Source organism: Streptomyces sp. NPDC107471, from assembly GCF_055582845.1.
On record NZ_JBVJPC010000011.1, the window covers coordinates 115,344 to 173,014 of the forward strand.

Annotated in this window: 46 protein-coding genes (2 of these 46 cut by a window edge); 22 read left to right on the plus strand and 24 right to left on the minus strand. The window is 69.1% G+C overall.

Annotation, left to right across the window (positions count from 1 at the left end; genetic code table 11):
- Window positions 1–1,415: the 3' portion of a hypothetical protein gene (locus ACZ66S_RS32365; protein ID WP_469905111.1), read on the plus strand. Its footprint begins 106 nt before the window's first position; only the last 1,415 of its 1,521 coding nucleotides appear in the window; its start codon lies beyond the left edge, outside the window; it ends in the stop codon at window positions 1,413–1,415.
- A 385-nt stretch (window positions 1,416–1,800) separates the two neighbouring features.
- Complete coding sequence (locus ACZ66S_RS32370; RefSeq protein WP_469905112.1) at window positions 1,801–2,730, plus strand: aminoglycoside phosphotransferase family protein; 930 nt, start codon at window positions 1,801–1,803, stop codon at window positions 2,728–2,730.
- A 123-nt stretch (window positions 2,731–2,853) separates the two neighbouring features.
- Here ACZ66S_RS32370 and ACZ66S_RS32375 read toward each other — a convergent pair whose 3' ends face one another.
- From ACZ66S_RS32375 to ACZ66S_RS32405, 7 genes are all read right to left on the minus strand, one after another.
- On the minus strand, window positions 2,854–3,597 hold the full coding sequence (locus tag ACZ66S_RS32375; protein WP_469905113.1) for an SOS response-associated peptidase: 744 nt from the start codon (window positions 3,595–3,597) through the stop codon (window positions 2,854–2,856).
- 252 nt (window positions 3,598–3,849) lie between these two features.
- Complete coding sequence (locus tag ACZ66S_RS32380; protein ID WP_469905114.1) at window positions 3,850–4,326, minus strand: SUKH-3 domain-containing protein; 477 nt, start codon at window positions 4,324–4,326, stop codon at window positions 3,850–3,852.
- Window positions 4,327–4,466: 140 nt separating this feature from the next.
- On the minus strand, window positions 4,467–5,531 hold the full coding sequence (locus tag ACZ66S_RS32385) for a sodium:calcium antiporter (protein WP_469905115.1): 1,065 nt from the start codon (window positions 5,529–5,531) through the stop codon (window positions 4,467–4,469).
- 315 nt (window positions 5,532–5,846) lie between these two features.
- Complete coding sequence (locus ACZ66S_RS32390; RefSeq protein WP_469905116.1) at window positions 5,847–7,400, minus strand: glycoside hydrolase family 30 protein; 1,554 nt, start codon at window positions 7,398–7,400, stop codon at window positions 5,847–5,849.
- A 278-nt stretch (window positions 7,401–7,678) separates the two neighbouring features.
- Window positions 7,679–8,443, minus strand: coding sequence for an amidohydrolase family protein (locus ACZ66S_RS32395; RefSeq protein ID WP_469905117.1), 765 nt, complete (start codon window positions 8,441–8,443; stop codon window positions 7,679–7,681).
- Between the two features lie 633 nt (window positions 8,444–9,076).
- Window positions 9,077–9,568, minus strand: coding sequence for a hypothetical protein (locus ACZ66S_RS32400; protein WP_469905118.1), 492 nt, complete (start codon window positions 9,566–9,568; stop codon window positions 9,077–9,079).
- A complete protein-coding gene (locus tag ACZ66S_RS32405; RefSeq protein ID WP_469905119.1) occupies window positions 9,565–12,054 on the minus strand; it encodes a molybdopterin oxidoreductase family protein in 2,490 nt (829 codons plus the stop codon). Before ACZ66S_RS32405 ends, ACZ66S_RS32400 begins: the two co-directional genes overlap by 4 nt.
- Window positions 12,055–12,543: 489 nt before the next feature.
- Here ACZ66S_RS32405 and ACZ66S_RS32410 point away from each other — a divergent pair, with 489 nt between their 5' ends.
- The 3 genes from ACZ66S_RS32410 to ACZ66S_RS32420 all read left to right on the plus strand — a co-directional run bounded on the left by ACZ66S_RS32410 (window position 12,544) and on the right by ACZ66S_RS32420 (window position 13,618).
- On the plus strand, window positions 12,544–12,846 hold the full coding sequence (locus ACZ66S_RS32410; RefSeq protein WP_469905120.1) for an ANTAR domain-containing protein: 303 nt from the start codon (window positions 12,544–12,546) through the stop codon (window positions 12,844–12,846).
- A gap of 185 nt (window positions 12,847–13,031) precedes the next feature.
- Window positions 13,032–13,238 (plus strand): hypothetical protein, encoded by a 207-nt coding sequence (locus tag ACZ66S_RS32415; protein ID WP_469905121.1) that lies wholly within the window; start codon window positions 13,032–13,034, stop codon window positions 13,236–13,238.
- A complete protein-coding gene (locus ACZ66S_RS32420; RefSeq protein WP_469905122.1) occupies window positions 13,235–13,618 on the plus strand; it encodes a hypothetical protein in 384 nt (127 codons plus the stop codon). Before ACZ66S_RS32415 ends, ACZ66S_RS32420 begins: the two co-directional genes overlap by 4 nt.
- Before the next feature lie 18 nt (window positions 13,619–13,636).
- On the opposite strand, the gene ACZ66S_RS32425 is transcribed toward ACZ66S_RS32420, so the two are convergent.
- From ACZ66S_RS32425 to ACZ66S_RS32440, 4 genes are all read right to left on the minus strand, one after another.
- The gene (locus ACZ66S_RS32425) at window positions 13,637–14,227 is read right to left on the minus strand and encodes a YrhB domain-containing protein (RefSeq protein ID WP_469905123.1); all 591 of its coding nucleotides are present in this window, start codon (window positions 14,225–14,227) and stop codon (window positions 13,637–13,639) included.
- A 233-nt stretch (window positions 14,228–14,460) separates the two neighbouring features.
- Entirely contained in the window at window positions 14,461–15,456 is a 996-nt protein-coding gene (locus ACZ66S_RS32430) for an SLAC1 family transporter (RefSeq protein ID WP_469905124.1), read from the minus strand.
- A gap of 227 nt (window positions 15,457–15,683) precedes the next feature.
- Window positions 15,684–16,142 (minus strand): MarR family winged helix-turn-helix transcriptional regulator, encoded by a 459-nt coding sequence (locus ACZ66S_RS32435; protein ID WP_469905125.1) that lies wholly within the window; start codon window positions 16,140–16,142, stop codon window positions 15,684–15,686.
- Between the two features lie 218 nt (window positions 16,143–16,360).
- Window positions 16,361–16,690 carry an alcohol dehydrogenase catalytic domain-containing protein gene (locus tag ACZ66S_RS32440; RefSeq protein ID WP_469905126.1) on the minus strand — a complete coding sequence of 110 codons (330 nt, stop codon included), beginning with the start codon at window positions 16,688–16,690 and terminating at the stop codon, window positions 16,361–16,363.
- A gap of 328 nt (window positions 16,691–17,018) precedes the next feature.
- Between ACZ66S_RS32440 and ACZ66S_RS32445 the strand changes: the two genes are divergently transcribed.
- From ACZ66S_RS32445 to ACZ66S_RS32490, 10 genes are all read left to right on the plus strand, one after another.
- Window positions 17,019–17,645 carry an isochorismatase family protein gene (locus ACZ66S_RS32445; RefSeq protein WP_469905127.1) on the plus strand — a complete coding sequence of 209 codons (627 nt, stop codon included), beginning with the start codon at window positions 17,019–17,021 and terminating at the stop codon, window positions 17,643–17,645.
- Window positions 17,646–17,760: 115 nt separating this feature from the next.
- Entirely contained in the window at window positions 17,761–18,939 is a 1,179-nt protein-coding gene (locus ACZ66S_RS32450; RefSeq protein WP_469905128.1) for an alpha/beta hydrolase family protein, read from the plus strand.
- Window positions 18,940–19,875: 936 nt separating this feature from the next.
- Entirely contained in the window at window positions 19,876–21,291 is a 1,416-nt protein-coding gene (locus ACZ66S_RS32455; protein WP_469905129.1) for an extracellular solute-binding protein, read from the plus strand.
- Between the two features lie 74 nt (window positions 21,292–21,365).
- Window positions 21,366–22,325, plus strand: a complete 960-nt coding sequence (locus tag ACZ66S_RS32460) for a carbohydrate ABC transporter permease (protein WP_469905130.1) — start codon at window positions 21,366–21,368, stop codon at window positions 22,323–22,325.
- A 14-nt stretch (window positions 22,326–22,339) separates the two neighbouring features.
- A complete protein-coding gene (locus ACZ66S_RS32465) occupies window positions 22,340–23,215 on the plus strand; it encodes a carbohydrate ABC transporter permease (RefSeq protein WP_469905131.1) in 876 nt (291 codons plus the stop codon).
- Window positions 23,216–23,338: 123 nt separating this feature from the next.
- Window positions 23,339–24,943 carry a glycoside hydrolase family 13 protein gene (locus ACZ66S_RS32470; RefSeq protein ID WP_469905132.1) on the plus strand — a complete coding sequence of 535 codons (1,605 nt, stop codon included), beginning with the start codon at window positions 23,339–23,341 and terminating at the stop codon, window positions 24,941–24,943.
- 154 nt (window positions 24,944–25,097) lie between these two features.
- A complete protein-coding gene (locus ACZ66S_RS32475; protein WP_469905133.1) occupies window positions 25,098–27,131 on the plus strand; it encodes a glycosyl hydrolase family 28-related protein in 2,034 nt (677 codons plus the stop codon).
- A 127-nt stretch (window positions 27,132–27,258) separates the two neighbouring features.
- Window positions 27,259–28,269 carry a LacI family DNA-binding transcriptional regulator gene (locus ACZ66S_RS32480; protein WP_469905134.1) on the plus strand — a complete coding sequence of 337 codons (1,011 nt, stop codon included), beginning with the start codon at window positions 27,259–27,261 and terminating at the stop codon, window positions 28,267–28,269.
- 354 nt (window positions 28,270–28,623) lie between these two features.
- Entirely contained in the window at window positions 28,624–31,998 is a 3,375-nt protein-coding gene (locus ACZ66S_RS32485) for a CARDB domain-containing protein (protein ID WP_469905135.1), read from the plus strand.
- Between the two features lie 152 nt (window positions 31,999–32,150).
- Window positions 32,151–36,437: a discoidin domain-containing protein gene (locus ACZ66S_RS32490; RefSeq protein WP_469905136.1), complete on the plus strand. Its 4,287-nt coding sequence runs from the start codon at window positions 32,151–32,153 to the stop codon at window positions 36,435–36,437.
- 79 nt (window positions 36,438–36,516) lie between these two features.
- Here the strand turns inward: ACZ66S_RS32490 and ACZ66S_RS32495 are convergent, their stop codons facing one another.
- The gene (locus tag ACZ66S_RS32495) at window positions 36,517–37,509 is read right to left on the minus strand and encodes a LacI family DNA-binding transcriptional regulator (protein ID WP_469905137.1); all 993 of its coding nucleotides are present in this window, start codon (window positions 37,507–37,509) and stop codon (window positions 36,517–36,519) included.
- A 358-nt stretch (window positions 37,510–37,867) separates the two neighbouring features.
- Here ACZ66S_RS32495 and ACZ66S_RS32500 point away from each other — a divergent pair, with 358 nt between their 5' ends.
- The 3 genes from ACZ66S_RS32500 (at window position 37,868) to ACZ66S_RS32510 (ending at window position 41,503) form a co-directional block, all read left to right on the plus strand.
- Complete coding sequence (locus ACZ66S_RS32500) at window positions 37,868–39,550, plus strand: discoidin domain-containing protein (protein WP_469905256.1); 1,683 nt, start codon at window positions 37,868–37,870, stop codon at window positions 39,548–39,550.
- 103 nt (window positions 39,551–39,653) lie between these two features.
- A complete protein-coding gene (locus tag ACZ66S_RS32505) occupies window positions 39,654–40,973 on the plus strand; it encodes a DUF1996 domain-containing protein (RefSeq protein WP_469905138.1) in 1,320 nt (439 codons plus the stop codon).
- Between the two features lie 11 nt (window positions 40,974–40,984).
- On the plus strand, window positions 40,985–41,503 hold the full coding sequence (locus ACZ66S_RS32510) for a DUF305 domain-containing protein (RefSeq protein WP_469905139.1): 519 nt from the start codon (window positions 40,985–40,987) through the stop codon (window positions 41,501–41,503).
- 116 nt (window positions 41,504–41,619) lie between these two features.
- On the opposite strand, the gene ACZ66S_RS32515 is transcribed toward ACZ66S_RS32510, so the two are convergent.
- From ACZ66S_RS32515 to ACZ66S_RS32535, 5 genes are all read right to left on the minus strand, one after another.
- Complete coding sequence (locus tag ACZ66S_RS32515) at window positions 41,620–42,981, minus strand: M20/M25/M40 family metallo-hydrolase (protein ID WP_469905140.1); 1,362 nt, start codon at window positions 42,979–42,981, stop codon at window positions 41,620–41,622.
- 2 nt (window positions 42,982–42,983) lie between these two features.
- On the minus strand, window positions 42,984–43,421 hold the full coding sequence (locus ACZ66S_RS32520; protein WP_469905141.1) for a hypothetical protein: 438 nt from the start codon (window positions 43,419–43,421) through the stop codon (window positions 42,984–42,986).
- On the minus strand, window positions 43,418–44,911 hold the full coding sequence (locus ACZ66S_RS32525) for an APC family permease (protein WP_469905142.1): 1,494 nt from the start codon (window positions 44,909–44,911) through the stop codon (window positions 43,418–43,420). The genes ACZ66S_RS32520 and ACZ66S_RS32525 overlap by 4 nt, the downstream gene beginning before the upstream one ends.
- Before the next feature lie 251 nt (window positions 44,912–45,162).
- A complete protein-coding gene (locus ACZ66S_RS32530) occupies window positions 45,163–46,383 on the minus strand; it encodes a threonine/serine exporter family protein (RefSeq protein WP_469905143.1) in 1,221 nt (406 codons plus the stop codon).
- Between the two features lie 223 nt (window positions 46,384–46,606).
- Window positions 46,607–47,293, minus strand: a complete 687-nt coding sequence (locus ACZ66S_RS32535; protein WP_469905144.1) for a GNAT family N-acetyltransferase — start codon at window positions 47,291–47,293, stop codon at window positions 46,607–46,609.
- 131 nt (window positions 47,294–47,424) lie between these two features.
- Here ACZ66S_RS32535 and ACZ66S_RS32540 point away from each other — a divergent pair, with 131 nt between their 5' ends.
- Window positions 47,425–48,030, plus strand: a complete 606-nt coding sequence (locus ACZ66S_RS32540) for a TetR/AcrR family transcriptional regulator (protein ID WP_469905145.1) — start codon at window positions 47,425–47,427, stop codon at window positions 48,028–48,030.
- A 164-nt stretch (window positions 48,031–48,194) separates the two neighbouring features.
- On the plus strand, window positions 48,195–48,965 hold the full coding sequence (locus tag ACZ66S_RS32545; protein ID WP_469905146.1) for an SDR family oxidoreductase: 771 nt from the start codon (window positions 48,195–48,197) through the stop codon (window positions 48,963–48,965).
- A gap of 109 nt (window positions 48,966–49,074) precedes the next feature.
- On the opposite strand, the gene ACZ66S_RS32550 is transcribed toward ACZ66S_RS32545, so the two are convergent.
- Window positions 49,075–49,959 (minus strand): helix-turn-helix transcriptional regulator, encoded by an 885-nt coding sequence (locus ACZ66S_RS32550; RefSeq protein WP_469905147.1) that lies wholly within the window; start codon window positions 49,957–49,959, stop codon window positions 49,075–49,077.
- A 188-nt stretch (window positions 49,960–50,147) separates the two neighbouring features.
- On the opposite strand from ACZ66S_RS32550, the gene ACZ66S_RS32555 reads away from it, so the two are divergent.
- Window positions 50,148–50,978, plus strand: coding sequence for an SDR family NAD(P)-dependent oxidoreductase (locus ACZ66S_RS32555; RefSeq protein WP_469905148.1), 831 nt, complete (start codon window positions 50,148–50,150; stop codon window positions 50,976–50,978).
- A gap of 101 nt (window positions 50,979–51,079) precedes the next feature.
- Here the strand turns inward: ACZ66S_RS32555 and ACZ66S_RS32560 are convergent, their stop codons facing one another.
- The 6 genes from ACZ66S_RS32560 to ACZ66S_RS32585 all read right to left on the minus strand — a co-directional run bounded on the left by ACZ66S_RS32560 (window position 51,080) and on the right by ACZ66S_RS32585 (window position 57,304).
- A complete protein-coding gene (locus ACZ66S_RS32560; protein WP_469905149.1) occupies window positions 51,080–51,892 on the minus strand; it encodes an SDR family NAD(P)-dependent oxidoreductase in 813 nt (270 codons plus the stop codon).
- Between the two features lie 24 nt (window positions 51,893–51,916).
- Window positions 51,917–52,522 carry a flavodoxin family protein gene (locus tag ACZ66S_RS32565; protein WP_469905150.1) on the minus strand — a complete coding sequence of 202 codons (606 nt, stop codon included), beginning with the start codon at window positions 52,520–52,522 and terminating at the stop codon, window positions 51,917–51,919.
- A gap of 236 nt (window positions 52,523–52,758) precedes the next feature.
- Entirely contained in the window at window positions 52,759–54,030 is a 1,272-nt protein-coding gene (locus ACZ66S_RS32570; RefSeq protein ID WP_469905151.1) for a cytochrome P450, read from the minus strand.
- A gap of 233 nt (window positions 54,031–54,263) precedes the next feature.
- Window positions 54,264–54,773 (minus strand): hypothetical protein, encoded by a 510-nt coding sequence (locus ACZ66S_RS32575; protein ID WP_469905152.1) that lies wholly within the window; start codon window positions 54,771–54,773, stop codon window positions 54,264–54,266.
- On the minus strand, window positions 54,770–56,473 hold the full coding sequence (locus tag ACZ66S_RS32580) for a PHP domain-containing protein (RefSeq protein WP_469905153.1): 1,704 nt from the start codon (window positions 56,471–56,473) through the stop codon (window positions 54,770–54,772). Before ACZ66S_RS32580 ends, ACZ66S_RS32575 begins: the two co-directional genes overlap by 4 nt.
- Before the next feature lie 288 nt (window positions 56,474–56,761).
- On the minus strand, window positions 56,762–57,304 hold the full coding sequence (locus ACZ66S_RS32585) for a hypothetical protein (RefSeq protein ID WP_469905154.1): 543 nt from the start codon (window positions 57,302–57,304) through the stop codon (window positions 56,762–56,764).
- A 312-nt stretch (window positions 57,305–57,616) separates the two neighbouring features.
- On the opposite strand from ACZ66S_RS32585, the gene ACZ66S_RS32590 reads away from it, so the two are divergent.
- Window positions 57,617–57,671, plus strand: the 5' end (the start) of a protein-coding gene (locus ACZ66S_RS32590) for a TetR-like C-terminal domain-containing protein (RefSeq protein WP_469905155.1). It continues 311 nt past the right edge of the window; 55 of the gene's 366 nt are visible here — the first part of the coding sequence; it begins with the start codon at window positions 57,617–57,619; its stop codon lies off the right edge, out of view.

Genomic DNA, 57,671 nt, shown 5'->3' on the forward strand with positions numbered 1-57,671 from the left:
GCCTGCTGATGTGCGAGGGCCGGCACCTGCCCGACGCCGTCATCGACGCTGCCCTGCGCCATCCGTCCACACTCGTCCGCCGCGCGCTCGCACGCAACCAGTACGTCGACGCGGCGCGTCTCGCCCCCCTGGCGTCGGATCCGTCGGGACTCGTACGCGCGAATCTTGCTTCTGGTCCCCGTGACTTCCCGCCACGGGTCCGACCGCTGCCGGACGACATCCTCATCACCCTCCTCATGGCCCAGGACGGAGGCGAGGACAACAGAGTCACCGCGAAGGAGATCATCGGGGCGCTCGAATCGTCCCGGCAGATCCCGCTGCCCTTCTTCCGCTCCATCGCCGGCCACGAACAACCCCGACTGCGAACAGTTTCCACGTGGAGGTGGGGGTCTCTCACGCCGGCGCAGCGGGCGGCACTGCTCGACGATCCGGATCCCGGTGTCCGTGAAGCGGCTCAGTGCCGTAACTGGGCGCTGGACCCGGAACGGGTGGAGGCCAGACTGCCGTCCTTCGGCTCGCGCAACACCTTCGTGCTCGCCACATGTGCCCTGTCCCCCGCGCTCGTCGAGCGGTGTTTCGCGGACGGCACGGTGCTCCCCTTGGCACAGAACCCCCACACCCCGGCCCACGCCCTCGCCCGGCTCGCCCGCCACCCCGACGCCGCGGTCCGCGCGACGGTCGCCGCCCGGCCCGACGTGGGGCCGGACCTGGCCGCGGAGTTGAGGTCGGACCCGGTCGCGTACGTACGGACGTGCGCGCGCCTGCACCTCGTCACCCGCACCTGGGCGCAGTTCTGGGCGATCGACCAGGTCGTCGGGCATGGTCCCGACTGCACCTGTCCGATCGGCGAGCCGTTCACCGACTCGAAGACCGACCCGGCCATCGGGCCGTCCCCTGACTGGTTCGCATCCTGTGCGCTGTCAGAGGAAGTGGTGCTTCGCCGGGTTGCGGCCAACTGGCCGGGACTGCCGGCCCAACTCGCCGAGACTCTCGCGCAGGACGACGACGAAGAGGTGAGGATCCGGCTCGCCCGCCAACACCCGCTGGCTCCGCCGCACCTCCTTTTGGACGTCTTCGTCACCCGCCCGGCCCACCGTCCGTACCTGCTTGAGCTGCCCGCGTTCCCCGGTACCGGCCGGGCCCAGCTCATCGACCACCCGGACCCCGAAGTACGGGCCCTGGCCGCTGCCGATCCCGCTACGCTCCACCCCCCGGTGGAAGACCCCGACACGGCGGTACGCCAGGCAGCGGCCACCAACCCCAGCCTGCCACCACAAACCCTGGAAACCCTCCTCAACGACCCCCGAACCGCTGTGGGTGCCGCATCCAACCCGTCCCTGCCCGCGCCACGTATGCACGCACTCCTCGACCACTGCCTCGACAGCACCACCCCGCCGCCAGCCATCCAGCGCTGACAAACAGCCCAGCCGTGGTCTGGGCGACGTGCGTCTCGTACGCCGGGTGTTGGGGTTGGGCTCGAATTCGTGTCGCCGTGCCGGTGGAGCCGGGACACAACCCCGCAAACGGTGACCGCGCAGGCGAGATCAGCCTCAGTCAAATGTCGGCCTGTCGTCGCCTGGTACTGCCTAGTATCGCCTGCCCAATCCAAGTCGAAGCTCGGCAGAAGCGGCAACGACCTGCGGCATCGTCGGTCGACGCCCAGGCACATCTCGGCTACGCGCACCGATCGGGTGGCGGACCAATACGGCTGTCATGTCTGTGTCTGCTGTGCGGTCGCGCCGTACAGGGGTTCCCGAGAGTCAGGTGCTTCCGGCTGCCGCCTCACTACTGTGACTTCGTATGACCGACACCGCGATCGAGATCACCGCAGACCTGGTCCGCGACCTGCTACTGGAGCAACATCCAGACCTTGCAGAGCTGCCCATCCGGGAGGTCGTGGGCGGTTGGGGCAACCAAATGTGGCGTCTCGGGGACGAGTTGGCCGTACGCATGCAGCGGATGGATCCCACGCCGGAGCTCCAGCTCAAGGAGCGGCGGTGGCTCCCGGTACTGGCCCCGCGTCTGCCGCTCCCGGTGCCGACTCCGGTGCGGTTCGGCGAACCGTCCCCGCGCTTCCCCAAGCACTGGACCGTGATGACGTGGGTCCCCGGCGAGTCGCTGGACCGCGCCACCATCAGTCGCGGCGTCCACGCCGCCGACACGCTTGCGGGCTTCCTCCAGGCGCTCCATGTGGAGGCGCCCATCGACGCACCGATCGCGACGGACCGCGGTGGCCATCCCAGGGACTGCACGAACGGCTTCGAGCACTTTCTTCAGGCCGTCGCCCTGGACGACATCGCTGCTGACGTCCGGGCTGTCTGGGACGACGCCGTTGCGGCCGGCGCGTGGGAAGGCCCGCGTGTGTGGGTGCACGGCGACCTCCATCCCGCGAACGTCGTCGTCTCGGAGGGAACACTCTCCGGCGTCGTCGACTTCGGCGACATGTTCGCCGGCGATCCAGCGTGGGACCTCGCCGCCGCATGGGTGCTGCTGCCCGCGGGCGCGGCCGGGCGGTTCTTCGACACGTACGCGCATGCAGACGAGGCGGCTATCCGGCGCGCCCGCGGGCTGGCCGCTGTGAAGAGCCTCTTCCTGATGCTCATGGGACAGAACGGAGACCGGGGTCTGCCCGGCGGCAGGCCGCACTGGGGACCTGCAGGCCGGGCGGCGCTTGAGCGTGTTCTGCAGCAGGACGTTCGACGCATGCGTAAGGAGCTCTCGGGGATGTAGCGAGGTTGGCTCCCTCGCTACGGGGGAAACGGCGGAGCCAGCCTGCATCCACTGAGACCTATACGAACTCGACGTGCGCGTTCCTGGCGAAGTCGGCTGCCGGCGACCCGCGGCCCGCGCGTTCTAGGCGGCTTGTTCCTCGAGGAGGTGCGGGCCGTTGTTGCGGACGTTGTTGACGGCGGTGGAGACCAGGCGGGCGTGCAGGTGGCCCTCGGCCGGCTGGCCGAGCAGGGACCGCAGTTCGTCGGGGTCCTGGTGGGCGGGGTCGAGCCAGGCGTCGTAGTGGTCCGGGGTGAGAGCGAGCGGCATGCGCGGGTGGACGCGGCCGGCGGCGTCCGTGGCTTCGGTGGTGATGATGGTGCAGGTCATGAGCCAGGCGGCGGGATCGTCGTCCTCCTTGACGGCAGGGTCGCGCCAGTATTCGTACAGTCCCGCCAGGGCCATCACCTGGTCGTCCTCGGGGTGGATGAAGTACGGCTGTTTGCGGCTCTTGCCGGTGTCAGGGTTCTTGATCTGCTCCCACTCGTAGAAGCCGTCGGCGGGCAGCAGGCAGCGGCGTCGTGTGAAGGCGCGGCGGTAGGCGGGTTTCTCGTGCACCGTCTCCACGCGCGCGTTGATCATCCGGGCGCCGATCTTCACATCCTTCGCCCACGACGGCACCAGACCCCAGCGCAACGGCCGCAGCTCCCGCTCCACAGACGTGTCCTCGTCCCCGTCGCGGGGTGTGCGCTCGAGAACGGCCCACACCTCGTCGGTCGGGGCGACGTTCCAGTTCGGCGCGAGCGTCTCTTTCGGCGGGACGTCTGGCACTTGGAAGAGCGGGGCCAACTCCTGGGGACTGCGAGCGGATACGTATCGACCACACATACCACCACTGTCGCACTAACGGAGTACCACCTGCACGCATACGGCGCGTTGGCACGCCGCCGCCGTCTGGTCAAAGCCGATGTCGTCGGCGCGGTCCACCAGCACAGCAGCAGGATCTCTGGGGTGGTGGCTGCAACCGACCGCTTGCGGCCACGACGGTTACGGCGACCACGGCAGCGGCGTCGGAGACGAGAGCCACCAGCGGCGCTGCAATGCACACGGAGCAGCCACACCAGCCACCGCAGGATCGCCTCAAGCGCCGGGGAGGCAGTTGGCCAGCCAGTCTGCTTGTTCCGCACGGCTGCTGCCGGCATCGCCGTCCACCACGTAGGCCAACGCCTCAGCGAAGGTCGATCCCAGGGGCCAGAGGATGTTCGGGCTGACAGCGACGACACGCCCGCTGGCGGCGACGTATGACCGGAACTGGGCCGACCAGGTACCCAGAGGACTGTAATTCTCCGTGTAGTGGTGCCTCAGCTTGGATGCTTCCGCGGCGGTGTCGACGCAGGCGTCCACGGGGTCTATGTGCAGTGACGAGGCAGGAATGCGAGCGGGACGGCTCTTGATCGTCAGCTCGCCGAACTCGGCCCAGACCCCGACCGCCGCGTCATTGAGCTCGAACCCGGCGGCTGTCAGTTGCCGTACCCAATCTCCAACGGCGATCTTGCGTCCACCTGCCCATCCGGCAGCACGAAGCGCGTCCAGTACCCATGGACGACAGCTCGTCAAGGACTCACTGATGTGTTCTGTACGCCCTCCCCATCTTCTTCTTGGCCATGTCCGTTGCCTGAAGTCTCCCCCACATCGCGACCAGGCCACCGGGCAACGGCAGGGGGCAGTACGACGCCGGGCGAGGACGGTGTGCTGGATCAGGTGGCGATGGAGGCCAGGCCGGCGATTCCCACCAGGTAGACGACGACAGCCGTGACGCTGTCGATGCCCATTCGCGCGTACTGTCGTTGCGGCCGGAAGACGAGGCCTGCCATGTAGATCACGGTGAGGATGATGCCCAGCGCCGTGAGGTAGATGTCGGTGTCGTGCGCGGCGGGCAGCACGGGCTTGCCGGAGATGACCGTGGCCAGCAGGAAGAGCACGGGAAGGAAGGCGTTGCCGCCGAAGATGTCGCTGATGGCGAGTTGGTGGTCGCCGAGCTTCGTGGAGGTCAGGCCCGTGGAGACCTCGGGCAGGGAGGTGGCCGCGGCCAGGACGGTCGCGCCGAACAGCACACCGCTCAGCCCTTGGCGGGCGAAGAACTCCTCGCCGCTTCGTTCGATGACCACACCGGCGACGAGCGTAGCGAGGGCCGCCGCGGCGAAGATCAGCCCGGCGCGGCCGGTATGCACACTCTTGTCGGTGGCGGCCTTCTCCTTCTTTCCCCGGGAGTGGCCGCGCGGTTCGGGCTGGCTGTCCGGGGCGTCGCCGCCCTCCCGCCACGGCAGCCCGCGACTGGCCCGATTCAGCAGCACGAGTCCGACCACCCACAGGACGGCGATCGCCACGGACGCCGGAGCCAGCCGGCCGGCGTGCAGGTCGGGCGAGAGCTGGGTGCCCATGACGACCACGGCCAGGATCACCACCACGAGGGCGCCTTCCAGGACCAGTTGGAGGCTGGCGGCGACGCGGGTCAGTGGGACGCGCGGACGGACTCCAGCGGCGTCCAGGACGGCCAGGACGATGGTCTGAATGGCGATGCCGCCGAGAATGTTGCCGACTGCGACGTCCAACTGGCCTGCCAGGGCTGCCGAGACGGTGATGGCGATCTCGGGCAGGTTGGTCGCCACGGCGAGGAGGATCAGGCCGCCCAGCGCACTGCCCAGGTGAAGACGCTCGGCGAGTACATCGGTCGTGTCGGACAGTTTGATGCCCGCGTACCAGATGACGGCCGCGCTCACGACGAACAACAACAGCAGAACCGGCGAGCTCAAAGATCCCATACGCCGGCGAGTACCCGACGAGGGTAGTGAGCTGGCATAAGCCTGCCCACGGAAAGGTCAACGTCTGGCACAAGCTCCGTGGAGTTCGTCAATGAGGGTTTCCAGCCAGTGCCGATGGTGTCGGCCCACCCTCACCGGCGTTGCACGAGCCCCGAGCACCGAGCACTGAGCACTTAGCCCTTGAGGCAACTCCGCTGCGACACCCGCCGCATTCACGCCGTCAAGGCCATCCTGGTCCCCCACGTCCCATCGGCACGTGGGAGACCAGCCCACCGCATGACGCATCGTCAGCGCCCGGCAGGTACCGGATCAGCGTCAGTGAGTGGATCCGGAGGGGGTCTTCCAGCGGTAGGTGGCGAAGGAGCCCGCGGGGACAGTCGTCACGAACTGCCGTCCGCCCACCTTCACTCGGACCGTGCGGTCGGCCGTGGAGCTGTTGCCGAGGACGGCGACGTAGCCGCTCTTGCCGGAGCGGTAGACGACGTTGCTCACGCCGTTCTGTGCGGCGCTGGACTCCAGGCGTACGTCACCGGGCGAGAGGTACTTCGCGAACTGCCCCATGGCGTACAGCTCGTCGCGGACGGTGAAGTCCTTGGTGTTGGTGTTCACCTTCACCAGCCGGTTGGGCCACTTGGTGGTAGCCGCCACCTCGTCCCAGTCGACGTTGTTGTCGCGGGCGGGTGTCCAGTGAAGTGTGCCGCCGTCCTGGTCGGTGGTCTGGGCCCACAGGATGTAGGAACCGGCGTCGAGGCGGAAGTAGTCGAGGATGGTCGACGGTGACAGGTCGCTCGTCTCCGTCATCTCGACCGGCTTGCCGGTCTGCTCGTAGGCATCGCGCATGACGGTGGGGTCGCCCCAGTAAGGATGGAAGGCGATGGCGTCGGCCGCCTTGCGCACCTGCTCGCCCTTCACCGAGCCGTCCGGCGCGTCGTCGAAGATGCGGTGGTAGTTCTTGGTCGTCGTGCTGTTGGGGTCGCGCCAGTCCCAGAAGTTGAAGTCGTGCACGTACAACTTGGTCTTGAGCCGGGCGGAGGCGACCTCCCGCTTGATCGCCAGGGCGAGCTTCTGCTGCTGGGCGATGCTGATGTCCATGGCCGGGTATACGACGTCCATGCCGGGCTCGTTGAGCAGCGTCAGCGCGTCGACACGGATCCCGTGGCGGGCGTACGCCTGGACGTACTTGACGTAGTAGCGGGCGAAGACGTCGATGCAGTCGTCGCGCAACTTGCCGACCTGGTAGTAGTCGGTGGTGCTGCCCGGCTTGAGCGCGACTTCGCCGACGAATCGGTTGTTCGTCTTCATCCACGCGGGCGCGCTCCACGCCGAGGCGAAGAACGTGGCGCGCGGGTTGTAGTGCTGGATGAGCTTGATCGTGTCGATGATGTGCAGGTCGACGTCGCGCTGGATCGAGAAGTGCTTCAGGCCGAAGTCGTCCCGCACACCTGCCGGCAGGTCGTCCTCCGACCAGAACGGCAGGTGCTCGATGAGGTCGGGGCTGCCGATCGTCAGTCGGAACCGGTCGAGGCCCGCGCCGTGCACCGGGTCGACGAGCAGCCGTATGGCCTCACGGCGCTTGGCGGGCGTGAGCTTCCACAGATTGGACACGCTGGTCTCGTCGAGGGAAAAGCCGATGCCCTCGTACTGCTGTCGCAGGGCGTGTGTGTCGGCTACGACGGTGGCGTCGACGGGTGCGGAGGGCGCCCCCGTTCGAACGGCCGGCAGCGTCTGCCAGGCGTGCGTCGCCCCCGCCGAGAAGGTCCCGGTCACGGCGTTGCCGCGGCCGGCCGGGGCAGAGGCGTCCCGGTCCGCGTGGGCGGCAGGACCTGTGCCGATCAACACGGACAGTGTCGTGGCCGTGATGGCCGCCATGGTGGTGAAAGTACGTCTCACAGTCCACAACTCCCCACTCAAGCTGCACCGTTGCGAAGCGATCCAAGCAATGTCCGCAGTGTTAAGTCAAGGCTTGAATAAAGACGTGAGATGTCGAAGCGGAATTCAGTCCGCGACCTTGAGCCGGGGGCGGACGCCCTGTGGGCCCCTGAAGCCCGTTGCCAACGTGCACCGGCGCTGGACGATCAACGATCCGCGCGACGCTCATCGTTGGACAGCGAAGGACGGCAGAGCGCGTCTGCCGCAGGGCTTTGGCATCACTGCCGGGCCGGAGGCGGGAGTACCTTTCCGGCGAGGACGATGGTGTTGGGGCGCAGCAGGGCGCTGATGTCGGACAGTGGGTCCCGGTCGACGATGATGAGGTCGGCGTCGTAGCCGGTGCGGATGCGGCCCTTGCGGTCACCCAGCCCGCAAGCCTCGGCCGTGACCGACGTCGCGGTCGCGAGCGCGTCCGCCGTTGACATGCCACCGGCCACCAGATCGGCGACGGCCAGCGGCAGGATGCCGTGGGGCTTGCCGGGGTTGATGCCTCCGTCCGTCCCGGAGATGACCGTGACCCCCGCACGGTGTGCGCGGACGACCTGTTCGGCGCGGGTCTGAAGGTCCATGCCTGCCTTGCGCAGACGGTCGAGCAGATGCGGCGGTGGTACCGCCCCCGGGGCTCGGCCGAGGGTGGGGCACACGACGATGTGCTGCGCGGCCAACGCCGAGATCGCGTCCTCTGGCACGTGCACACTGTCGGCGGTCAGAAAAGTGCAGTGTTCGATCCCGTCGACGCCGGCCGCGATCGCGTCACGGATCGAGACCAGGGCGTGCGCGTGGGCCGTGACCGGGAGCCCCACCGCGTGTGCCTCGGCGACTACGGCCGCGAGTTCCTCAGCGGTGAACTGCCCCCGGTCCACATCTGATCCGGGGGTCATCATGCCCCCACTCGCCATTACCTTCACGACGTCGACACCCCGCTCCGCCCGCTCACGGACCGAGGCCCGGAGCTCGCCCAGCCCGGATGCCGCGCCGCCCATGTTCGAACAGTGCCCTCCCCTGCTCGTGATCGGCGGTCCGGAGGCCAGGACCGTAGGCAGCCCTTCACGGGCTTGAGCACGCCAGTCGACGACAGACCACGCCTTGTCACCCAGGTCACGACGGTGGTCACACCGGTCGACAACTGGACCCGCAGCGATTGCTCGATCGTGCGCGACAGCTCTTCCGGAGAGAAACCGCCCAACCGTTCCAGCGCCCCAGGCCCTGAATCGCCAACCAGGTGGACGTGGGCGTCAATCAGGCCCGGCAACAGGGTCCCGTCGGGTCGCTCAACTACCTCGCAGTCTGCCGGGATGTCGAACCCAGCCGACTCGACGCCGATGATCCGGCCACCCTCCACGAGCACAAGCCCCGCATCCCGCACCAGGCTGCGGCCGTCAAAAACCTGTGCCGCCCGAAGAGCCAGCATGGCGTTCCTCCCGCTCTTCGCCATCCTCGATGCCTCGCCAGCGTGCAGCGCACTTCGATGTTGCCACCAGCAGGGGCCCCAGGTGGCGCCGAACCCGGGCGCCATGCCCATCACGACAACACCGGGTACTGCCGGCGACGACGTACGTCCCGCCTCACCCCAGGTCAGCGACGGGCGCTGAGCGGCGAAGCGGAGACCGGGGTCCTCAGAGACTGGTCAGGATCTGCGGAGACAGGGTCTTGATCATCGTGTTGGTCCAGCGCATCTGCCGCAGCGTCTGCGGGTGGCATGACGTAGCGAGTGCCAGGAGGCGGTCGTCTTTGCCGGCCTGTGCCGCCTGGGCGAGCATCTCCCAGTGCAGCGAGTTCTCGGTCGCCGCCAGATGCAGCTCCCGCAGGTCGCGCAGCAGAAGCAGCCCGGGCTCGGGCCGGTGGCTCATGGCTTCCGCCGCCTTCTCTCTCAGTGCCCCCAGGACACCGCAGTCGGACGGGCCGGACCGCTCACCGAGCTTCACTCCGTAGTGCTGGCCGGTGTCGGCCAGCATCTGGACGTGTTCGCGGGACCACAGGGCCAGGTCGGTGGCTACGTGGTGGATCTCGTGCTCGGTGGCATGACGTTCGGCGACCGTCACCAGATGCCGGGCGAGATGTTTCTCGCCGTGGTGCAGCACCCGCAGGGTCAAGGTGATGCCGCTCACCGGCTTCCCTCCTCGCGTCCATGCCATGGGGTGGCGTCGGACTGCGTCACACTCGCCGCAGCCCCGCCCGCCGTTGCGGGAACGCCGCCGCTTCGGGACGGCGCGGAGGCGGTGGTGGTCGGAGCGGGGGCAGTCCGGCCGTCACCGCGTTCGACGAGGGTGAGAGCGGCCGCGGCAACCTTGAACAACGGCTGCTTCGACACCGGATCCCAGTCGCTGATGGTCGTCTCGTTCGCGGCACGCCCGGGCGTCTCCTCGTCGGGGCCGTGACCGGCCCGGGTGTCCCAGTAGCCGTAGTGGAACGGCACGAACAGCAGTCCCCGCCGGATGTCGGTGACCCGGACCCGCCCCCGCAACGCGCCGCGCGGCGTCGAGACCTCCACCAGATCGCCCTCGGTCAGCCCCCGCTCCTCCGCGTCGGCCGCGGAAACCTCCACCCATACGTCGGGCGCGGCCGCGTTGAGTTGCGGGGCACGGCCGGTCTTGGTCCGCGTGTGGAAGTGGTAGATCGTCCGCCCGGTGGTGAGCTGGTACGGGTATTCCGCACTGGGCGCCTCATGGGGCGGCACATAGGCGGCAGCCTTGATCATCGCCTTGCCGTCCGGATTCAGGGAGCGGTACTCCACGACACTGTCCGAGGCACCAGTGACCAGGTCCTTGCCGTACGTCTCACACTTGTCCGGATGCGCCCAGACGATGCCGTCGGTGTAGAGACGGTCGGTACCGTCGGGTGCGTCCTCGGTGCACGGCCACTGGATACCGGTGGGACCGCGCAGTTTGTCGTAGGAGAGGCCCGTGTAGTCGCACGGCCGGCCGGCGCTGCACCGTTTCCACGCCTCGAACGCCGACTCCGCGTCACGCCAGTGGACCAGGGGGCCGCCGTCCTTGTCACGGAAGTCCATCCGCCGGGCGTAGTCGAGGAAGATGTCCAGGTCCGGCTTGGCCTCGCCCGGGGGGTCGACGGCCTTGTCGGACAAGTGCACGGTGCGGTCGGCGTTCGTGAATGTGCCGGTCTTCTCCCCCCAGGTCGCGGCGGGCAGTACGACGTCGGCCGTCTGGGCGGTCTCGGTCAGGAACAAGTCCTGCACGACGACGAACAGCCGTTCCTGGGAGAGGATCGAGCGGATCCGGGACAGCTCGGGCAAGGAGACGGCAGGGTTGGTGCCGCTGATCCACAGCATGCGGATCGAGCCTTGTTCGGCGTAGCGGAACATCTGCATCGCGTGGGTAGGGGGCCCGTAATGCGGGATCTGCTCGGGTTCGACGTTCCAGACCTTCGCAAGGTCCGCCACATGTTCGTCGTTCTCCCAGTTCCTGAAGCCCGGCAGGTCGCCGTTGGCACCGCACTCCCGGGTGTTCTGGGCCGTGGGCTGGCCGTTCATCTGGAGCACGCCCGCCCCTGGTCGGCCGAGCATGCCGCGGATGAGGTGGATGTTGTTGATCTGCACCGCGGCCGCAGTGGCCTGGTGGGACTGGTAGACACCCTGCAGAACCGTCGACAGCAGCCGTTCCGCCGAACCGATGATCTCCGCCGCTTCGCCGATGCGCGCGGCCGGAACATCACAGATGCCGGCGGCCCACTCGGGCGTGCACTCCGCGATCCGGGCCTCCAGCTCCGCGAAGCCCACGGTGTGCGCGTCGATGTAGGCGTGATCGACTCGGCCGGTGCGGATGATCTCGTGCAACAGCGCGTTGAGCAGCGCCACGTTCGTGCCGCCACGGGGAGCGAGGTGCACCGCGGCCCTGCGCGCCACCTGAGTCGGCCGAGGATCCACACAGACAAGGCGGGGTGGATCAGCGCCGTCGAGCCGGTCCAGGATGCGCATCCACTGCACCGGTTGCGTCTCGGCCAGGTTATGGCCGTACAACGCGATGACATCCGCGTGATCGACGTCGTCGTAGCTTCCGGGCTGGCCGTCGCAACCGAAGGACTCCTTGAGGGCCTCGGCGGCGGTGGAGGTACACAGCCTGGTGTTGCCGTCCAGGTGATTCGTGCCGATGCCGGCACGGGCCAGCACGGCCAGCGTGTAGTACTCCTCGAGGAACAACTGGCCGCTGGTGTAGAAGCCGATCGAACCGGGGCCCTTCTCCTGCAGAAGAGTCCGGGAACGGGACACGATCCGGTCCATCGCCGTCGCCCAGTCGGTCTCGACCAGGCGTCCCTCCACTCGGACGAGCGGCCGGGTCAGCCGGTCGGGAGAGGCGTTGGCCTGCCAGCCGAACAGGTCCTTCGGACCGAGGCGCCCATGGTTCACCCGGTCCTGCGCGCGTCCCCGGACGCCGACCATCCGGCCGTCCACGACCGCGATGTCCATCGCGTCACCGTCGGAATGCAGAATCGACGCCGTCTGCACCCACCGCTGGACGTCACCCGGCGCGACACCCTCCTCGAGGTGCGTGTCCACTCGCGCGGGCCACACCTCGTCCCGCCCATATGGAGTACGACCGCCCCACGGCTGCGCGATGCGATCCACCGAGGCATCCATGCCGGACCTCCTCCACCACAGCCAGCACCTGCCGCGCCGACCGCATCATCGGTACCCGCCCTCGCGTACCTGTAACGGCGGTGGCATTCCCCGGCGCCCTGCCCCTCCGTCAGTGGGTGCGCTGTGGCGTCTTCACTGCGTCGATGTGGGAGAAAGCGAGCTCCCGCCCGGCGTGCTCCGGCTGTCCCAACCGACCGTCCAGGAAGCATTGCGCCCAAGAGAGCCCGGCAGTAAGCCGCGCTTCGCCTGGATGAAGTGGGCTACCCGAGCTCACGACCCCTGTGCCCTCGCTTCGTCTCCCTGCATCCGCTTCCTTGTCACCAAGGGCGTCACGATGCGGCACCCGTGCTGCGTGCCACGGCCAACGGATACATGCTGGGTACACCGTGTGCCGACTGGAGTGAAGGACAGGCGTAGGCCATGCGACCTCCCCCACGACATCGCCTCCCCCGCGGGCAGGCAGCAGACCGAGGCGACGAGTACCGCCAGTTGTTCGACCCCGCCGCGGAACTGCTGAAAGAGCGTGATCACCTCAAACGCGCGATGAAGAGCCGTCCCGTGATCGACATGGCCCGCGGCGTGCTGATGGCAGGCTACGGCTGCCATCCGGACCAGGCGTGGGACATCCTGCTGACCGTCTCCCAGCACACCAACACGAAACTCCACGCCGTCGCCGAGGCCATCACCCAAGCCGCCACCGGGACGCGCATGCCCAAACTCCTGCAAGAACACCTGGCGACGGCCGTCAAGGACTGGCAGCAGGCCACACGTGAAAACGGATCACCCGGGTAATGCGATGCCTGCCAGGGAAGGGCCGAACACCTGGAGAGGTCGTACTGGCCCTTCCTGCACTTCCCGCACCCGAGATCGGCGCCCCCCTCGATTCGGGAGTGTGCCGTCAAACGTCATAAGGCCCGGTGACCCACTCTTCCGCAGCGTGGTACCCCTCCCGGTACCAAGCGAGGTACCTTGAGTGCATGCCTGCACTCAACGTGGAATTCAGCGAAGAAGAGATGGCTCGCCTTCGTGAGCGAGCGGCTTTGACGGGACGGAGTCTGAAGCAGCACGTGCACGACGTGACGGTGGAGGAGGCCGACAGGCTCGCCTTCGTGGAAGGGGCCGTGGCCGAAGCCTCGCGCATCCTGCCCGGCGTGGCGGCACGCTTCCCTGAAGGACAGCGGTGAGCCCGATCATCCGCGTCGACGTCGGCTGGGTGCTGCAGATCCAGTCGGCGATCTCCCCGCTGAACGTGCCCATCGCGGACTGGGGCGCCCTCGGGTTCATGGCCGACCGGCACAAGTTCGAACGGGAGCGGGGCGCCCTGTACTACGAAGAGCCTGCCTCCCGAGCCGCGACCTTTCTGCACACCGCACTGCTGCTTCGGCCCTTCACCGACTACAACCTGGTCATCGGCTGGGCTTGCGCCAGCCAGTACATGCACGTCTCCGGCCAGCCGCTCCAGGCCAAGGACGACGAGCTGTACGACCTCGCCCAGGCGGTCCGCACCCAGGAAGCCGACCTGCGCACGATCGCCCAGCGCCTGGAGTCCTGGCGCAGCGAGTGACGCCTGCCGACTCTCCGGTCATCCCGTAGGGCTTTGATCGGCTCGGATTGCCGAGCCGCCTCTCACAACGGTCGTCACCCCGAGTACGGGGTCGAAGGGCTCCACGAGTTCCTTGGTGGCAACAGCGACGAGGCGGGCGGGTGCATCACCCTTCAGCAGGGCGCTCACATACTCGATGGCTTCTGCGGGCGAGAAGCGCGGCAGCCTGCTGCGCAGTTTCCGCACAGCAGGCATCCGTCCGCGCGCTGTAGCGGCTGTGCGGAGCGCATCGTGCAGGTCATCTACCGCGGTGCGAAGCGGCAGCCCGCGTATCCGGGCCCGGTAGTCGGTCTCCCACTTACCTGTGCTCGCGGAGACGACGCCGATGCTGTGCAGTCCCCCGTCGACGCGGTCGACCAGGTACGGCCCATTGCCGACCAGCATGTCCTCGAACTTCCGGGTCCGCACGAACTTCTCGGACTGCCAGTCGACGATCCACACCAGCTCGTGCTCCTCAACGCTGAGCACAGCCATCCGCACCGCTTCTGTGCCGACAACAGCCCGCCAGCGCTGATAGTCGAGCTCCAGTTGCTCCTCGACAGCCTGTACGGCGGCATCGCGCTCAATCACGTGTGCAGCATCCCGTGCCAGCCTGGGTTTCGGCTACTGCCCGCCTCTGGCGAGACTACGGTGATGGCGGTAGCGCCGCTGCCGCTCCTGATAGCTGTTCAAGGCCAACGTTCGTCATGTACCGCCTGGCCCTCGCCGCCGACAGAATTCCGCGCCGCAAGCGGCCACTGGTCGGCATCGCGGTTTCCGCCTCAGTGGTGGCTCACTCGCTCCGTTTCTGGCGGAGGAGTACCTCAGGCCGCCTCGTCGGACGGTGAGGCGATCGTGACCGCGGCTGGGGTTCGGGGAAGGAACGTACGCCTGACCAGGCCCAGTACGGTCCGGGTTGCGAGCGCCGTGAACGCCAGCGTGGCGATCGCCAGAGCAAGATAGGTCAAGGCCTCTTGGCCGGCGACTCGCTTTGCGTCCAGCCAGTGCACACCGTTGGTGAAGACCGCCGCATAAGAGAAGGCGAATGCCCAGTATCCGGGCCCGAAAGGCGCACGGCGGTACGTACTCACCAGGCAGACCTGCACGAGGACCATCAGGAGCGCGTATCCACCAAGGATCTCCGCCCCGAGATCGGCCTTTCCTCCGTTGATGGCGAACCATGCGTTGCCGGCCACGACCGGCGGAGCGACCTCGATCGCGATTGTCGGTAGCAGTGGAGGAGGCAGCATGGGCTGCGTGAAGAGGCGGAGCAGGAGAATGGAGCCAAGAACGAACCAGCAGACCATCCCGTATCCGAGCATCAGGTGCGACAGGGTTGTCCATCCCAGTGCAGAGCTACAGGCAGCGGCGATGAGGCCTCCTGCGACGGTGGGCAGGAAGTATCCGGGATGCCACTGCCTCAGTTCGAGGTCCGCACGGATCCAAAGGCTGGTCAGCCACGATCCCAGCACGATGGTCAGCACGAGGCTGACCGCGAAGACGGCCTCTCCGGCTGTTCGTGCGTGAGGTGCAAGGCCTACTCCCAAGAGCATGGGAACAATGGCGATGAGCGCGGTGAACGGACCGGTCGTAGGATCGGCCATCTCCGTGCGGAGTCGCCCCTGCGCGATCGTGTTGCGCAGATAGGCGAACAGCGTCACAAGCCAGATCGCTGCTGCCAGGATCCACAGAGCGTATGACGGCCAGGCCGGTGCCGCGATGGTGTCCGTCGCGGTGCTCCAGACCTGGGCGAGGCCCGCTGTACCGAAGCCGATACCGAAGAGGTTAGGGGTAAGTCGGTAGGGAGATCTGTTTCTCATTGTGTCTCACTTCGATCCGGCCGTCCGGCCTCTGCTGATTCTTTTTCGTCATGACATTCGACGCAGCCTGAAGCCGACCAAAAATCGCATATCCCCTGACTGCCCAGCCAGTCCGGAGGTTCGTCGTGCGCTGTTGCCGCGCACGACCAGCTTCGAATTCTGCGCGATTGTGGCCGGCGGACGCATGTTGTACCGAGAGCGGGTCTCATGCGGGGCCCCTGGAAGTTCTAGGAAATGTCGGGGTGGCGTTGGTTTTCGACCACGTCAAGGAAGACGCGTTTGAATTCCGCGTACACGTCCGCCCCGAGACGAGCTGCGTGACGATCCTGCATCTGCGCCATGATCGTGTCCGCTGCCGCCATTTGAGCCCGGCCTCGCTGCGTCGGGTACACGAGCTTGGCGCGCCGGTCGGCGGGGTCGCTCCGCCTTTCGACGTAACCAAGGTCGGTGAGCTCGTCAATCAGGGTGCCGATGACCTGCTTGTGCTGCCCTGACCTGCGGGCCAACTCCGTCGCCCGGATGCCGGATTCCTGGATGTAAGCCAGAACGGCTCCGTGCCGCGGCTTGAGGTCGTCGAAGCCAAAGCTTTGAAGGCGGGAAAAGAGCTCGGCCTGGACAGCGAACAGCAACCGTCCGGCCAGCACTCCGAGGTCTGGCTCGGCGATGTTCCGCTCCGTCCGACTCACTCTGTTTTCTCCTTCGCCGTGACTGGCCATCGACCCGGTTGCCAAGTCTTGAGATTCTAGCGGCATGACATCGAGGGGAAACGCGAGCCATACCCGGTCGCATTTACGGATGCTCCTTTCGATGTTTTGGCTGGGTTTGTCGTCGTTCGCAGCGTGCCGCGGGTGCTCGTGTTAGTCACCTGGCATCCGCATCGACCGTCGGGGGTGCGTCCGACAAATTACACGTGCAACATCAACCGGCCTGTAGTCGGGCTCCGGCGGCGATATGCCTCCAGGTGCGTAGGACCCCAGTCATGTGCGCCGGTAACGGCGCCTCCGGCGCCCACGGCCGCCGCTGTGCGCTCGACCACGCCGGCCCCCTCATGACCGAGGACCCCGGCGAGCGGGAACGGGAAGTCGCCGTTCCGAGCGGCCAGATCGGCGTGGCACATACCGGCGGCCTGCACCCGCACCAGGATCTCATCGCGTCGTGGTTCCTGGACTTCGATCGGGCGGAGCACGAACTGTGCACCCCTGCGGTCCACCACGGCTGCCGTGGGCTGAGGCATCCGCTCTCTTCCTTTCCGCCCAGCGTTCGGCCGGACCGCGATGTCTCGGTCCACGCGCGCGCTCGTGTCACGGCCGGGCGAGGGCGCGCAGTGGGCCGTTCGACCCAGCCATCAGTCACTAGGACTGATAGTCACGATTCTTTACTACTGACTCTATGGCCATCACGCCCGATGCGCAAGAAGGCCGCTGCGGCAACCGAACTGGTCCAGCGTGAGGGGTGGTTGCGGGCGGCGCACGACCGCGCTAGCGTCAAGTAGTCACCAATCTTGACTGTCACTGAACATGTCTAATCAACGTGTTCAGGTTCCGAGAGGAAGTACCGGCGGCATGACCACCGAGAACAAGTTCCACGAGTTCCTGACCTCCGAGAACGCGGCGCTGGTCTTCGTCGACCACCAGGTCGCGCTCTACAGCGGAGTGCGGGACACGAGCTTGCTGGAGCTGAAGCACAACGTGGCGGCTCTCGCCAGGGCCGCGCGCGTTCTGGGTCTGCCGACCGTGGTCACCACCACGGCGGCGGACAGCATGTGGGGCCCGCTCGTTCCCGAACTGGCCGAGGCGCTCCCGCGCGACCTGGAGGTCATCGACCGCAGCTCGGTCAACGCGTGGCACGACAGTCGTGTGCGGGACCGGATCAAGGCCACCGGGCGCAAGAAGCTGATCTTCACGGGCATCTCGCTGGAGGTCTGCGCATCCCTGCCCGCGATCGCCGCCACCGCCGAGGGCTACGACGCCTACGTCGCGCTCGACGCCTCCGGCACCTTCTCCGACGCCAAGCGGGAGGCCGGCCTCGTCCGGCTCCAGCAGTCCGGTGTCATCGTCAGCGACTACGCCACGCTGATGGTGGAGATCCTCGCGAACAACGCTGCCCCGGAGGCCGGGGAACTCTACGGTGCGCTGGACATGCCCTTCGCCACCTTGGTCGGCCAGATCTCGTCCGCTTACACCAAATAGCGGCCCGCCCGCTCGGCGGGCGGCCCCTGCCCCTCCAGAAGAACCGCACACGCAACCAACATTCGCGGCCACCTTCCTCCGAGGTGATCAGCGACCTACCGACCAGGAGCTCTCCGTGTCCGTCATTGAGTTGACCACGTTCGTCGTCGCGCCGGACAAGACGTCCGAGATGCTCGCGGCGCGTAGTGACATGCTCGCGGCCTTCCGCACGGACCGCCGCGGTTTCCTCGGGGCGCGGCTCGTGCGCGTCGACGACAACACGTGGCTGGACATCGTCGAGTGGACGGACGCGCGGGCGTACGACGACTCCAGCGCCAAAGGCGGCAACCTTCCGGAAATCGCCGCCTTCTTCGGCACCATCGAGAAGTTGGTGAGCGCCCGCAGCGGCGTCCGCTACGACGACGCCGAGGACGGCCGCCGCACAGTGCGGACCATTGCCTACGGCTCCGAGCCTTCGCAGACGGGTGAGCTCTACCTACCGGCGGGAGACGGCCCGTTCCCGGTCGTCGTCCTCATCCACGGCGGCTGGTGGACGGCCATGTTCGACCGTAGGCAGGCGGTCCCCCTCGCACAGGACCTGGTTGCACGGGGTTTCGCGGTGTGGAACGTCGACCACCGGAGCATCGGCGAGCCCGGCGGTGGCTGGCCCGGAACCTTCGAGGACGTCGCCGCCGCCGTCGACGCGGTGGTCGGGCTCGATCCAGCCGTCGACTCCCGTCGGGTCCTGGTGGTCGGCCACTCCGCCGGAGGCCACCTGGCCACGTGGACGGCTCATCGCTCCAGCCTGCCGGACGACGCCCCCGGCGCCCACCCCAAGGTCAGGCCGCTCGGTGTCGTCAGCCTCGCCGGCGTACTGGACTTGGTGGCAGCGGACGACGAGCAGCTCGGCACCGTGCTCGCGGACCCGGACGCCGAACCACCGGCCGGTGCCCCGGCACCCGCCCGCCCTGACGTGTGGCCCGGCGTCGCAGCCCGAGTGGGCGAAGGCATCACACCCCTGCTGCTGGGCGGGCATGTCTCCGAAGTCCCCGACCGATACGCCGCGACTTCTCCGGCCCTGATGGAGAACGGGGACGTGCCGGTGCTCGTGGTCCACGGAACCGAGGACGAAGTCATTCCCGCCTCCCACAGCCGTAACTACGCCGAGGCGGCGACCGCCAAGGGCGCGGAGGTCACCTTCGTCCCCTCACCCGGTGCCGGTCACTTCGAGGTGATCGACCCCGACGGTCACGCCTGGGGAGTCGCCGTGGAGTGGCTGGGGCAACGCCTGGCTGCGGCGCAGGCCAACGGCTGAGGCGCGACAAGGCGGCTCCGATCCGGCACTAGGACCAGCGGCACCAGGTCCAGCGGCGCCGGCTCGGAGTGAACGCCGGCCGCACCAGATGCCGACGCCCTGGACAGACAGATGTGGCCCTGGCCGGGTCCCGAAGAACCCCGGTCAGGGCCGCAGCCGTACTTGTGGGAGTGAAGGGCGGTCGCCTACGCGGCGAAAGGCTCTGCGGGGCTTCAGCCGAACGATCGTCCCCGCAGGCAATAGGTGAGGCCCGGGGACACTGTCCCCTTCACTCCCAGGCCTCCCACAACCAGCCCACCCCGTCAGGCATTCCCCACCGCCGAGGCCGCCCTCTGTGCGCCGCCGTATCGCCAACCGGCCTGCCACGCACGGCATGGCGGCGAAGTCATCGCCTCGACGGATGACCCAGGGGTTGCCGTACCGCTTCAGGGGAACGTCGGCGCCCCCGACCCGAGCGGAGTGGGTGAGACCGACCCGGCCTTCAAGGGCATCCGCATCTCCATCAAGCACTTGCGGCGACTGTCACGGAATTTGCGGACGTGGACCGGCCCTCCTGCGGCAGCCGGGCAAAGCGACCGGTCCTGCTCCTGACGCATCGGCGACAGACCGCAGGGGACAGCCGTCGCAGGCAACGCAATGCGGGAGACGAGGCGTCACCCGGCCGCCCCGCTTCCGCTTTGCCACCGCTACCAGCGGTGCACCGACGCCCTCGAACTCCCCGGCCCGCCCCCTCGCGGTACAGGTTCCAGGCACCCCCGCCGCACCCCCGCCTTGCATCTCTGACGGCTAGTCGACGCTCCAATGTCGAGCAATTACAAAATTGACGCGCAATCTTGCGCTACCTTGTCAGTGGTGGTTGAGTGTGGCCCGCCCCACAACGCACCCGAGCACAGTCGGTGGGGCCTCCTCCACGTCATGCCCGAAGGGGACCCACCCATGAGAGTTGCCCGGTTCCGTCGTACGCGTCGCGCCAGCGCGGTCGCCCTTGTCTCCGCGCTCACCCTGACCGCCCTGGCCGCCTGCGGCACCAGCAGCAGCAGTGACGACGGCGACGGCTCCAAGGGGAGCGGAGCGAGCGACCCGTCCGCCCCGCTGGACCCCAAGACGAAGGTGACCATCACCATCGACTGCATGCCTCCCACGGCGAAGGCGGCCGAGCTGAAGGAGTGGAAGGAGGACGTCGCCGAGTTCAACAAGACGTACCCCAACGTCACCATCGAGGGGCGTTCCACTCCCGGTCAGTGTCTGGAGCCCGCCCGGTTCACGGCCATGCTGAAGGCCAAGTCGCAACCGGACGTCTTCTACACGTACTTCACCGACCTGGACCAGGTGCTCTCCGAGAACGGCGCCGCCGACATCAGCGCCTACGTCAGCGACAAGTCGGTGCCGGCGCTGAAAGACATCGACCCCAACGTGCTCGGCCAGCTCAAGAAGGACGGCAAGCTCTACGGTCTGCCCACCAGCAACTACACGATGGGCCTGCTCATCAACCGCAAGCTGTTCAAGCAGGCAGGCCTCGACCCCGACAGCCCGCCGCGCACCTGGGACGAGGTCCGTTCCGCCGCCAAGAAGATCGCCGGCCTGGGCAACGGCGTCGCCGGATTCGGTGAGTACAGCGCGGGCAACACCGGCGGCTGGCACTTCACCGCCCAGCTCTACAGCCGGGGCGGGAACATCGTCGACGCGAGCGGCAAGAAGGCCGCCTTCAACGACACCCTCGGCAAGCAGGTCGCCGAGAACCTCCACGCCATGCGCTGGGAGGACGACAGCATGGGCAAGACCCAGTTGCTGAAGTGGGGCGACCTCCAGAAGCAGATCGCCACCGACAAGCTCGGCATGTACCTCGCCGCCCCGGACGACATCGCGTACATGGTCCAGCAACTCGGCGCCAAGTACGAGAACTTCGGCATGGGCCCGATCCCCGGTGGACAGAGCACCCTCGCCGGCGGCAACAACTACATGATCAAGCAGGGCATCTCCGGCGACAAGATCAAGGCCGCGATCGCCTGGCTCAACTTCAAGAACCTCACCGTCGGCAAGGGCCAGTTCAACTGGGAGCGGACCAAGGCCGACGAGCTCCCGGTCGGTGTGCCGCAGCCCAACTTCTGGCTGAACGAGTCCAAGACCAAGGACGACGCCGCCCGCCAGGCGAACGCCACCATGCCGGTCACCAACTTCAAGGCGTTCATGGACAACCCGGTGCCGGGCAAGGCCGAGCCGCCGAAGGCGCAGGAGATCTACAAGGTCCTCGACAACGTCATGTCCGGCATCCTCACCAACAAGAACGCCGACGTCGACAAGTTGCTCGCCACCGCTGAGTCACAGGTCAACCAGGTCCTGGCCACCCAGTGACCGGCACGGGCGGGGCGGCCGGAAGGCGGCCCCGCCCGGCAGCAGACCCAGCAGCCCAGCACCGAGGAGCGACGATGTCGGCCCCGAGCCTGACCCCGAGCAAGGCGGGACCCTCCCGCCCTCCCGAGCCGCGCGCGGCGGGCCCATCGACCCGCGGCGGCTCCTTCGCCAACAGCCTCAGGCGCAACCTGACGGCCCACGGCTTCCTCATCGGAGCCGTGCTGTGTTTCCTGGTGTTCTCCTGGTACCCGATGATCCGGGAGTTCCTCCTCGCCTTCCAGAAGACCGAGAGCGGACAGACGACCTGGGTCGGCCTCGACAACCTCGAAACCGTCTTCAACGACCCGGCGTTCTGGCAGGCCTGGCGCAACACGCTGCTGTTCACCGTCCTCGCGCTGGTCTTCGGCTTCGCGGTGCCGTTCGTCGCCGCGGTGGTCATCAACGAGTTCCGGCACGGCCAGGGCTACCTCAGGCTGCTCGTCTACCTGCCCGTCATGCTGCCGCCCGTCGCCTCGGTCCTGCTCTTCAAATACCTCTACGACCCCGGATACGGCCTGCTCAACGAGGTGTTCGGATTCTTCGGCGTGCCCGCGCAGCAGTGGCTCCAGGATCCCGACCTGTCCATGCTCTCCGTCGTCATCGCAGCGACCTGGATGAACATGGGCGGCGCCACCCTGATCTACCTCGCCGCGCTCCAGGGCGTGCCGGGCGAACTGTACGAGGCGGCGGAACTGGACGGCGCCGGCCTGCTCCGCAAGATCTGGCACATCACCATCCCGCAGACCCGGCTCATCCTCTCGCTGATGCTGCTCATGCAGATCATCGCGACGATGCAGGTCTTCGTCGAACCCTTCCTGCTGACCGGCGGCGCCGGCCCCGAGGGCTCCACCACCACCGTCGTCTACCTGATCTACCAGTACGCCTTCAACTTCAACAATTACGGTGCCGCGGCGGCGCTCGGCCTGCTGCTCCTCGTCCTGCTCGCCGGGTTCTCGGCGCTGTACGTGAAGCTCAGCCGCGCCGAGGACAAGTAGGCCAGGGAGTCCACATGTCGACACGCACACTCATCTCGCCGGCCACCCTCGCCAGGCCGAAGGGCAAGGCCCTGTACTGGACGGTCTTCGCCGTGGTCGTCGCCGCCTTCACCCTGGCCTTCCTCGGACCGCTCTACTGGCTCGTCTCCAGCGGGTTCAAGGACACCCAGGAGGTCATCCAGACCCCGCCCACCCTGGTGCCGAAGAGCTTCACACCGGACAGCTACAGCCGGGCCTGGGACGTCATGGACCTGTCGTCCCTGCTGTTCAACACCCTGTACTACGCGTTCGGCGCGCTCGCCTTCCAGCTCGTCCTGGACGTGGCGGCCGCCTACTCACTGTCCAAGCTGCGCCCCGTCCTGGGCAAGGCGATCCTGGGCATGATGCTCGCCACGCTGATGATCCCCGCCACCGTGCTCGTCGTCCCCCAGTACCTGACGGTGCTCGACGTGCCGCTCGTGGAGCGCAACCTGCTGAACTCGCCCTGGGTGATCTGGCTGCCGTCCGTCACCAACGCCTTCAACATCTTCCTGCTGAAGCGCTTCTTCGACTCCGTACCGCAGGAACTGCTCGACGCCGCCTCCATGGACGGCGCCGGCCCGCTGCGCACCCTGTGGTCCATCGTGCTGCCGATCTCCCGTCCCATCCTGGGCGTGGTGTCGATCTTCGCGGTGGTCGGAGTCTGGAAGGACTTCCTGTGGCCGATGCTCACCCTGCCGGACCCCGCCAAGCAGACCCTCAACGTCGGTATCTACTCCCTGTCCAACAGTGTCCCCGTCAACGTGCTGATCGCGGCGCTGACCATCGCCTCGATACCGACCCTGCTGATCTTCCTGGTCTTCCAGCGCAACATCATGAGCGGCCTGACCGCCGGCGGTCTCAAGGGCTGACGGCCACCACCGCGCACCCGGCTCCGCCCCTCCCCCAAGAACCTCGCCGCCGCCCCACACCATCCGCCCCGCAGCGACCGGGGCGGCGGCGAGGCACCTCTTCCTGCCCGAAAGGACCACTCTGTGGCAGCCCCTCACGCGCCCGGCACCGACCTCTGGTGGCGCGACGCCGTCATCTACCAGGTGTACCCCCGCAGCTTCGCCGACGGCGACGGCGACGGCACCGGTGACCTCGCGGGCGTACGGGCGAGACTGCCCTACCTCGCCGAACTCGGCGTCGACGCCGTCTGGTTCACCCCGTGGTATGCCTCACCCCTCGTCGACGGCGGTTACGACGTCGCCGACTACCGCACCATCGACCCGGCCTTCGGCACCCTCGCCGAGGCCGAGAAGCTGATCGCCGAGGCCGCCGCGGCCGGTATCCGCGTCATCGTCGACATCGTCCCCAACCATGTGTCGGACCAGCACGCCTGGTTCCAGGCCGCCCTGGCCGCCGGGCCCGGCAGCCCGGAGCGGGAGCGCTTCCACTTCCGCCCCGGACGCGGCGAGAACGGGGAACTGCCCCCGAACAACTGGCCCTCCCAGTTCTCGGGCCGCACCTGGACGCGCGTCCCGGACGGCGAGTGGTACTTGCACCTGTTCACCCCCGAGCAGCCCGACCTCAACTGGGCCCACCCCGAGGTCCGCCAGGAGCACGAGGACGTGCTGCGCTTCTGGTTCGAGCGCGGTGTCGCCGGCGTGCGCATCGACTCCGCCGCGCTGCTCGCCAAGGATCCCGCGCTCGCCGACTTCGTGGAGGGCGTGGACCCCCACCCGTACATCGACCAGGACGAGCTCCACGACATCTACCGGTCCTGGCGTGCCGTCGCCGACGAGTACGGCGGCGTCTTCGTCGGCGAGGTGTGGCTGCCCGACGCCGAGCGTTTCGCACGCTATCTGCGCCCCGACGAGCTGCACACCGCGTTCAACTTCAATTTCCTCGCCTGCCCCTGGGAGCCGGGCCGGCTGCGGCGCGCCATCGACGACACCCTCGCCGAGCATGCCCCGGTCGGCGCGCCCGCGACCTGGGTGCTGTGCAACCACGACGTCACCCGCACCGTCACCCGCTACGGCCGTGACGACACCGGGTTCGACTTCGCCGCCAAGCGTTTCGGCACGCCCACTGACCTCGCTCTGGGGACGCGGCGCGCCCGGGCCGCCGCCCTGCTGACCCTGGCCCTGCCCGGCTCCGTCTACCTCTACCAGGGCGAGGAGCTGGGGCTGCCCGAGGCCGACATCCCCCTCGACCGCATCCAGGACCCCATGCACTTCCGTTCCGGCGGCGTCGACCCCGGCCGCGACGGCTGCCGGGTACCGCTGCCGTGGGAGGCGCAGGCCCCCGCTTACGGTTTCGGCACGGGGGCCGCGCCCTGGCTGCCGCAGCCCGAGGACTGGGCGCCGTACGCGGTGGACCGGCAGAGCGGTGACCCGCGGTCGATGCTGACGCTCTACCGCGAGGCGCTGCGCATCCGGCGCTCCGAGCCGGGCTTCGGCCACGGGCCGATGCAGTGGCTGCCCGCCGAGGAGGGAGTCCTGGCCTTCACCCGTCCCGGGGGGCCGATCTGCGTGGTCAACCTGTCCGAGGCACCCGTCGATCTGCCGGCGGCCGGCGAAGTGCTGTTGGCCAGCGGCCCCTTGAGCGACGGCCAACTGCCGTCGGACACGGCCGTCTGGCTGCGGGCGGCCTGACCCAAACGCCCCCGCGCGCCCCGTCGGCCGGTCGACGTCGGCCGGGCGCGCGGGCACCACACCCCGGCCCGACCCGGCTGAGACGCGCACGACTCTCCCGACCGCATCCGCAGGCGTCGTTCCACGCCCTTCCCTTCGACAGAAGCGAGTTCCGATGTCCTCCAGACGCGTCCGCGCACGCACCGGCGCAAGAACCACCGCCGTGTTCTGCGCGCTTCTCACCCTCGGATCGGCGGCAGGCACCACGGCCACCGCCGCACCCGGCGGGTCGCACGACGGCCCCGCCGCCCGTCCAGTGGTCACCCGGGCGGGGCTGGATCCGGCGCTGGTCGCCGGGCGCGGCGCGGACGTGGACTTCGACGAGCAGGAAGCCGAGAACGTCACCACGAACGGGACCGTCATCGGCCCCGACCGCACCCCGTACACGCTCGCGTCGGAGGCGTCCGGGCGCAAGGCCGTCAAACTGGCCCCCGGACAGTACGTCGAATTCGTCCTGCCGCGCGCCGCGAACGCCCTCAACCTGCGCTACAGCATCCCCGACGCACCCGGGGGCGGCGGGATCACCGCGCCCCTCGACGTGAGCCTCGACGGCCGGAACCGCGCGAGGATGACGCTCACCTCCCAGTACTCCTGGCTCTACAACCAGTACCCCTTCACCAACGATCCCGACGCCGACCTCCTGCACCCCGACTGGTGGATCGCCGAGTGCTCCTGCGTGCCGTCGGCCACCACGCCGGCCCCGCGGATCGACAAGCCGTTCCGCCCCACCCACTTCTTCGACGAGCAGCGCCTGCGCCTCGGCCGCACCTACCGTGCGGGTGACGTCGTCCGGCTGACGGTGCCCGCCGGCAGCCGCGCGGCCTGGACCGTCGTGGACCTGCTCGACACCCAGCTCGTGGGCGCGCCGAGGACCGTGCGCTCAGGCGTGGACGTGCGGACCTTCGGGGCGGACCCCAGCGGACGCCGGGACGCGGCACCCGCCATCGAGCGGGCCATCGCCTTCGCCCGCCGCACCGACCGGCCCGTCTACCTGCCGCCGGGCACCTTCCAGGTCAACCGGCACATCGAGGTCGACGACGTCACCATCGTCGGCGCGGGCAGTTGGTACACGGTCCTCAAGGGGCGCCAGGTCACCCTGGACAAGCCCGCACCCGACGGGTCCCGGCACACCGGTGTCGGGCTGTACGGCAGGAGCGCGGCGGACGGCGGCAGCCGCAACGTGCATCTGTCCGGCTTCGCGATCGAGGGCGACGTCCGGGAACGCATCGACACCGATCAGGTCAACGCGATCGGCGGAGCCCTCAGCGACTCCACCGTCAGCGGCCTGTACCTGCACCACACCAAGGTCGGAATGTGGTTCGACGGCCCCATGCGTGACCTCCGCGTCAGCGACAACGTGATCGTCGACCAGATCGCCGACGCCCTGAACTTCCACACCGGCGTGACGGGTTCGCGCGTGCACAACAACTTCGTCCGCAACACGGGCGACGACGGTCTGGCGATGTGGTCGCAGACGACGGCCGACACCGGCAACACCTTCTCCCGCAACACGGTGCAGTCCCCGACACTCGCCAACGGCATAGCGGTCTACGGGGGCCGGGACAACACCGTCAGCGGCAACCTCGTCGCCGACCCGGTGCGCGAGGGCAGCGCCCTGCACGCCGGCTCACGCTTCGGCTCCGAGCCGTTCGGCGGATACCTGCGCTTCCAGGACAACACCACCGTCCGGGCGGGCACCCTGGACCTCAACTGGCGGATCGGCCTGGGCGCCATCTGGTTCTACGCCCTGGACCGCTCCATCGACGCCGACATCCGGGTCACGGGGGACCACTACCTCGACAGCACCCACAACGCGATCATGCTCGTCAGCGAGTACGGGGTGAAGGACCTCTACGACATCCCCGCGGTGCACTTCAAGGACATCCGCGTCGACGGCACCGGCAACTCGGTCGTCAGCGCCCGTACGAAGGGGTCCGCGACCTTCGAGAACGTGGACGCGCGCAATGTCGGCGCGGTGGGCGTGAACAACTGCGGCTCCTTCAACTTCCCGGCGAGCGGGTCGGAGTTCACGCTCACCGACCTCGGCGGCAACGACGGGGGCTGGCTGGCCGACTGGCTGCTGCCGAACACCATCACCTGCGACGACCGGCCGCCGGTGGTGCCGCCGCCGGCGCCCTCGCGCTGGTGAGCGGAGGACCGTCCGCAAACGCGGCTGCGGACGGTGCGACGAGACCTGCAAGGCGAACGTCTTCGGCACGGCGAAAAATCGGCTCCCGCCGCAATTCGCTTGCGCTTTTTGCGCTAGGCTTGCGTTCATGACACGACGACTTGCTCAGGTGGCGAAGAAGGTAGGGGTCAGCGAGGCAACGGTCAGCCGTGTCCTCAACGGAAAGCCCGGTGTCTCCGAGGGGACCCGCCAGTCGGTCCTGACGGCCCTGGACGTCCTCGGATACGAGCGGCCGACCCAACTGCGCGGGGAGCGCGCGCGGCTGGTCGGCCTGGTCCTGCCCGAGCTCCAGAACCCGATCTTCCCCGCGTTCGCCGAGGTCATCGGGGGCGCACTGGCCCAGCAGGGACTGACTCCGGTGCTGTGCACGCAGACCCGCGGCGGCGTGTCGGAGGCCGACTACGTGGAGCTGCTGCTCCAGCAGCAGGTCTCCGGCGTCATCTTCGCGGGCGGCCTGTTCGCGCAGGCCGACGCCCCGCACGAGCACTACCACCAGTTGGCGGAGCGGAAGATCCCCGTCGTGCTCGTCAACGCCTCCATCGACGGGCTGGACTTCCCTTGCGTGGCGTGCGACGACGCGGTCGCGGTCGAGCAGGCCTGGCGCCACCTCGCCTCGCTGGGGCACGAGAGGATCGGCCTCGTCCTCGGCCCCCCTGACCACATGCCCTCGCGCCGCAAGCTGGCGGCCGCGCGGGTGGCCGCCGCCGCGGTCGGCACGGTCTGGGACGACGCCCTGGTGCAGCGGTCGATCTTCTCCCTGGAAGGCGGCCAAGCGGCCACCGCGCGGCTGCTGGACGCGGGTGTCACGGGCATCGTCTGCGCCAGCGACCCGCTGGCCCTGGGCGCCATCAGGGCCGCACGCCGGCGGGGGCTGTCCGTGCCCTCCGAGGTGTCGGTGGTCGGCTTCGACGACTCGGCGTTCATGACGTGCACGGAACCGCCGTTGACCACGGTGCGGCAGCCGATCGAGGCCATGGGCCGGGCGGCGGTCGACCTGCTGTGCACCCAGATCCAGGGAACCGCGGCACACCCCGGTGAGCTGCTCTTCGAGCCTGAGCTGGTGGTACGCGGTTCGACGGCCCAGCCCCCCGTCGAGTGAGCCCCGCCATCTGATCCAGCGCAGCCCCACGGCACCGGTGTCACCGCCTTCCCGGCGGTCTCGACACCGGTGCCGTCGTCGTTTCCACGACCCTGTTTTGTCGTGAACTTGACGGAACCGTTGACAAAGTCATCACGCTGGAGAAACCTGACACCTCAGCGTTGCAAGTGAGTCACAGAACTACTTAATAAATCGACTCGATGGCGCCATCCCTCAACGAAGTCATGCTGGGACCTCGGCATGCGGCCTTCTCACCCCCACCACGGCCTCCCCCGCGCGCGCCCTCCGCCCGCCGGCCCGGCCCGAGCGGGGGCGGGAACGCCCGTGCCGCGCCCGGGGTGCGGAGAGGCCAACATGAGACGTACACACCTGAGAAGACGGCTGGGGACAGGCCTGCTGGCGGCGGGCCTGACCGTTCTCGGACTGCTCCCCGTCCCCGCCCACGCCGCCCCCGCCGAGGTCAACCTCGCCCTGGGCCGCACGGCCACGGCAGGCGGCTCCCTCGGCGGCTACCCGGCCGCCAACGTGACGGACGGCAGTCAGCAGTCCTACTGGGAGGGGCCCACGGGCTCCTTCCCGCAGTGGGTGCAGGTCGACCTCGGCGCGGCGGTCTCCCTGGACCGTGTCGCGCTGAAGCTGCCCACCGGCTGGGAGACGCGCACCCAGTCCCTGTCCGTCCTCACCGGCACCGACGGCACCTCGTTCAACACGCTCGTCGCGGGACAGGGCCGCACCTTCAACTCGTCCGCCGCCAACACGGTCAGCATCGACCTGCCGACCGCCACGGCCCGCTACGTGCGCATCCAGGTCGCCTCCAACACCGGCTGGAACGCGGCCCAGTTGTCCGAACTGGAAGTCTTCGGCGACGGCGGCCAGGACCCGGAGCAGCCGCCGGTCGAGGCCGGCGACCTGGCTCGGGGCAAGCCGGTCGAGGCCTCCTCGACGACCCAGAACTACGTCGCGGCCAACGCCAACGACGGCAACCTCGGCACCTACTGGGAGTCGGCCGGCTTCCCGGCGAACCTCACGGTCAAGCTCGGCTCCGACGCCGACGTCGAGGCCGTACGGGTCAAGCTGAACCCCGACACGGCCTGGGGACCGCGCACCCAGTCCTTCGAGATCCTCGGCAGGGCCTCTGACCAGACCTCGTTCAAGAGCCTCAAGTCACGCGCCGACTACGCCTTCAACCCCTCGTCCGGCGGCAACAGCGTCCTCGTCCCGGTCACCGGCCGCGTCGCCGACGTACGGCTCGCCTTCGCCTCCAACACCGGTGCGCCCGGCGCCCAGGTCGCCGAGATCGAGGTACTCGGCACGGCCACCCCGCAGCCGGACCTCGTCGTCACCGACCTGACCTGGTCCCCCGCCTCCCCCTCCGAGGCGGACGCGGTGAGCGTCAAGGCGACCGTCCGCAACGCGGGCAACGCCGCCGCGCCCGCGAGCACGCTCAACGTCAGCGTCGAGGGAACCGTCGCCGGAACGGCGTCCGTCGGCGCACTCGCCGTGGGACTGTCCGCCACGGTCGAAGTACCGGTGGACAAACGGCCGATGGGCTCCTACACCGTCTCCGCGGTGGTCGACCCCAACGACACCGTCACCGAGTCCGACAACGGCAACAACAGCCGGACCGCGGCCACGAAGCTGACCGTCTCGCAGAGCCCCGGACCCGACCTCACGGTCACCGGGATCACCACCAACCCGTCCTCCCCCGCGGTCGGCGCCGACGTCTCCTTCACCGTCGCGGTCCGCAACCGCGGCACCACCGCCGTCAGCGCCGGCACCGTCACCCAACTGACCGTCGGCAGCAGCACCCTCCGGGGCACCGCACCCGCGATCGCCGCCGGCGCCACGGCCGACGTCACGATCGGCGGCACCTGGAAGGCCACCAGCGGCGGCGCGACCCTGACGGCCACCGCGGACGCCACCAACACGGTCACCGAGACCAACGAGGGCAACAACATCTTCGCCCGCTCCATCGTCGTAGGACGCGGAGCCGCCGTGCCCTACACCGAGTACGAGGCGGAAGCCGGACGCTACCGCGGCAGCCTGCTCGTCGCCGACCGCAAGCGCACCTTCGGCCACACCAACTTCGCCACTGAGTCCTCGGGACGCGAGTCGGTGCGCCTCGACACCACCGGCGACTACGTGGAGTTCACCTCCACCAACGCCGCCAACTCCGTCGTCGTGCGCAACTCCATCCCCGACGCCGCGGCCGGCGGCGGCCGGGACGCGACCCTCAGCCTCTACGCCGACGGCACGTTCGTGCGCAAGCTGAACCTGTCCTCGAAGCACAGTTGGCTGTACGGCAGCACCGACGACCCCGAAGGGCTCACCAACCGGCCCGGCGGCGACGCCCGGCGCCTGTTCGACGAGGCGAACGCACTGCTGAGCAAGAGCTACCCCGCGGGCACGACCTTCCGCCTCCAGCGCGACTCCGGAGACGACGCCGCCTACTACGTCGTGGACCTCGTCGACCTGGAGCAGGTCGCCCCCGAGGCGTCGAAACCGGCCGAGTGCACGTCCATCACCGCCTACGGCGCCGTGCCCAACGACGGCATCGACGACACCGACGCCATCCAGCGGGCCGTCACCGCCGACCAGAACGGCACGATCGACTGCGTGTGGATCCCCGCCGGACAGTGGCGCCAGGAACAGAAGATCCTCACCGACGACCCACTCAACCGGGGCCAGTACAACCAGGTCGGCATCCGCGACGTGACCATCCGCGGCGCCGGCATGTGGCACTCGCAGTTGTACACGCTGACCGCCCCGCAGAACGCCGGCGGCATCAACCACCCGCACGAGGGCAACTTCGGCTTCGACATCGACGACAACACCAAGATCTCCGACATCGCGATCTTCGGCTCCGGCACGATCCGCGGCGGCGACGGCAACGCCGAGGGCGGCGTCGGCCTCAACGGCCGCTTCGGCAAGAACACGAAGATCAGCAACGTGTGGATCGAGCACGCCAACGTCGGCGTCTGGGTCGGCCGCGACTACTCCAACATCCCCGAGCTCTGGAACCCCGGCGACGGACTGGAGTTCACCGGCATGCGGGTGCGCGACACCTACGCCGACGGCACCAACTTCACCAACGGCACCCGCAACTCGACCGTCTACAACTCCTCCTTCCGCAACACCGGCGACGACGCGCTGGCGGTGTGGGCCAGCAAGTACGTCAAGGACACCTCGGTCGACGTCGGCCACGACAACCACTTCCGCAACAACACCGTCCAACTGCCCTGGCGCGCCAACGGCATCGCGGTGTACGGCGGTTACGGCAACACCATCGAGAACAACGTCGTCTCCGACACGATGAACTACCCCGGCATCATGCTGGCCACCGACCACGACCCGATCCCGTTCTCGGGACAGACCCTCATCGCCAACAACGCGCTGCACCGCACGGGCGGGGCGTTCTGGGGCGAGGCCCAGGAGTTCGGCGCCATCACCCTGTTCGCGCAGGGTCCCGACATCCCGGGCGTGACCATCCGGGACACCGAGATCCACGACTCGACGTACGACGGCCTCCAGTTCAAGACAGGGGGCGGCGCGATGCCGAGCGTGAAGGTGAGCAACGTCCGCATCGACAACTCGGTCAACGGCTGCGGAGTCCTCGCCATGAGCGGAGCCCGGGGCAGCGCGACCCTCACCGATGTGAACATCACCGGCTCGGCGGAGGGCGACGTCTGCGTCGAACCGGGCTCGACGTTCCAGATCACCCGGAACTGACGCCCCCTGACGGACGGCGGCCCGCTCCCCGCGGGCCGCCGCTCCGGCGCGAACCGATCACCGCACAGAGCGAACTCCCGGGCGTCGACAGCCGATGCCTCTCCCGATCCGCGCCCCGGACCCGAGGCGCGCCCGCCGAAATGCGAGGAACGATGAGAACCCCCTCCTGGAGACCACGGTGGCTGAGCGCCGTGCTAGTGACCTGCCTGCTGGGCCTGGGCGGTCCCCTGCTGTCCGCCCACGCCGCGGGCGGACCCAACATCGCGCTCGGCGACACCGCTTCGGCCAGCAGCGCCAACAGCGGTTACGCCGCCGCCACCATCACCGACGGCAACCAGAGCACATACTGGGAGAGCGCGGGCTCCAGCCTGCCCCAGTGGGTCCAGACCGACCTCGGCGGCAGTGAGCGTGTCGACGAGGTCGTCCTGAAGCTGCCCGCCGCCTGGGAGAGCCGCTCCCAGACGCTGTCCGTCCAGGGCAGTGCCGACGGCACCAGCTTCACCACCCTGAAGTCCTCCGCCGCCTACTCCTTCAGCCCCGCCTCCGCCAACACCGTCACCATCGCCTTCCCGGCGACCCAGACCCGCTACGTCCGCATCGCGATCAGCGCCAACACCGGATGGCAGGCAGCCCAGCTCTCCGAGCTCGAGGTCCACGCCGCCGGCGGCTCCTCCAGCAACCTCGCGGCCGGCAAGACCCTCAAGTCCAGCAGCCAGACCGACGTCTACGCCGCACCCAACGCCAACGACGGCAACCGGGCCAGCTACTGGGAGAGCGCCAACAACGCCTTCCCGCAATGGCTGGAGGCCGACCTCGCGGCCTCGGTCGCGGTCAACCGGGTCGTCCTGAAGCTGCCCGCCGGCTGGGGCGCCCGCAGCCAGACCCTCAAGATCCAGACCAGCACCAACGGCACCGCCTACACCGACCTGACAACCTCCCAGTCCTACGCCTTCAACGCGGCGAGCGACAACACCGCGACGATCACCTTCGACTCCACCACCACCCGCTACGTCCGCGTCCTGGTGACCGCCAACACCGAGCAACCCGCCGCGCAGATATCCGAGTTGGAGATCTACGGTCCGGCAGGCGGCGACACCCAGGCGCCCACCGCGCCCGGCAACCTGGCGTACACCGAGCCGGCCGGCGGCCAGATCCGCCTGACCTGGACGGCCTCCACCGACAACACCGGTGTCACCGGCTACGACATCTACGCCAACAACACGCTGCTCACCAGCGTCGCGGGCAACGTCACCACGTTCACCGACACCCGCCCCTCCAACCAGACCGTCTCCTACCGCGTCCGGGCCAAGGACGCCGCCGGCAACCAGTCCGCCGACAGCAACACCGTCACGCGCATCGGCGACGCCGGCGACACCCAGGCGCCCACCGCCCCCGCCAACCTGGCGTACACCGAGCCGGCCGGCGGCCAGATCCGCCTGACCTGGACGGCCTCCACCGACAACACCGGTGTCACCGGCTACGACATCTACGCCAACAACACCCTCCGGGACAGCGTCGCCGGCAACGTCACCACCTTCACCGACACCCAGCCCGCGACCAGCACCGTCACCTACTACGTCCGGGCCAAGGACGCCGCCGGCAACCAGTCCGGCAACAGCAACAGCGTCACCCGCAACGGCAGCGGCGGCACCGGCTCCAACCTCGCCGTCGGCAAGCCGATCGAGGCGTCCTCCACGGTCAACACCTTCGTCGCCGCGAACGCCAACGACAACAACACCTCCACCTACTGGGAGGGCGCGGGCGGCAGCTACCCGAACACCCTCACCGTCAAGCTCGGCGCCAACGCCGACGTCGACCGCCTCGTCGTCAAGCTGAACCCCGACAGCGCGTGGTCGGCCCGCACCCAGACCATCGAGGTCCTCGGCCGGGAGCAGAGCGCCTCCGGCTTCACCAGCCTTGTGGCCGCCAAGAGCTACTCCTTCGACCCGGCGAGCGCCAACACCGTCACGATCCCGATCGGTGCCCGCCCGGCCGACGTCCGCCTCCGTTTCACCGCCAACTCCGGTGCCCCGGCGGGCCAGGTCGCCGAGTTCCAGGTGATCGGCGTTCCCGCACCCAACCCGGACCTCGTCGTCACCGGCCTGACCACCTCACCGGCCGCGCCGGTCGAGTCCGACTCCATCACCGTCTCGGCAACCGTCCGCAACGACGGCCCCACCAGCGCGGCGGCGAGCAAACTGGCCCTGCGCCTGGGTGACACCAAGGTCGCCACCGCCGACGTCGGCGCCCTCGCGGCGGGAGCGCAGACCACCGTCAGCGCGTCCATCGGCCGGCGCGAGGCCGGCTCCTACGAGCTCAGCGCCGTCGCGGACGACACGGGCGTGGTGATCGAACAGAACGAGACCAACAACACCTACACCCGGCCCACCGCCCTCGTGGTGAAGCCCGTCGCCAGCTCCGACCTCGTCACCACCTCGGTGACGACCACACCCAGCAGCCCGTCCGCCGGCAACACCGTCTCCTTCAAGGTCACCGTCAAGAACCAGGGCACCGAGCCCACCGCGGCAGGCAGCCACGGCGTGACCCTCACCCTGCTCGACAAGCAGGGCAGCACCGTCAAGACCCTGACCGGCTCCCACGACGGTGTCCTCGCCGCCGGGGACTCCAAGGTCGTCACCCTCGGCACCTGGACCGCGGCCAACGGCACCTACACGGTCCGGACCGTCCTCGCCGCCGACGACAACGAACTGCCCGTCAAGCGGGACAACAACACCGCCACCCAGTCCCTGTTCGTCGGCCGCGGCGCCAACATGCCCTACGACATGTACGAAGCGGAGGACGGCACGACCGGCGGCGGCGCCACCGTCCTCGGCCCCAACCGCACCGTGGGCGACCCCGCGGGAGAAGCCTCCGGCCGCAAGGCCGTCCGCCTGGACGCCACCGGTGAGTACGTCGAGTTCACCACCCGCGCCGCCACCAACACCCTGGTGACCCGCTTCTCCATCCCGGACGCGGCGGGCGGCGGCGGCATCGACTCCACCCTCGACCTCTACGTCGACGGCACCTTCAAGAAGGCCGTCCCGCTCACCTCCAAGTACGCCTGGCTGTACGGCGCCGAGGCGGAACCCGGCAACTCGCCGGGAGCGGGCGCACCGCGGCACATCTACGACGAGGCTCACGTCCTGCTCGGTGAGACCGTGCCCGCCGGAAGCAAGATCCGCCTCCAAAAGGACAGCGCGAACACGAGCACCTACTCCATCGACTTCGTCAACCTGGAGCAGGTCGCACCGGTCGCCAACCCCGACCCCGCGTCGTACACCGTCCCCGCCGGGTTCACCCACCAGGACGTGCAGAACGCGCTCGACAAGGTCCGGATGGACACCACCGGCACCCTCGTCGGCGTCTACCTGCCGCCCGGCGACTACCAGACCTCCAGCAAGTTCCAGGTCTACGGCAAGGCCGTCAAGGTCGTCGGAGCCGGCCCCTGGTACACGCAGTTCCAGGCTCCCACCACGCAGGACAACACCGACATCGGCTTCCGAGCCGACGCCACCGCCAAGGGCTCGCTCTTCAAGGGCTTCGCCTACTTCGGCAACTACACCTGGCGCATCAACGGCCCCGGCAAGGTCTTCGACTTCGCGAACGTCTCCGCCATCACCATCGACGACGTCTGGAACGAACACATGGTGTGCCTCTACTGGGGCGCCAACACCGACAGCATCACCATCAAGAACTCCCGGATCCGCGACATGTTCGCCGACGGCATCAACATGACCAACGGGTCCACCGACAACCTCGTCACCAACAACGACGCCCGCTCCACCGGTGACGACAGCTTCGCCCTGTTCTCCGCCATCGACGCCGGCGGCGCCGACATGAAGAACAACGTCTACGAGAACCTCACCTCCACGCTGACCTGGCGGGCCGCGGGCGTCGCCGTCTACGGCGGGTACAACAACACCTTCCGCAACATCCACATCGCGGACACGCTCGTCTACGCCGGCATCACGATCTCCTCGCTCGACTTCGGCTATCCGATGAACGGCTTCGGCACCGATCCCACGACCTTCGAGAACATCTCGATCGTCAGAGCGGGCGGACACTTCTGGGGCAACCAGACCTTCCCCGGCATCTGGGTCTTCTCCGCCTCGAAGGTCTTCCAGGGCATCCGCGTCAACCACGTGGACATCGTCGATCCCACCTACAGCGGCATCATGTTCCAGACCAACTACAAGAACGGCCAAGCCGAGTACCCGGTGAAGGACACCGTCTTCACCGACATCTCCATCAGCGGAGCCCGCAAGAGCGGCGACGCCTGGGACGCCAAGTCCGGCTTCGGCATCTGGGCCAACGAACTGCCCGAACCGGGCCAGGGCCCAGCACTGGGCGAGGCCACCATCAACTGCCTGCGCACCAGCAACAACGCCCAGGACATCCGCAACACGACCCCGCTGAAACTCACCGTCAACCCCTGCTGAGCCGCACCGCTCACACCCCGCGCCCGCCGCACCCAGCGGCGGGCGCGGGGCCGTTCCCGTCGGGCCCAGCCGCCTGGGACTACGTCGACTCCCGGACGATCAGCTCGTTCGGCATGATCACCGGGTGCAGGGGGCCGCCCTCGATGAGCTTCAGCAGCAGACGGACCGTGGCCGTGGCCTGGTCGGCCATCGAGCTGCGTACGGAGGTCAGCGCGGGAGTCGTGTAGGAGGCGGCCTCTATGTCGTCGAAGCCGACCAGGGCCACGTCCTCGGGGACCCGGCGGCCCGCCTGATGCAGTGCCCGCAAGGCCCCGATGGCCATGAGGTCGTTGGCCGCGAACACCGCGTCCAGCGCCGGGTCGTCCTCCAGGAGCTGTCGCATGGCCTCCGCACCCGAGGACCTGGTGAAGTCGCCCAGCGCGACGATCGAACGGCGCCCGGTGTCGCGGAGCGTCGCCCGGTACCCCTCCAGCCGCTCGCGGGCCTCGAACAGGTCGAGGGGGCCCGTGATGGTGGCGATACGGCGCCTGCCCTGGTCCAACAGGTGCTGGACGGCGAGCTTCGCGCCACCGGCGTTGTCGAGGGCCACGTACGGGACGCCCGCCGCGGAGGTGCGGTTGAAGGACGCCACGGGCAGGCCCATGCGGGCGAGCGCGGCCGGCAGGGGGTCGGCGCCGTGCAGCGCCACGAGCATGACGCCCTCCACGTGGCCGCCGGCGACATAGCGCTCGACCCTGGCCCGGCTCTCGTCGGACTCCGCCAGCAGGAGAGTCACCCGTTTGCCGACGGCTTCGAGTTCCCTGCTGACGGTGCGCACCACGGTGGAGAACAACGGGTCGTCGGACACCACGCCCTTGGGCGGGTCGGACACCACCACGGCGACGGCGTCCGTGCGACGCGTGACCAGATTGCGGGCGGCGGCGTTCGGCACATAGCCGAGTTCCCGCACGGCCTGCAGGACGACGTCCCGGATCTCCGGCGCGACGGTGGTCTCACCGTTGACCACCCGGGAGACGCTCGACTTGGACACGCCTGCCCGGGCGGCGACCACCGCCAGCGTAGGTCGTTTCATGGCCTTCCGATCGCCCGAGCCCGGCCCGCCCTGTGCGCCAGGGAGCGTTTTCCCATCAGGATGGCCGCTTCGGGATGACGTGTCAACGCCCGCCCAGGACGGCTCCCTTCGGCAGGTATCACCAGAACACACGAGGCATTCCGTTCCGCTGCCCGGAGCCCGAAGTGCTCAGCGCGGCACTCGCGAGATCGTTCCCTGAGCGCCCAACATCGCGTCCGTAGCCCCGCTTTCCCTTGTACCAAAGCCTTGACAGCCCTTGCGCACCGGCCCATTCTCAGCGCTCAGGGAACGCTCCCTCACCCTTACCCCCACTGAGGAGTCGCCCGTGCGTCCTCCGCTCCGTCGCCTCGGCCTCTTAATCGCCGTGGTGGCCACCCTTCTGACGTTCACGACCCTGCCCGCTCCTGAAGCACGCGCCGCCGAGACCCTGTTGTCCCAGGGCAAGCCCGTCGTCGCCTCCAGTACCGAGGAACCCTTCGCCGCCCAGGGCGCGGTCGACGGCAACACCACGACACGCTGGTCCAGCGGCTTCACCGACCCGCAGTGGATCAGGGTCGACCTCGGCGCCCAGGTGCCGATCACCAAGGTGACGCTCCAATGGGAGGCCGCCTACGGCAAGGCCTTCCGGATCCAGGTCTCCAACGACGCGGAGTCCTGGTCCACCGTCTACGAGACGGCCGCGGGCACCGGCGGCACCCAGAGCCTGCCCGTCACGGCCACCGGCCGCTACGTCCGCATGTACGGCACCCAGCGGGCCACCGGATACGGCTACTCCCTGTATGAGTTCCAGGTCTTCGGCACCGGCGGCTCCGACAACGGCGGTGACACGCTGCTCTCCTACGGCAGGACGGGCGCCGCCTCCTCCTCGCAGAGCGACCAGAACTGCTGGGAGTGCACCCCCGCCCGGGCCTTCGACCGCGACCCCGCCTCCCGGTGGGCGACCAGCTCCACCACCGGCTGGACCGACCCGGGCTGGATCTCCGTCGACCTCGGCGCGACCGCGCAGATCAACAAGGTCGTCCTGCAATGGGACCCCGCCTACGCCAAGTCCTTCCAGATCCAGGTCTCCCCGAACGGATCCGACTGGACGCCGATCTACTCGACCACGGCCGGCACCGGTTTCAAGCAGACCCTGGCCGTCTCCGGCACGGGCCGGTACGTGCGGATGTACGGCACCGAACGTGCCACCGCCTACGGCTACTCCCTGTGGGAGTTCCAGGTGTACGGCACCGGAGGCGCTCCCCTGCCCGCACCGCCGCTGCCCCCGGACCCCGCACAGCCGCCGCGGCTGGTCTGGAGCGACGACTTCGACGGGGCCGCCGGCGCGAAGCCCGACCAGTCGAAGTGGAGGGCCGACCCCGGCACCGGACAGAACGGCGAGCTGCAGTACTACACCGACCAGCAGAACGCCGCGCTGGACGGCAGCGGCCATCTCGTCATGGAGGCACGCAAGGAGGCCAGCCCCGGCAGGTCCTGCCCGCCCGACCCGCTGACCGGCAGCACCACCTGCCAGTACACCTCGGCCCGCATGAACACGGGCGCCACCTTCCAGTTCACCTACGGGCGGGTCGAGGCCCGCATCAAGGTGCCCAAGGGCAACGGACTGTGGCCCGCGTTCTGGATGATGGGTGCCGATTTCCTGACCGGGCGGCCGTGGCCGTACAACGGCGAGGTCGACATCATGGAGATCCTCGGCAAGGACGTGAAGACGGCCTACTCCACCGTGCACGCCCCCGCCTACAACGGCGGCAACGGGATCGGCTCGCCGTACCAACTGCCCCAGGCCGCCGACTTCTCGGACGACTTCCACACCTGGGCCGCGGACTGGAACAGCAGGGGCATCGTCTTCAGCGTCGACGGGCGCACCGTCTTCACCCTCGACAAGGACCAGGTGGAGCGCACCCGCGGGCCCTGGATCTTCGACCACCCGCACTACATGATCCTGAACCTCGCGGTCGGCGGCGACTGGCCCGGTCCGCCCGCCGGATCGACCCCGTTCCCGTCCCGCATGCTCGTCGACTACGTGCACGTCTACCAGTAGTCAGGCCCAGCCCCACCGAGTCCGGCCCGACCCACTCCCCTGAGGAAGTGACATGCACAGATACTCCTTTCATCTCAGTCCCGTGTTAGCCGGAGCGCTGGCGATGGTGGTGGCAGCCGCCCTCGGCGTCACGATCGGCGCACCCGCGGCCAGTGCCGCCGCCGTCACCGTCCAGGCCGAGTCCTACGCGGCCCAGTCCGGAGTCGGCCTGGAAGCGACGGCGGACACCGACGGCGGCCAGAACGCCGCCTTCCTCGCCGACGGCGACTGGATGCGTTTCGACCAGGTCGACCTCGGGGCCGCCGGCCGTCTGACGGTCTCGGCCCGCATCGCCTCCGCCACGGGGTCGGGCTCGATCGAACTGCGCACCGGTTCCCTGACCGGCCCCCTGCTCGCCGTGCTGCAGACCGGCCCCACCGGCGGCTGGCAGAGCTGGGTGACCCGCAGCGCCGACGTCACCACCCACCCGACTGGCCCGCAGACCGTGTTCGCGGTGCTGCACAGCTCCACGCCCGGCGACTTCGTCAACATCAACTGGTTCTCCTTCGTCAACGGCGGCGACGCCCCCGCACCGGGCTGGGTCGACGTCGACCAGGCGAAATGGAACGCCCAGCTCACACAGTTCCGGGCGATGACCCCGGCGGCGGTACCCGGCAACGCGGTGCGCGTCCCCGAGTTCAACGCCACCTGCACCTACAGCCACTCCAGGCCGGACGACCCGATCGTCGCGCCCGGCCTGCCCGGTGCCTCCCACATGCACAGCTTCTTCGGGAACACGAGCACCGACGCGTCCACCACGACCCAGAGCCTGCTGGCCAACACGGCGACGAGCTGCACGCCGGCCAAGGACCTCTCGGCCTACTGGGTCCCCACCCTGTCCGAGCGGGGCAAGGCCGTGGAGCCCGAGGGTGCCATCGTCTACTACGGCTCCCGGCTGCCCGATCCCACGGCGACCGTGCCCTTCCCCCAGGGCTTCCGCATGATCGCGGGCAACGCCAAGTCCCAGGTGCCCACCCCGGCGGGCTCGCCCAACCAGTACTTCTGCGCCGGACCGGGCGGGGAGATCGGGCGCAGCGCCGACGGCAACTGGCCGCTGTGCGCTCCGACCGCCAAGCTCGTGCACCAACTGGTCTTTCCCGACTGCTGGGACGGCAAGCACCTCGACAGCCCCGACCACAAGTCGCACGTTGCCTACACCTACGACGGCAAGTGCAGCGGCGCCTACCCGGTCGCCATCCCCTCGGTCTCCTTCGTCATCAGCTACCCGACCAGCGGGAGCAGCGACGGCTTCACGCTGTCGTCCGGTATGGCGTCCTCCATCCACGGCGACTTCTTCAACGCCTGGGACAACGCCGCCCTGGGGCAGCGGGTGAAGGACTGCATCGTGCAGAGCGCCAAGTGCAACTCCGCCGGAACGTTCTGACCCGGCGGACGGTGGCAGGTCTGCTCCTCGGCCTGGCGGTCGCCGGCTGCACCACGCAGCCGGCGGCCGACCGGGCGAGGCCGGCGGCCTTCAACGACACCGACACCGCCTGGATCCAGTTGATGATTCCCATGGACGAACGAGCCCGCCTGCTCACCGACTTGGCGCCCGCACGTACCGGGCGTCCGGCCCTGGCCGACTGGGCGGCGGAATCGGAAAGGAGACTCACGGACGAACTCGGCACACTGCGCGAGCTGCTCGAACTCTCGGGAGTCCCCGACACCCGCCCGCACGAGGGCCACAACATGCCCGGCATGGTCACCTTGGACACCATCGGGCGGGCGAAGACCGCAAGGGGCGAGAGCTACGACCGGCTCCTCGTCCCGAGCCTGCGCGCGCATCTCACCCAGGTACGGACCCTGTGTATGAGCGAACGCACCTCGGGCAGCGCCCAGGAGGCGCGAGACCTGGCGGCCGAGATCGAGAAGAGCGCGGCTGAACAGATCACCCGACTCGACAAGGCCGGTTGAGGGCAGCCTGCCGGAACGGCATCAGGGTCCGCCGTGGGCGGGGACGGCGGTCGGCCGTCCCCGCCCGGTGGCCTGCCTGTGTGTGGGCAAGCGGGCAGGCCGGTCTCGGGGGTGCGTCAGTGCGCCGACACCGTGCTGGCGTACGCGCGGAGGAACGCCGCTTCGACGTGGGCCATGTTCTGGATCTCGGTGGGGTCGACGCTCTCGTTGGGCGCGTGGATGAGGCAGCGTGGTTCCTCGACGCCCATGAGGATGATCTCGGCCTGCGGGTAGGTGTCGGCGAGGACGTTGCACAGGGGGATGGAGCCGCCTTGGCCGAGGTAGGCCAGGGGTTTGCCGTAGACCTGTCGCATGGCGTTGTCCAGGGCCTGGTAGGCGGGTCCGTCGGTGGCGGCACGGAAGGGTGCGCCGGTGCCTTCGGTGGTGATGCCGACGTGCGCGCCCCACGGGGTGGCGTCGGTGAGATGGCGGGTGAGGGCGTTCAGTGCGCTTGCGGGGTCGGTGCCCGGCGGGATGCGCAGGCTGACGCGGGCGCGTGCGGTGGGTGGCACGGCGGCGGCGGAGCCGACGACGGGCGGGCAGTCGATCCCGAGGACGGTGACGGCGGGACGGGCCCAGAGCCGGTCGGCGACCGTGCCGGTGCCGGTGAGCCGGACGCCGTCGAGGACACCGGCGTCCGTGCGGAACTGGTCCTCGTCGTAGGCGACACCGTCCCAAGTGCCCTCGCAGTCCAGGCCATTGACGCGGGTGGCGCCGGTCTGCGGGTCGCGCAGGCTGGACAGGACCTGGATCAGTGCCGCCAGGGCGTCCGGTGCGGGCCCGCCGAACATGCCGGAGTGGATCTCGCCTTGGAGAGTGTTGACGGTGACCTCGACGTTGACCAGACCGCGCAGGGTGGTGGTGGCGGTGCCGACGCCGACGGCGGCGTTGCCGGTGTCGCAGACCAGCAGCGCGTCCGCGGTGAACTGTTCGGGGTGCTGGGCCACGTAGTTCTCGAGGCCGCCGGTGCCCTGTTCCTCGGAGCCTTCGGCGACGAACCGGATGCCGACGGGCAGGTCGTCGCCGAGGGCTCGCAGCGCCGTGAGATGCATGACGATGTTGCCCTTGCAGTCGGCGGTGCCGCGCCCGTACCAGCGTCCCTGCTGTTCGGTGAGGGTGAAGGGCGGGGTTCTCCAGGCCGCGTCGTCGAGCGGGGGCTGGACGTCGTAGTGGCAGTAGAGCAGGACGGTGGGAGCGCCGGGCGGCGCTGGCCGATGTCCGAGCACGGCGTCGCTGCCGTCGGGGGTCGGGGCGAGGTGCACGTCCTGCAGACCGGCGTCGGTGAAGGCGTCGGCGACCCACTGGGCGGCACGGCGGCATTCCTCGGGCGGGTACTGGCGGGGGTCGGCGACCGAGGGGATCGCCACGAGTTCGGCCAGGTCGGTCTTGGCCCGCGGCATGAGAGCGGCGATGCGGGCGGCGAGGTCGGTCGTGTCCACGATTACCGCCTCACCGTGTTGTCGGTCTTCAGGTCGTCGAGCTTGTCCTGGATCCTGTGCAGTTTGTCCGGGCAGTAGATCTCCAGGATCTTGGCTTCCGCCCGTAGGGCGCTGCTGTCGCCGATGACGGGGCGCTGGCCGACGAACGCGGCCCCGTTGGAGACGTTGATCTTCCACAGGGCGGACTTCAGCGCGCTCGCCGGGTTCTTGCACACGTTGCCGCCGTCGGAGCCCAGGGTGCGCTTGATGGTGGCTGTGTCCGGTCGGGGGTAGCCGGCCGCGACGGCGGCGTCGGCCAGTTGTTCGGCTTTCTTGGCGGCTTCGTTGCCGGTCTTGACGTTCTCGTACTGGATGACGCCGATGACGGCGAGGACGACCAGCAGCACGATCGCGCCGATGTAGAGCCACCGGTGTTCGGAGGCGAAGCGGGTGGGGCTCATGCGCCGCTCCCTTCCTGCCCGGAGACCACGGGTGTGTCGGCGTCCGCCGTGCGCCAGGACGCCTTGCGCAGCTTCAGGAAGGCGAAGGGGATCAGCAGGCCGAGGATGACTAGTCCGGCGGCGATGATGGCGACGTAGGCCAGGACGCTGCCGCCGCCGAACTGTGAGGGCGGCACGAAGCCGATGGCGAGCGCGGCGACGGATGCCAGCAGACCGACGGTGCACGTCAGGTGCAGGGCGGGGACGCGATAGCCGCGCGGATGGGAGGGCTGCAGCTTCCGCAGGCGCATCGCGGCGAGGAACATCAGCAGGTAGACGATCAGGTACACCTGCGTGGTGATGGTGGAGAAGATCCAGTACACGTTGGAGACGTTCGGGATCAGTGCGTACATCAGCGCGATGACGGTGGTCACGATGCCCTGCGTGACCAGGATGTTCTGCTGGATGCCGTTCTTGTTGAGCTTTTGCAGGTAGGGCGGCAGGTAGCCCTCGCTGCGGGAGATCTCCAGCAGCCCCTTGGAGGGGCCGGCCAGCCAGGTCAGCATGCCACCGAGGGCGGCGGCGACCAGCATGACGGCGGCGATCGGGGTGAGCCAGCCGACGTGGAAGTGGTTGAAGAAGGCGCTGAACGCCTGCATGACGCCCGCGGTCAGGCTCAGTTGCTGGGAGGGCACGACCCAACTGATGGCCAGCGCCGGAAGGATGAAGATGACCAGGACCAACCCCATCGCCAGGAACATCGACTTCGGATACTCGCGGGCGGGGTCCTTCAGCGAGGACACATGGACGGCGTTCATCTCCATGCCGGAGTACGACAGGAAGTTGTTGACGATCAGCACCAGGCTGGCCAGGCCCGTCCACGCCGGGAACAGGTGCGAGGCGCTCATGGGAGCGGCGGAGGGGTTGCCCTGGCCGAGGAAGACGATGCCGAGGACAACCAGCACGGCGCCGGGGATCAAAGTGCCGATGATCAGGCCCCACGACGACAGGCCCGCCAGTGCCTTGGTGCCACGGGAGGACACCCACACCCCGGTCCAGTACAGCACCATGATCACGATGGCGGTGTAGAGGCCGTTGGAGGCCAGTGCCGGGTCGATGACGTACGAGATGGTGCTGGCGACGAAGGCGAGCAGGCTCGGGTAGTAGAAGATCGTCATCGCGAACTGGCACCAGACCGCGAGGAAGCCCAGCGGTTTCGACAGGCCCTCGCTCACCCACCGGTACACCCCGCCGGACCAGCCCGAGGCGAGTTCCGCGGAGACCAGCGCGGTCGGCAGCAGGAACAGGACCGCCGGCACCAGATACAGGAACACACAGGCCAGGCCGTAGACGGCCATGGTCGGCGCGGCGCGCAGGCTGGCCACCGACGATGTCGTCATCAGCGCGAGCGTCAGCCATGTGATCAGCGGAGCCGCCGGCCGGGCCACCGCCACGGGTCTGGCCTGGGTCCGCTGCCGCGGTGCATCCGCAGGCATGTCCATGGAACTCACAAACACCCTCCCGTCAGCCGGAACGGCGCGGCCGGAACCCGGCGACGCCCACACGCTGCCAGCTTCGGCACCCGAGGACCGGGCGGCATCACCGAGCCGCCGGACGGGTGAACGGAGGGCGGCGCTTCCCTGGGTGCGGCCCCTCTGCGGGTGTCCGGCGCTTCAGCGGGTCCGGCCGTTGTTCGCGGGCCGTGGTCGCGGGTAGGGCCGCCTTCCGCTTCCGCGGGTACGGCCGGTTCCGCGGCCGCGTGTCAAGCGGCGCGGGCGAGGTCCGCGGAGCGGGCGCTGAGGGCGCCGCCGGCGACCATGCCCATGGCGATGGCGGTGACGATCGTGATCAGTTTGAGCAGATCGGTGAAGCCCGCGATCACGTAGCCCCCGGCCAGAGTGGTCAGACCGCGCATGCCGAGGGAACCGACCGTGAGGGTGAAGAAGCCCGGCAGCAGCAGCACCAGACGGGGCGGCATACCGGGGCGACGGCCGACGAGATTGGCCACCGCTGCCAGCACGGCCGCCGCGACGAACGTGCCGGCCGTCTCGCCCGCCGCCTTCGTCACCAGCGACTGCACGCCCACCGTCAGGTAGACCAGCACCAGCAGGACCGGCAGCAGGCGCAACGGAACGGCGAAGGCCAGAACGGTACCGAGGGTGAAGACCACCCAGCCGCAGAACAGCGCCCACCTGGGGAGATCCGCCACCGCCGCCACATCGAACAGGCGGCGTGTGGAGGAACCCGTCAACACCAACCCGAGCAGCACTCCCACATAGAGCTGCACCAGCAGGTACGCGGCATACACCAGCCGGATCGCACCGGTCGTCATCAGCCCGGCCCCCAGTTCGGCCGCCGCCGCGCTCAGGTAGTCGCCCGGCACGAAGAAGAACAGCGCCGGCAGCATCAACAGCACCGGGCCGCCGTGCGCGGCATTCCGGGCGAAGACCTCCAGCGCCACCACGGACACCAGCGTGGATGCCACCAGCGGCACGAGCAGCGCCAGCCGCGGCCACCGGTCAGCCGCCACGGCGACTGACGCGGACAGCGCGGCCAGCACGGCGGTGGCGCCGATCTCGTACCACGTGGGCTGCATCAGCGGCGCGAACCCCAGCGCGAACAGCACGATGCCCGTCCACTTCCACCACCACGCGTACGGGGAGGGCTGCTCCTCGATGCGTTGTAGGCGCGACCGGACCGCAGCAGCGGGCAGGCCGCCGCGACCGATCTCCCGCATCAACGGTTTCAAGGCGACCATCTGGTCCAAGCGGAAAACCTCCGGCACCGCCCGCACCGTCACCGTCGTCCCCGCCCCCGAACCCCTCGTGACCGTGACGACCGCCCCGTCAGGGACCACAACCGAGGTGGCCCGATGCCCGTACGCCTCAGCCACGGTGCGAGCGCTCGGCCCGATCACGTGAGCCCCCTCGCCGGAGGACGCCAGGAGAATCCTGACCACCCGGACCACCACGTCCACCACCATGGCGTCCGGAACGCCCCCGCCCTCACCCGTCGTCACTGCTCCGCTGGATCCCACCAGGGCATCCTCACAAGCACACACCGACAAGAACGACAGCCACGCCCAAAAGGCGGGCCCGCCGCATGAGGCGTTCGCGCAGCCAGCGCTGACGAAAGCCCAGCCGGATCCAGGCCTGCGCTGGCTCCACGTGCCTGGGTCCGAGCCCTCCGACGCCGACGCAAGCAGGTCACCCGGGCCGGTAAGAAGACACCAGGAGCGTCCGCCTGGCGGTGAATCCCATGGCTTCGTACAGGCCGGCCGCCGGTGCCCCCTCGACGACGTGCAGGAAGGGCTGCTCCCCCCGCTCACGGATGGAGTCGACGAGTGCCTCCATGAGAGCGCGTGCGAGTCCCCGTCCGCGGTGGGCGGGATCGGTGCACACGGCGCTGATCTCACTCCAGCCGCCCGGCTTCATCCGCTCGCCGGCCATGGCAACGAGGCGACCGTTGTCCCGGACGCCCAGGTAGGTGCCGAGTTCCCGGGTCCGCCGTTCGAACGGACCGGGTTTCGTCAGGGCGGCGAGCCGGACCATGTCGTCGGCGTCGGCGGGGCCGAGGACCTCGACCCGGTACGGCGAGGGCAGCCGATGCCGCCCGGTCCGCACATAGGCACCCGTCATCTGCACGACCGTGAGGCGGCGCACCAGACTCCACTCAGCCGGCACGGCCTCCGGATCCTGGTGCAGCAGGACCGGGCCCCCGCCCGACAACCTCGCCAGGTCCGCCCAGTCCTGAGCGGTGACGTCGTGGGGCACGGCCATGAAGGGCGAGACGTCGGCGGGGTAGCGCAAGGCGCGCCCCTCGGCGAGGGCGAGCGAATGGTGAACCCCCCTCAGGGAGTGATGTACGGGGTTGTCCAGGACGTCCTCGGCCATGGCCGTCGCCTCTCCGGTGCGCGGGATGAGATGCGTCAGTAGGTCAGCGGTGCGGCCGTCCGCATGACTATGACCACAGAGACAGATACTATGTAGCTAGACATACAAAAACAAGGCAGGGAGAGGCGAGGATGGGAAAGCGGACGGATACCAAGGAGAAGATGGTGCAGGCCGCAAAGGAACTGATCAGGCAGCGCGGCTACAACGCCACAGCCTTCGCCGACGTGCTCGCACGCAGCGGGGCGTCCCGGGGCTCGGTCTACTTCCATTTCCCCGGAGGGAAGACGCAGTTGGCCGTCGAGGCGGCCGAGGCTCACGCCTTCGAGCAGGTCGAGATCATCGACCGGGTGGCCGCAGAGGCCACGTCCGTGGCTCAGTTGATCGAACGCTACGTCGATCTGGGCCGCGACGGCATGATCGCGAGCGAGTACGGGCGGGGCTGTGGCGTAGCGCCGCTGATCACCGAAGGCGCCACGCAGGACTCGGCCGAGATCTCCGAAACCGGGCGCCGGGCATTCTCCCAGATGACCGACCGACTGGCCTTCCACTTCGTCGCCCTCGGCGTGGAGCGCGCCGCGGCAAGGGTGCTCGCCGAGGCCGTACTCGCGGGCGTCGAGGGAGCGATGGTCACCTCTCGGGCACTGCGCAGCCCCTCGCCCTGGGAGTCGGTACGGACCGTGCTCATCAGCCACGCGGCCGGCGTGTCGGCGAAGCGCACCAAGCGTTCGCACGACTGAGCCGGGGTCGCCACCTGCACGAGACGACGAGGCTCGGCCAATCGGCCGGTCGGGCCCTTCTCTGAGCGCCTGCCGCTCACGAATTATGTATGTTGACCTACATAGCACTTAGCCAGCGGAACCCCGCCCGGGCCCGCGGCCCGCGGACAGAAGAGGAGACCCCCATGGCTCGCGTACTCATCACCGGCGCGTCCCGCGGTATCGGCAAGGGCACCGCCATAGCGCTGCAACAGCAGGGCCACCAGGTGATCGCCACCGCCCGCGACGTGTCGATGCTCGACGGCCTGCCGGTGGCCCGGAAGGTGCGACTCGACGTCACCGACCAGGCGTCGGTGGACCAGGCGCTGGCGGAGGCCGGCCCGGTCGACGTCCTGCTCAGCAACGCCGGGGCAACCGTCCGGGCACCGATCGAGACCATCCCGCTCGACGCGCTGTCCAACCTGTTCGACCTCAACGTCTTCGGAGCCCTGCGCGTCGCGCAGGCTGTCCTGCCGCAGATGCGGGAGCGCGGGTCAGGACAGTTGATCTTCATGTCCAGCATCCAGGGACGCCTCGTGATCCCGCTGATCGGCGCTTACAGCGCGTCCAAGCACGCCCTGGAGGCCCTCGCCGAGACCCTCGCCGTCGAGACCCGGCCGTTCGGCGTGTCCGTCCACGTCGTGCAGCCGCCCGCGGTGTCCTCCGGGGGCGCCGAGCGCGCCCAGGTCCACCTCGACGACAGCAACCCCTACCGGCCCCTGCTGGACAGGCTCGGCCCGTTCCGCGCGGCGCCCGTCTCCGTCGAGGAGGTCGCCGACGTCGTGGCAACGGCGATCACCGAAGGCGACAAAGCGCCTTTCCGCATCCCCGTCGGCGAGAGCGCGACGAGCATCCTGCGCGCCCGCAAGGCGGCCCCCGACGACGCTCCCTTCCTCGCCGCGCCGCTGGACTGGTAGCCGCGCTCCTCGTCCTTGGTACGGCTTCGACGGCAGCGACGGGCATGCCCCAAAGCGTCCGATCACGCCTGGACAGGAGGGGCGGCGACGAGCAGGAGCCCACCGTCAGCTATCCGCGGTGGTGCAGGCCGTGCTCGGATTCGTGCGGATCCGCTGTGTCCTCGGTCCAGGAGGCGAGCAGGCGCAGGGCCTCGTCGGTGCGGGAGCCGGGGTCGGCGAGGAAGGTGAACAGGGTCTGGTCAGGGTCGTCAGGGAAGGTCAGCGCCTCGGTGCGCAGAGTCAGCTCACCGGCGACCGGATGGTGCAGCACCTTGGTGTCGTGGCTGATGCGGACCACCTTCTGCACCGCCCACCAGCGGCGGAACGGCTCGCTGCGCATGGACAGTTCGCCCACCAGTTCCGCTGTGCGGGTGTCGTCGGGGTGACGGGCGGCGTCCATCCGCAGCGTCCCGACGAACACGGCGGCCACCTGCTCCCAGCTCTGTGCGAACACCGCTCGGGCGGTCTCGTCGAGCATGATCCACCGCACAGCGTTGCGTTCACGGGCCGGCATGGCGTCGAAGTCGGCGAGCAGCAGGCGCGCCATCCGGTTCGTCACCAGTACGTCGGTGCGGCGGCCCAAGACGAACGCGGGAGTGTCCCCGAGCCGGGCAAGGAGCGCGTGCACGCCAGGGCGCACCTTCTGCGGGGTGCGTCTGGCCGGGCTGCGGGGAGCGGAGGGCCGGTGGGCCACGGCGTGCAGGTAGGTGCGCTCAGCGTCGTCCAGGCGCAGCGCCCGGGCCAGGGCGTCGAGCACGGACCGCGACGGGGTGATCGGCCGGCCCTGCTCCAGGCGCGTGTAGTAGTCGACGCTCATCCCCGCCAGGGCCGCCAGCTCCTCCCGGCGCAGCCCCGGCACCCGGCGCGGGGACGTGTCCTCGATGCCCAGTGCACGGGGTTCGAGCGCGGCGCGTCGGGCGCGCAGGAAGTCGGCGAGATTTTCGTTCCGCTCCATAGGGCAAGGATCGCCGCACTGCCTGGCGGGGGCCAGCAGATGGGTGGCCCTCTCAGACCCAGGACGGACGAGATCACCTCCGGTCTCGATGGAGCCGCCTCGGGCCGCTTGGCTTGGTGACGGAGCAAACCGGCTTCGTCACCTGCGATCGGCTCCTCGGTCGCCCACGTCATCAAGGGATATGCGCCATGTCTTCTGCCACCTGGCTCGTCACCGGAGCGACCTCCGGCTTCGGCCGCCTCGTCACCGAACGGGCGCTCTCCACGGGCGCCCACGTGATCGCGGTGGGCCGACGCCGGGACCGCTTGCGGGAGCTTCTCGAGCTCGCTCCGCAGGGAGCTCTGACTGCCGTGGAGCTCGACCTCACCAGCCCCGGCGCCGAGACCGTCCTCACCGACACCGTCCGTGCCGCCGACCGCTTGGACGTCCTGGTCAACAACGCCGGCTACGGCCTGTTCGGAGCCATCGAGGACATCGGTGCCGACGAGGCCCGCGCCGTCCTCGAGACGAACGTCCTGGCCAACCTCACGGTCCTGCGCGCCGCCCTCCCCGCCCTGCGTGCCGCACAGGGCCGCGTCGTGCAGACCTCCTCCCTCATCGGCCAGTTCGCCTGGCCGTCCTCCGGCCTCTACGCGGCGTCCAAGGGCGCGGTCGAGCTGATCAGCGAAGCCCTCGCCCACGAACTGGCACCCACCGGAGTCAAGGTCACCATCATCGAACCCGGCACGTTCGGCACCGAGTTCGGTACCAACCTGCACGTCGTGCCGCCCACCGACGCCTACACGCCCACCGTCGGGAAGTTCCTCACCGACTTCTCGGCGCTGCCGCCCGAGGCCTTCGGTGATCCCCAGGCCGTCGCCGACGCCGTCATGACCGTCGCCGCCCTCGACGAGCCACCCCTGCGCCTGGCCGTCGGCGCAGACGCCGTCGAGTACATCCGCGCCTCTCTCCGTTCCCGTCTGGAGGAGCTGGCGCGCTGGGAGCCGTTGTCCCTCAAGGGTGAGGTGCGGGCGGCCTGACAGAGTTCCGGAGGACTCGTGGCAGTCGTTGCCCGGATGTCCGCTTCAGCGCGGACTGCGGCTCGACGGGAACTGCGTGGCCGTCCGAACGTCGTATCCCGTCAGCCCGTCTCGCCACTGCTGTCGGCTGATCCCGGCTCGGCCATCTTCCGGTGGGCCGCGGCTTTGGCCTTGTCGGGCAGGGCCTTGTTGGCCAGTTCCTGCGCTTTCGTCTTGGCGGAGCCGGCCACGACCTTGTTCTTGCCGGCGAAGAGGGCGTCGAGTCCCTGCCGGGCGACCTGCGCCGGATCGTCCTTGTCCTGCTGGCCGATCTTGGTGTCGTCCATGTCGGCGCGGTGGAAGAAGTCGGTCTCGGTGGGCCCGGGCATCAGCGAGGTCAGGGTGATGCCGGTGTCCTTGAGCTCGTTCTGCAGGGCTTGGACGAAGGACTGCAGAAACGACTTCGACGCGTTGTACACGGCCTGGAAGGAGCCGGGCATGGTCGAGGCGATGGACGAGGTGACCAGGATCCGGCCCTCGTCACGGGCGGTCATGTCGCGCAGCACGCGCTTGGCCAGGTGCACCGTCGACCGGACGTTCAGGTCGATGACTTCCAGCTCGTCGACCAGGTCGATGTCGACGAACGCCCCGCCCCGGCCCACGCCGGCGTTCAGCACCGCGACGTCGAGCGGCCTTCCCACCGCCCGCACCTGCGCCATCAGGTGTTCCGTCTGGTCGTAGTCGCGCAGGTCGGCCTGGACCGCCAGCACCTGCGCGCCCGCGGCCCGGAACTGCTGGGCCGCCTGCTGCAGGCGGGCGTCGTCCTCGGCGTTGATGACGAGGTCCCAGCCCCGCTCGGCCAGTTGCCCGGCCAGTTCGTGGCCGATACCGGAGGAGGCACCGGTGACCAGGGCGAGGGGCTTGTCATGACTCATGCGCGTCTCTTTCGTGTCGGGAGTTCAGGACGGCGGGGCGGGCAGCGGGTTCTGCGCCAGCGCACGGGCGGTGTGGACGAGGTTGGAGGCCATGGCCCGGCCGGTCGATGCCGCCCAGTCGTGGCCGCGGTCGTCGTCGAGGTAGTCGGGCCCAGGGCCGGGGCCGAGGTGCCAGTACGTCCACGCCTGGCCGGGGATGGTGTAGCCGATGTCCACGAGGCCGCCGTTGATCTCACTGATGACGTGATGGGCGCCGTCCTCGTTGCCGGTCACCACCACCCCGGCCACTCGGTTGTAGGCGACGGGGCGCTCCTGGTCGTCGGTCTCGCTGAGCATGGCGTCCATCCGCTCCAGCACGCGCTGCGCCACCGAGGAGGGGCGGCCCAGCCAGGTCGGAGACGCGATCACCAGAATCTGCGCCGCCAACAGCTTCTCGTGCACATCAGGCCAGTCGTCGCCCTCGCCCATGTCGGTCTGCACCCCGGGCTTGAGGTTCAGGTCGACCGCCCGTACGACGTCCACCTCCACCCCGTGTCCTTGCAGTGCCGTGATGACCGTGGCGGCCAGCGCCTCGGTGTTGGAGGGCTGGGGAGACGGCTTGAGAGTGCAGTTGATCACCAGTGCGCGCATACGGAACACCTTCCCTGTCGTTCAAGGCCGCCGGGGCGGGCCACGCGGCCGGTTCACTCCCCCGCATCAATTCCTGGCGTGTGTGGAGAACGGCCTCCTCGGCCGCCTTCGCTGCGGCCGAGCCCGTGTGACGGTGGCCCAGCTCTGTTTCGGGGCTCACCCGTTCGGTCCCGGTGCCTCGCAGCAGGCAGACGGAGGAATCCACCGCCCTCGCCGCAGGTGGAGCCCGCCCGTCCTCACGATGTTGTCGGCACCGGGCCGGGTGCCGGCGCCGGCACCTTTACGGCGTCCATGACGAAGCCGCTGCGCACGCGGGCCGGCATGCGGTTCAACGGGATCCGCAGGTCCTGGACCGGCACGTCGTACTCCAGTCGGGCCAGCCGTGGCACGAGCGCGCGCAGCAACGCGATGGTGACGTCCTCACCCGGGCAGCGGTGACCGGCCTCGCGGTCGCTGCCGCCCTGCGGGATCAGCTCGTCGCGCTCGGGCGGCCGCTTCAGGAAGCGGCGCGGGGCGAAGGCGTACGGATCGTCCCAGAGGTCCGGGTCGTGGTTCTGCCCGTAGATGTCGAGCAGGACGAGTGTGCCGGGGCGGATCGGTTCACCCCGCCAGTCCAGATCGGTGACGGCCCGACCCCCGACGAAGGGTGCGAAGGGGTAGAAGCGCCGCAGCTCGTGGGCGAACGCCACGGCGAAGGCGGGGTCGTCGCCCAGCAGCCGTTCCCTCATCTCCGGCCTGCGGTGCAGCGCGTGCCCCGCGTAGGTGACGAACCAGCACACCGCGACCGTCGGGCGGATCACATTCAGCAGCTCGACGGCCGCCGTGTGCGGGTCGAGGAGCCGGCCATCGGCGTCCCGGTGGTGGACGATCCCCTCCAGGACCGACCCCGCCGGCACGGCGGCCGTCCCCGCCCGCACGTCTTCGACCAGGCGTCCCAGCCATGTCTCGCAGCGGACCCGGGCCCGACGGGCCCGCCAGTGCCGCGGTCCCGGTGTGGCGAAGCCGTCGACCATGGCGACCAGGTCCCGGGCCGGCGGACCGGCATCCTCGACGACGATTCCGGCCCACTGGCACACGCCACGGGTGAGCACACGGCTCGCCTCGTCGAACAGCACGATCCGGCGGCCGGACCAGGACTCCGCCGCCTCGTCCCACACGGCGGCAACGCGGTCCACCAGGCCGGCGACCGCCTCCGCCCCGGTCAGCAGGGACAGGAACAGCTCCTTGCGCACACGGTGGTCCGCACCGTCCAGGGTGTGCACGGCTCCGTGCCCGAACAGCTTGCTCAGGACGGGGCCGGGCAGCGCCGTCCGGCGTTCGACGTGCTTCTCGTCGTAGAAGAACCGCACCGCCTCAGGCCCGTGCAGTACGACGGCCTCCTGGCCCATGAGCCGGGTGCGCACCAGCGGAGCGGTGGTGCTGCGCCTCCGGTCGGGCAGCCACGCGTACCCCTTGGCCAAGAGGGCGAGGGAGCTGTCGGCGATCGGTGGACGACGACTGACATTCATGGCGCGGCGAGTGCCCGCCGACCCCGCGCGAAAACGCGGTCACACGGCGGCGGGTCACGGCAGCGGGTCATGGCTTTGCCGCCGCATCGCGTTTCCCCGGGGCGGCGACTGGTGCGACGGCCGCTGGCTCTCGGCGCACCTGTGGCCCCGCTGCACGCCGGCTTTCCGTGGCCTGCGAGCTCCCCCACAGCAGGAAGACGTCGTGGCAGGTTGCAACCAGCCCCGGGGCGGGATCAGTGGTCGGCGCAGCACGGTGTCGGGTCCGGGACCTCGAAGGGGACCAGGGTGCCGCCGACAGCGGGCATGGCGGCCAGCACGAGTGCGCCGTCCTGCCACTGGGGCCGTACGTGGTCCCTCGTGACCATCGATATGTGCGGGTCGGGTCGCCCGGACGTGCCGAGGACCGTCACCCGGTCGATCGCGGAGCGGGCGAGCAGCTCCGCGATCGTCAGGGTGCCGGTGAGGGACGCGACGCCGGGATAGATCACGGCACGGCCGACCGCGTCCGGCAGACCGTCGGACACCTCGTGCCCGCGGGCCGTCAGCCGCTCCCGGGCGGTACGCGGGAGCGGTGACGGCAGGGCGAGGGACACGGCCACCCGCGGCCGGTCCCCGCGCACGAGATGCGTACAGCCGAACGTCCCCTCGGGCAGGGCGAGTTCGGCCGCCAGCGCGTGGAGCAGGTGATCGGCCGCGCGCAGGTCGCGGACCCCCGCGTCCACGGCGAGGACGTACGGGGTCACGAGGGCAGGACCCACACCGGGTTGGAGTAGAACCACAGGTCGCGCCACGGGTCGGCGTCACCGACGACGTCAATGGCGGGACCCGCCGGATCGACCGCCGCGCCCATCGGGCCGACCCCGGACCGGTTGCCGTCGGTGCCGCGCAGTCGGACGTACAACGGCCGGTCCACACGGCCGAGTTCGTACGTCAGGCGGACCGTGCCGGCCGTCTTGCCGATGTCGTACGACTTCACGACCCTGGCCGTCGGAGCGGCGAACGTGTCCCGGTCGGAGACCGGACCGGTCACATCGCCCTGGACGACGTCCACGCGGGCCAACTTGGGTGTGAAGCCAGCCCAGTTGGGACCGCCGGCGAGGGCCACGTCGACGCCGAGCGTGACGGCCGCCCCCTTCTTGACGTGCAGGGCGCCGCCGAGCGTGGCCCAGCGGCCGCCGCCCGAGACCCGGACGTCGAGGCCGCTGATCAGTTGGCCGTGGTCGACCCAGACGCGGCCGGCGCGGATGCCGTCCATGACGGCGGCGTACGAGAAGCCATCCGCGCCGACGTGCGTACGGCTGTACTGGCCGGGCCAGTAGTCGCCCTGGGTGATGTCGATCCGGCCGCCGTAGACCGGGTCCTGGTAGCGGCCGTCGGTGTCGAAGTCGCCGGGACCTCGCGTCGCGGTGTCCGCGTACACCTGGTGGGAGTCGGAGTTGGCGGTGATCCACCACGGCTTGCCCTCGGCGAGGAGGCTGTCCCACAGGCCGCCGACGGTGGCGGTCATCCAGTCGAAGCCGCCCCAGGTGCGGTAGCTCTCCGGCGGGTAGCCCGCGAAGGAGTTGGCGCCGGGGTTGTTGTCGTAGATGCCGCGGGCGCGGGCCATGCCGAGCGGGGCGGGCAGACCGGCGGCCTGGTGGCCGGGCGCGCCCTCGAAGCCGACCGCGATCTGGTGCCCAGGGTCGGTCGCATCACGCCAGGCGCGGATCTCGTGCGGGGAGTCGACACCGCGTCGCGCCGGGTGGTTGGCGAGCATCAGCGCGTCCTTGACCTTGCGGCGGCGAACCTGTTCGCCGAGGAAGGCGAGCCCGGCGACGGCGAGGGCCTCGTTGGCGGGCGTCGAGTCGGAGGCGCCCTTCACGCTGCCGTCGTAGTCGGTCTCGAACTGCTTGAGGACCGACACCTCGTGCTTGCCGGGGTGCACGAAGACGGTGCCGTGCTCGGCGCCCGGGATGTTCCACTCCAGCCCCTGGAAGACGAGGGTGTCCTCGTACGCGTCCCGGGCCGCCCTGATGTCCGGGTTGACCTTGTCCACACCGATCCTGGCATGCGTGACGCTGCCGTGGTCGGTGATGACCAGCCAGTCCATGCCGTGCCGGGCGCCCTGCCTGACCTGGTCGACGACGCGGTACTTGCCGTCGCTGCTGTACTGCGTGTGGATGTGGTGGTCACCGGCCAGCCACAGGAAGCCGCTCGTGCGACGGCCGTTGGTCGCGGCCAGGGCCGGCGCGGCCGCCGTCGGGCCGAGGACGCTCGCGGCGGTCAGCCCCGCCCCCAGTAGTCCGGCGCGCCTCAACAGCGAGCGCCGCGACTGCTGTTCGGGGGTGAGGGCCTCGTCGGGGACCGTGGTGTCGAAGGCGGCGGGCAGGGGGGCGGTGGGCGTGTGCCCGTGCTCGTGCTCGTGCTCGTGGCCGTGTCTGTGGTGGTGATGCCCGTGCCCCATGAACGCCTCCCGGATACCGCTGCCCTCTACGGCACCTCTGCGCCGCCTGTGGAGGATCGAGGCGAGACATGAACTCCGAACGACCTGAGGGTGATCGGCGCCTGACCTGGGCACGGCGGCTCATTGTGGGAGGCGGGGCGGGAGACAGACGGTGGGCGTGAGGGGGCGATGACGCAGCCAGCAGGGGTTATGTCGCGGAGCCCCCTCCTCCGCGCGTGTCGGATGCTGCACAGCGGGCCTTCTCCGAACTTGGCGGTCGCATGCAGCGTTCGCCGTCCGGGCCGTGACTCATGGCAGGCGCTTGCGCACTTCGGTCCAGGAGTTGAGCTGGTCCTTCGTCGGTCCTGTCGGGATGAAGTCCAGCAGTCGGTCCATATGGGCCGTCAAGTTCTTGTGTCGGCGCAGTTCGCCGATCCGCTCGGTAGGAAGGTCATGCCAGTTTGCGGACAGCGCTCTGGCCTGGCCAGGGTCGAGGGTGAGTGCTGCCAGCGTGTCGGCGGCGAGTGTTTCGGGGTTCCAGTCTCGGTCGGTGCCGGGGCCGAGGTGTTCGATGATCCAGGTGCGGAGTGCGAAGTTCTGGCTGCTCTTCCGGGCGTCATTCCAGGGGTTGCCGCCGGAAAGCCGTTCGTTGGCCTTCAAGGACAGCTTGGCCCAACGCAGCCGGAGAGTTCGCGGCTCATCGGTTCGGTAGGCATGGGATTGGGCGACGACTCTGATTTGCTCCAGTTGTTGGCCCTGTTGGCCTTGTTGGGAGATCGTGAAGGCCTCGAGGCGATCGATCGTCCAGGTGGTGAGGTCTCGGATCGGCTGGTCGTGGTCAATGTCGCTCAACGTTCCTCATTTCGAACGGTCGTTAGGCCGAGGTCGACGGTAGTAATGCCGGAGATTCTCTGGTCGATCTGCCCGAACCTGTTCTCGGCGCCGGCCAGGCTGAACTCCAGGCGCATCGACACGGCTCCTGGTCACACGGCATACGCACCCCGCCCCGCAAGCGGGTCTACCCGTGACCGTCGTACGTACCCAAGTCCTGGGTGTCTTCGGCTCCATCGTTCGTCGACCGTCCGAGGAAGTGGGCATGCATCGGGCCGAACCGAATGTGTGGAGCGCCCTGTTCGTCGGGTTGGAAGCGGTGTCCCGGATCCGGTGACGGCGCTCCACGAAACCTGCGTCGCCTACATCACGTTCGGGCTGCGCCATC

Coding starts and splice junctions, on each gene's coding strand:
- ACZ66S_RS32370 (WP_469905112.1), top strand. CDS start 1,801: ATGACCGACACCGCGATCGAGATCACCGCAGACCTGGTCCGCGACCTG.
- ACZ66S_RS32375 (WP_469905113.1), bottom strand. CDS start 3,597: ATGTGTGGTCGATACGTATCCGCTCGCAGTCCCCAGGAGTTGGCCCCG.
- ACZ66S_RS32385 (WP_469905115.1), bottom strand. CDS start 5,531: ATGGGATCTTTGAGCTCGCCGGTTCTGCTGTTGTTGTTCGTCGTGAGC.
- ACZ66S_RS32390 (WP_469905116.1), bottom strand. CDS start 7,400: ATGGCGGCCATCACGGCCACGACACTGTCCGTGTTGATCGGCACAGGT.
- ACZ66S_RS32395 (WP_469905117.1), bottom strand. CDS start 8,443: ATGGGCGGCGCGGCATCCGGGCTGGGCGAGCTCCGGGCCTCGGTCCGT.
- ACZ66S_RS32405 (WP_469905119.1), bottom strand. CDS start 12,054: ATGGATGCCTCGGTGGATCGCATCGCGCAGCCGTGGGGCGGTCGTACT.
- ACZ66S_RS32415 (WP_469905121.1), top strand. CDS start 13,032: ATGCCTGCACTCAACGTGGAATTCAGCGAAGAAGAGATGGCTCGCCTT.
- ACZ66S_RS32430 (WP_469905124.1), bottom strand. CDS start 15,456: ATGAGAAACAGATCTCCCTACCGACTTACCCCTAACCTCTTCGGTATC.
- ACZ66S_RS32440 (WP_469905126.1), bottom strand. CDS start 16,690: ATGCCTCAGCCCACGGCAGCCGTGGTGGACCGCAGGGGTGCACAGTTC.
- ACZ66S_RS32445 (WP_469905127.1), top strand. CDS start 17,019: ATGACCACCGAGAACAAGTTCCACGAGTTCCTGACCTCCGAGAACGCG.
- ACZ66S_RS32455 (WP_469905129.1), top strand. CDS start 19,876: ATGAGAGTTGCCCGGTTCCGTCGTACGCGTCGCGCCAGCGCGGTCGCC.
- ACZ66S_RS32460 (WP_469905130.1), top strand. CDS start 21,366: ATGTCGGCCCCGAGCCTGACCCCGAGCAAGGCGGGACCCTCCCGCCCT.
- ACZ66S_RS32465 (WP_469905131.1), top strand. CDS start 22,340: ATGTCGACACGCACACTCATCTCGCCGGCCACCCTCGCCAGGCCGAAG.
- ACZ66S_RS32475 (WP_469905133.1), top strand. CDS start 25,098: ATGTCCTCCAGACGCGTCCGCGCACGCACCGGCGCAAGAACCACCGCC.
- ACZ66S_RS32480 (WP_469905134.1), top strand. CDS start 27,259: ATGACACGACGACTTGCTCAGGTGGCGAAGAAGGTAGGGGTCAGCGAG.
- ACZ66S_RS32485 (WP_469905135.1), top strand. CDS start 28,624: ATGAGACGTACACACCTGAGAAGACGGCTGGGGACAGGCCTGCTGGCG.
- ACZ66S_RS32490 (WP_469905136.1), top strand. CDS start 32,151: ATGAGAACCCCCTCCTGGAGACCACGGTGGCTGAGCGCCGTGCTAGTG.
- ACZ66S_RS32495 (WP_469905137.1), bottom strand. CDS start 37,509: ATGAAACGACCTACGCTGGCGGTGGTCGCCGCCCGGGCAGGCGTGTCC.
- ACZ66S_RS32505 (WP_469905138.1), top strand. CDS start 39,654: ATGGTGGTGGCAGCCGCCCTCGGCGTCACGATCGGCGCACCCGCGGCC.
- ACZ66S_RS32520 (WP_469905141.1), bottom strand. CDS start 43,421: ATGAGCCCCACCCGCTTCGCCTCCGAACACCGGTGGCTCTACATCGGC.
- ACZ66S_RS32530 (WP_469905143.1), bottom strand. CDS start 46,383: ATGGTGGTGGACGTGGTGGTCCGGGTGGTCAGGATTCTCCTGGCGTCC.
- ACZ66S_RS32535 (WP_469905144.1), bottom strand. CDS start 47,293: ATGGCCGAGGACGTCCTGGACAACCCCGTACATCACTCCCTGAGGGGG.
- ACZ66S_RS32540 (WP_469905145.1), top strand. CDS start 47,425: ATGGGAAAGCGGACGGATACCAAGGAGAAGATGGTGCAGGCCGCAAAG.
- ACZ66S_RS32545 (WP_469905146.1), top strand. CDS start 48,195: ATGGCTCGCGTACTCATCACCGGCGCGTCCCGCGGTATCGGCAAGGGC.
- ACZ66S_RS32550 (WP_469905147.1), bottom strand. CDS start 49,959: ATGGAGCGGAACGAAAATCTCGCCGACTTCCTGCGCGCCCGACGCGCC.
- ACZ66S_RS32555 (WP_469905148.1), top strand. CDS start 50,148: ATGTCTTCTGCCACCTGGCTCGTCACCGGAGCGACCTCCGGCTTCGGC.
- ACZ66S_RS32560 (WP_469905149.1), bottom strand. CDS start 51,892: ATGAGTCATGACAAGCCCCTCGCCCTGGTCACCGGTGCCTCCTCCGGT.
- ACZ66S_RS32565 (WP_469905150.1), bottom strand. CDS start 52,522: ATGCGCGCACTGGTGATCAACTGCACTCTCAAGCCGTCTCCCCAGCCC.
- ACZ66S_RS32570 (WP_469905151.1), bottom strand. CDS start 54,030: ATGAATGTCAGTCGTCGTCCACCGATCGCCGACAGCTCCCTCGCCCTC.
- ACZ66S_RS32580 (WP_469905153.1), bottom strand. CDS start 56,473: ATGGGGCACGGGCATCACCACCACAGACACGGCCACGAGCACGAGCAC.